This is a genomic window from Listeria aquatica FSL S10-1188, from assembly GCF_000525795.1.
Lineage (GTDB): Bacteria > Bacillota > Bacilli > Lactobacillales > Listeriaceae > Listeria > Listeria aquatica.
The window spans coordinates 115,344-159,563 of the sequence record NZ_AOCG01000003.1 but is presented as its reverse complement, the minus strand read 5'-3'; the positions used below and the strand labels follow the sequence as shown (position 1 = coordinate 159,563).

Annotated in this window: 43 protein-coding genes and 10 pseudogenes (1 of these 53 cut by a window edge); 29 read left to right on the top strand and 24 right to left on the bottom strand. The window is 39.4% G+C overall.

Going from position 1 to position 44,220, the window contains the following annotated elements; genetic code table 11:
* The 8 genes and pseudogenes from MAQA_RS03305 to MAQA_RS15225 all read left to right on the top strand — a co-directional run.
* Window positions 1-253 (top strand): annotated as a pseudogene (locus MAQA_RS03305) (DeoR/GlpR family DNA-binding transcription regulator); the annotation flags it as partial.
* A 386-nt stretch (window positions 254-639) separates the two neighbouring features.
* Window positions 640-1,038 (top strand): glycerol-3-phosphate cytidylyltransferase, encoded by a 399-nt coding sequence (gene tagD, locus MAQA_RS03300; protein ID WP_036071333.1) that lies wholly within the window; start codon window positions 640-642, stop codon window positions 1,036-1,038.
* Window positions 1,039-1,116: 78 nt separating this feature from the next.
* Entirely contained in the window at window positions 1,117-1,827 is a 711-nt protein-coding gene (locus MAQA_RS13480; protein ID WP_052008433.1) for a glycosyltransferase family protein, read from the top strand.
* Window positions 1,796-2,134, top strand: a complete 339-nt coding sequence (locus tag MAQA_RS13475; protein WP_052008432.1) for a hypothetical protein — start codon at window positions 1,796-1,798, stop codon at window positions 2,132-2,134. Before MAQA_RS13480 ends, MAQA_RS13475 begins: the two co-directional genes overlap by 32 nt.
* Window positions 2,135-2,302: 168 nt before the next feature.
* A complete protein-coding gene (locus MAQA_RS13470) occupies window positions 2,303-3,457 on the top strand; it encodes a CDP-glycerol glycerophosphotransferase family protein (protein WP_206537515.1) in 1,155 nt (384 codons plus the stop codon).
* Between the two features lie 3 nt (window positions 3,458-3,460).
* Window positions 3,461-4,468: an XcbB/CpsF family capsular polysaccharide biosynthesis protein gene (locus MAQA_RS03290; RefSeq protein ID WP_036071331.1), complete on the top strand. Its 1,008-nt coding sequence runs from the start codon at window positions 3,461-3,463 to the stop codon at window positions 4,466-4,468.
* 171 nt (window positions 4,469-4,639) lie between these two features.
* On the top strand, window positions 4,640-4,897 hold the full coding sequence (locus tag MAQA_RS15230) for a hypothetical protein (RefSeq protein ID WP_241463057.1): 258 nt from the start codon (window positions 4,640-4,642) through the stop codon (window positions 4,895-4,897).
* Window positions 4,898-4,934: 37 nt separating this feature from the next.
* Window positions 4,935-5,150, top strand: coding sequence for a hypothetical protein (locus MAQA_RS15225; RefSeq protein ID WP_241463056.1), 216 nt, complete (start codon window positions 4,935-4,937; stop codon window positions 5,148-5,150).
* Between the two features lie 546 nt (window positions 5,151-5,696).
* Here the strand turns inward: MAQA_RS15225 and MAQA_RS03280 are convergent.
* Window positions 5,697-6,386, bottom strand: a complete 690-nt coding sequence (locus MAQA_RS03280) for a Crp/Fnr family transcriptional regulator (RefSeq protein ID WP_036071329.1) — start codon at window positions 6,384-6,386, stop codon at window positions 5,697-5,699.
* 102 nt (window positions 6,387-6,488) lie between these two features.
* On the bottom strand, window positions 6,489-7,034 hold the full coding sequence (locus tag MAQA_RS03275) for a biotin transporter BioY (RefSeq protein ID WP_036071327.1): 546 nt from the start codon (window positions 7,032-7,034) through the stop codon (window positions 6,489-6,491).
* Between the two features lie 122 nt (window positions 7,035-7,156).
* Between MAQA_RS03275 and MAQA_RS03270 the strand changes: the two are divergent.
* Window positions 7,157-7,659 (top strand): annotated as a pseudogene (locus MAQA_RS03270) (GNAT family N-acetyltransferase).
* Between the two features lie 738 nt (window positions 7,660-8,397).
* Here MAQA_RS03270 and MAQA_RS03265 read toward each other — a convergent pair.
* The gene (locus tag MAQA_RS03265) at window positions 8,398-9,294 is read right to left on the bottom strand and encodes an AraC family transcriptional regulator (protein ID WP_036071323.1); all 897 of its coding nucleotides are present in this window, start codon (window positions 9,292-9,294) and stop codon (window positions 8,398-8,400) included.
* A gap of 158 nt (window positions 9,295-9,452) precedes the next feature.
* Between MAQA_RS03265 and iolG (MAQA_RS03260) the strand changes: the two are divergent.
* Both iolG (MAQA_RS03260) and MAQA_RS03255 read left to right on the top strand, forming a co-directional pair.
* A pseudogene (gene iolG, locus MAQA_RS03260) lies at window positions 9,453-10,467 on the top strand (bifunctional inositol 2-dehydrogenase/D-chiro-inositol 1-dehydrogenase).
* Window positions 10,468-10,483: 16 nt separating this feature from the next.
* Complete coding sequence (locus MAQA_RS03255) at window positions 10,484-11,326, top strand: sugar phosphate isomerase/epimerase family protein (protein ID WP_036071320.1); 843 nt, start codon at window positions 10,484-10,486, stop codon at window positions 11,324-11,326.
* A 48-nt stretch (window positions 11,327-11,374) separates the two neighbouring features.
* Here the strand turns inward: MAQA_RS03255 and iolE are convergent, their stop codons facing one another.
* Window positions 11,375-12,274, bottom strand: coding sequence for a myo-inosose-2 dehydratase (iolE, locus tag MAQA_RS03250; RefSeq protein ID WP_036071317.1), 900 nt, complete (start codon window positions 12,272-12,274; stop codon window positions 11,375-11,377).
* A gap of 211 nt (window positions 12,275-12,485) precedes the next feature.
* On the opposite strand from iolE, the gene MAQA_RS03245 reads away from it, so the two are divergent.
* The 4 genes from MAQA_RS03245 to iolG (MAQA_RS03235) are packed head-to-tail and all read left to right on the top strand — an operon-like array spanning window position 12,486 to window position 16,005.
* Window positions 12,486-13,304 carry a Gfo/Idh/MocA family protein gene (locus tag MAQA_RS03245; protein WP_338151606.1) on the top strand — a complete coding sequence of 273 codons (819 nt, stop codon included), beginning with the start codon at window positions 12,486-12,488 and terminating at the stop codon, window positions 13,302-13,304.
* The gene (locus MAQA_RS16340; RefSeq protein ID WP_338151605.1) at window positions 13,291-13,515 is read left to right on the top strand and encodes a Gfo/Idh/MocA family oxidoreductase; all 225 of its coding nucleotides are present in this window, start codon (window positions 13,291-13,293) and stop codon (window positions 13,513-13,515) included. The genes MAQA_RS03245 and MAQA_RS16340 overlap by 14 nt, the downstream gene beginning before the upstream one ends.
* 2 nt (window positions 13,516-13,517) lie before the next feature.
* On the top strand, window positions 13,518-14,984 hold the full coding sequence (locus MAQA_RS03240; RefSeq protein WP_077913539.1) for a sugar porter family MFS transporter: 1,467 nt from the start codon (window positions 13,518-13,520) through the stop codon (window positions 14,982-14,984).
* A 13-nt stretch (window positions 14,985-14,997) separates the two neighbouring features.
* Window positions 14,998-16,005 carry an inositol 2-dehydrogenase gene (iolG, locus tag MAQA_RS03235; protein WP_036071358.1) on the top strand — a complete coding sequence of 336 codons (1,008 nt, stop codon included), beginning with the start codon at window positions 14,998-15,000 and terminating at the stop codon, window positions 16,003-16,005.
* 231 nt (window positions 16,006-16,236) lie between these two features.
* On the opposite strand, the gene MAQA_RS03230 is transcribed toward iolG (MAQA_RS03235), so the two are convergent.
* The 12 genes and pseudogenes from MAQA_RS03230 to MAQA_RS03190 all read right to left on the bottom strand — a co-directional run bounded on the left by MAQA_RS03230 (window position 16,237) and on the right by MAQA_RS03190 (window position 24,133).
* The gene (locus MAQA_RS03230) at window positions 16,237-16,956 is read right to left on the bottom strand and encodes a PucR family transcriptional regulator (RefSeq protein ID WP_036071315.1); all 720 of its coding nucleotides are present in this window, start codon (window positions 16,954-16,956) and stop codon (window positions 16,237-16,239) included.
* Window positions 16,943-17,599 (bottom strand): annotated as a pseudogene (locus MAQA_RS03225) (hypothetical protein); the annotation flags it as partial. The gene MAQA_RS03230 and the pseudogene MAQA_RS03225, both read right to left, overlap by 14 nt.
* 23 nt (window positions 17,600-17,622) lie before the next feature.
* On the bottom strand, window positions 17,623-17,835 hold the full coding sequence (locus MAQA_RS03220; RefSeq protein WP_036071309.1) for a PucR family transcriptional regulator ligand-binding domain-containing protein: 213 nt from the start codon (window positions 17,833-17,835) through the stop codon (window positions 17,623-17,625).
* A 191-nt stretch (window positions 17,836-18,026) separates the two neighbouring features.
* Window positions 18,027-18,969 (bottom strand): annotated as a pseudogene (gene arcC / locus MAQA_RS03215) (carbamate kinase).
* A gap of 221 nt (window positions 18,970-19,190) precedes the next feature.
* Complete coding sequence (locus MAQA_RS14825) at window positions 19,191-19,292, bottom strand: arginine deiminase family protein (RefSeq protein ID WP_206537514.1); 102 nt, start codon at window positions 19,290-19,292, stop codon at window positions 19,191-19,193.
* Window positions 19,273-20,049 (bottom strand): dimethylarginine dimethylaminohydrolase family protein, encoded by a 777-nt coding sequence (locus tag MAQA_RS03210; RefSeq protein WP_206537513.1) that lies wholly within the window; start codon window positions 20,047-20,049, stop codon window positions 19,273-19,275. The genes MAQA_RS14825 and MAQA_RS03210 overlap by 20 nt, the downstream gene beginning before the upstream one ends.
* 39 nt (window positions 20,050-20,088) lie before the next feature.
* Window positions 20,089-21,543: an APC family permease gene (locus MAQA_RS03205; protein ID WP_052008430.1), complete on the bottom strand. Its 1,455-nt coding sequence runs from the start codon at window positions 21,541-21,543 to the stop codon at window positions 20,089-20,091.
* 173 nt (window positions 21,544-21,716) lie between these two features.
* The gene (locus MAQA_RS16010; RefSeq protein WP_277619929.1) at window positions 21,717-21,884 is read right to left on the bottom strand and encodes a hypothetical protein; all 168 of its coding nucleotides are present in this window, start codon (window positions 21,882-21,884) and stop codon (window positions 21,717-21,719) included.
* Window positions 21,818-22,558 (bottom strand): ornithine carbamoyltransferase, encoded by a 741-nt coding sequence (locus MAQA_RS03200; protein WP_206537511.1) that lies wholly within the window; start codon window positions 22,556-22,558, stop codon window positions 21,818-21,820. The genes MAQA_RS16010 and MAQA_RS03200 overlap by 67 nt, the downstream gene beginning before the upstream one ends.
* Window positions 22,507-22,659: a hypothetical protein gene (locus tag MAQA_RS14815; RefSeq protein WP_206537510.1), complete on the bottom strand. Its 153-nt coding sequence runs from the start codon at window positions 22,657-22,659 to the stop codon at window positions 22,507-22,509. The genes MAQA_RS03200 and MAQA_RS14815 overlap by 52 nt, the downstream gene beginning before the upstream one ends.
* Before the next feature lie 303 nt (window positions 22,660-22,962).
* Complete coding sequence (locus MAQA_RS03195; protein WP_036071306.1) at window positions 22,963-23,352, bottom strand: tautomerase family protein; 390 nt, start codon at window positions 23,350-23,352, stop codon at window positions 22,963-22,965.
* A 13-nt stretch (window positions 23,353-23,365) separates the two neighbouring features.
* A complete protein-coding gene (locus tag MAQA_RS03190) occupies window positions 23,366-24,133 on the bottom strand; it encodes a DeoR/GlpR family DNA-binding transcription regulator (protein ID WP_036071304.1) in 768 nt (255 codons plus the stop codon).
* A gap of 221 nt (window positions 24,134-24,354) precedes the next feature.
* On the opposite strand from MAQA_RS03190, the gene iolA reads away from it, so the two are divergent.
* From iolA to MAQA_RS03160, 6 genes and pseudogenes are all read left to right on the top strand, one after another.
* Window positions 24,355-25,821: a methylmalonate-semialdehyde dehydrogenase gene (gene iolA, locus MAQA_RS03185; protein WP_036071301.1), complete on the top strand. Its 1,467-nt coding sequence runs from the start codon at window positions 24,355-24,357 to the stop codon at window positions 25,819-25,821.
* A 17-nt stretch (window positions 25,822-25,838) separates the two neighbouring features.
* Window positions 25,839-26,660 (top strand): 5-deoxy-glucuronate isomerase, encoded by an 822-nt coding sequence (gene iolB / locus MAQA_RS03180; RefSeq protein WP_036071299.1) that lies wholly within the window; start codon window positions 25,839-25,841, stop codon window positions 26,658-26,660.
* A gap of 12 nt (window positions 26,661-26,672) precedes the next feature.
* Entirely contained in the window at window positions 26,673-27,644 is a 972-nt protein-coding gene (gene iolC, locus MAQA_RS03175; protein WP_036071353.1) for a 5-dehydro-2-deoxygluconokinase, read from the top strand.
* Between the two features lie 23 nt (window positions 27,645-27,667).
* Window positions 27,668-29,585, top strand: a pseudogene (iolD, locus tag MAQA_RS03170) (3D-(3,5/4)-trihydroxycyclohexane-1,2-dione acylhydrolase (decyclizing)).
* 18 nt (window positions 29,586-29,603) lie between these two features.
* On the top strand, window positions 29,604-30,482 hold the full coding sequence (fba, locus tag MAQA_RS03165; RefSeq protein ID WP_036071296.1) for a class II fructose-1,6-bisphosphate aldolase: 879 nt from the start codon (window positions 29,604-29,606) through the stop codon (window positions 30,480-30,482).
* Between the two features lie 94 nt (window positions 30,483-30,576).
* Window positions 30,577-31,443, top strand: coding sequence for a sugar phosphate isomerase/epimerase family protein (locus MAQA_RS03160; protein ID WP_036071293.1), 867 nt, complete (start codon window positions 30,577-30,579; stop codon window positions 31,441-31,443).
* A 185-nt stretch (window positions 31,444-31,628) separates the two neighbouring features.
* Here MAQA_RS03160 and MAQA_RS03155 read toward each other — a convergent pair whose 3' ends face one another.
* The 3 genes from MAQA_RS03155 to MAQA_RS03145 form a co-directional block, all read right to left on the bottom strand.
* The gene (locus MAQA_RS03155) at window positions 31,629-32,021 is read right to left on the bottom strand and encodes a hypothetical protein (protein WP_036071291.1); all 393 of its coding nucleotides are present in this window, start codon (window positions 32,019-32,021) and stop codon (window positions 31,629-31,631) included.
* A gap of 81 nt (window positions 32,022-32,102) precedes the next feature.
* A complete protein-coding gene (locus MAQA_RS03150) occupies window positions 32,103-32,450 on the bottom strand; it encodes a magnetosome magnetite crystal formation protein family (RefSeq protein ID WP_036071288.1) in 348 nt (115 codons plus the stop codon).
* Window positions 32,451-32,556: 106 nt separating this feature from the next.
* Complete coding sequence (locus MAQA_RS03145; RefSeq protein ID WP_036071285.1) at window positions 32,557-33,894, bottom strand: MATE family efflux transporter; 1,338 nt, start codon at window positions 33,892-33,894, stop codon at window positions 32,557-32,559.
* Between the two features lie 174 nt (window positions 33,895-34,068).
* Between MAQA_RS03145 and MAQA_RS03140 the strand changes: the two genes are divergently transcribed.
* The 7 genes and pseudogenes from MAQA_RS03140 to MAQA_RS03110 all read left to right on the top strand — a co-directional run bounded on the left by MAQA_RS03140 (window position 34,069) and on the right by MAQA_RS03110 (window position 40,689).
* Window positions 34,069-34,551, top strand: a complete 483-nt coding sequence (locus MAQA_RS03140; RefSeq protein ID WP_036071283.1) for a MarR family winged helix-turn-helix transcriptional regulator — start codon at window positions 34,069-34,071, stop codon at window positions 34,549-34,551.
* A pseudogene (locus MAQA_RS03135) lies at window positions 34,548-36,273 on the top strand (ABC transporter ATP-binding protein). Before MAQA_RS03140 ends, MAQA_RS03135 begins: the two are co-directional and overlap by 4 nt.
* The gene (locus tag MAQA_RS03130; RefSeq protein ID WP_036071281.1) at window positions 36,270-38,084 is read left to right on the top strand and encodes an ABC transporter ATP-binding protein; all 1,815 of its coding nucleotides are present in this window, start codon (window positions 36,270-36,272) and stop codon (window positions 38,082-38,084) included. Before MAQA_RS03135 ends, MAQA_RS03130 begins: the two are co-directional and overlap by 4 nt.
* Window positions 38,085-38,191: 107 nt before the next feature.
* Window positions 38,192-38,488: a rhodanese-like domain-containing protein gene (locus tag MAQA_RS03125; RefSeq protein WP_036071279.1), complete on the top strand. Its 297-nt coding sequence runs from the start codon at window positions 38,192-38,194 to the stop codon at window positions 38,486-38,488.
* Window positions 38,485-40,132, top strand: a pseudogene (locus tag MAQA_RS03120) (FAD-dependent oxidoreductase). The gene MAQA_RS03125 and the pseudogene MAQA_RS03120 overlap by 4 nt, the downstream one beginning before the upstream one ends.
* A gap of 1 nt (window position 40,133) precedes the next feature.
* A pseudogene (locus MAQA_RS03115) lies at window positions 40,134-40,428 on the top strand (rhodanese-like domain-containing protein).
* A pseudogene (locus MAQA_RS03110) lies at window positions 40,404-40,689 on the top strand (metal-sensitive transcriptional regulator). Before MAQA_RS03115 ends, MAQA_RS03110 begins: the two co-directional pseudogenes overlap by 25 nt.
* Before the next feature lie 38 nt (window positions 40,690-40,727).
* Here the strand turns inward: MAQA_RS03110 and MAQA_RS03105 are convergent.
* Complete coding sequence (locus tag MAQA_RS03105; protein ID WP_036071277.1) at window positions 40,728-41,354, bottom strand: FMN-dependent NADH-azoreductase; 627 nt, start codon at window positions 41,352-41,354, stop codon at window positions 40,728-40,730.
* Between the two features lie 162 nt (window positions 41,355-41,516).
* Here MAQA_RS03105 and MAQA_RS03100 point away from each other — a divergent pair, with 162 nt between their 5' ends.
* Window positions 41,517-42,683: a GNAT family N-acetyltransferase gene (locus MAQA_RS03100; protein ID WP_036071275.1), complete on the top strand. Its 1,167-nt coding sequence runs from the start codon at window positions 41,517-41,519 to the stop codon at window positions 42,681-42,683.
* Window positions 42,684-42,716: 33 nt separating this feature from the next.
* Here the strand turns inward: MAQA_RS03100 and MAQA_RS03095 are convergent, their stop codons facing one another.
* The 4 genes from MAQA_RS03095 to MAQA_RS03080 form a co-directional block, all read right to left on the bottom strand.
* Window positions 42,717-42,929, bottom strand: a complete 213-nt coding sequence (locus tag MAQA_RS03095; RefSeq protein WP_036071272.1) for a helix-turn-helix domain-containing protein — start codon at window positions 42,927-42,929, stop codon at window positions 42,717-42,719.
* Between the two features lie 64 nt (window positions 42,930-42,993).
* Entirely contained in the window at window positions 42,994-43,413 is a 420-nt protein-coding gene (locus MAQA_RS03090) for a cyclic nucleotide-binding domain-containing protein (protein WP_036071269.1), read from the bottom strand.
* Between the two features lie 249 nt (window positions 43,414-43,662).
* Entirely contained in the window at window positions 43,663-44,007 is a 345-nt protein-coding gene (locus MAQA_RS03085; RefSeq protein WP_077913538.1) for an FBP domain-containing protein, read from the bottom strand.
* Window positions 43,956-44,220, bottom strand: the 3' portion of a protein-coding gene (locus MAQA_RS03080; protein WP_036071263.1) for an elongation factor G-binding protein. The gene runs 95 nt beyond the window's last position; only the last 265 of its 360 coding nucleotides appear in the window; its start codon lies off the right edge, out of view; it ends in the stop codon at window positions 43,956-43,958. The genes MAQA_RS03085 and MAQA_RS03080 overlap by 52 nt, the downstream gene beginning before the upstream one ends.

Here is a 44,220-nt window from a genome sequence, read left to right as displayed (position 1 = left end):
CTTTGTTTCTTGCCGCGGGATTGATTATGATAAAGGTGCGACAGAAACGCATGAAGGCGAGGCGCTCATCAAACAGGCGTATCGCAGACAATCGAACTTGCTCGTCTTACTTGCAACACAAGAAAAAATGAATCATAAATTTATGCACCAAAGTCTCGCATGTCACGATATTGATTATTTAATTACTGATTTTAAATTAGATGAAGAAACAGAAGCGCGATTTAATGCACATCATATTACCTGCCTGTACTAAAAAATATGAAGTGATCATAAGTTGTGAAAGTTAAGATTAAGATAGGCTATCTGTCTTCGGTATTCAGCCGAAAATGGATAGCCTGTTTTTCTGTAGGAAAAAAAGAAGGAAGTGATTTTAAATGGAATCTACATTTTATCTTGTAAATAGAATACTTTATAAAATTTTTGCGAAAGTGTGTCATCTAGTCCTAAAAAAGAATTATTTACCCAAAAAAATCCAATTTGGATAATTTTATGTCAAAATGTTCAAAGTCTTTTTTGCGTTTCTGTAATATACTTTAAGATAGAGTTGTCCATTAGATAAATAATGACTAGGGCAAACATTTTTTTCATAAAAATGGGGAGGATCATTTTTAGAATATTAAAGTATAGGGAGGTATTTCTATGAAAAAAGTGATTACATATGGAACATTTGATTTGTTACATTGGGGACATATTCGTTTGCTCGAACATGCTCGACAATTAGGGGATCATTTAACGGTTGTTTTGTCTACGGATGAATTTAATCAATCAAAGGGGAAACAAGCATTTCATAACTATGAACAGCGCAAGTATTTACTTGAGGCCATCAAACATGTGGATCTAGTGATTCCTGAAACAAATTGGGACCAAAAAATAACAGATATTCAGACAAATCAGATTGATATTTTTGTGATGGGGAATGATTGGGAAGGCCAATTTGATTTTTTGAGCGATTACTGCGAGGTTTGTTATTTGATGCGCACAAAAAATATCTCAACCACATATATCAAACAGCAACTTGCGGGAAGCGTTCAAGCTTAATGCCACGGTATTCCTCTTCCAAAATTGGTGGATGAGACCAAGCTGGAGAGAGATTTTTGAGTTTGGGGAGTTAGCATGATGAAAGTCGCAATTATTGGATTTAATATTTTTTCACCAGGGGGAACGTGTCGCAGCAATATAAATTTGACTAAAGAATTTAATCGAGAAGGAATCGATGTTGTTATTTACAATTCACGCTCCTTTTCACAAACAGATATTCTGAGTCTCCGACATATGGAATCATTAAGTGAACAGGTGGAATTTCGACCAATTTTAGATTTAGGCAAAGATGACTCAATTGATTTATATATCATCACTCGAGAAAGCTTTTTTCCACTAGCCCAAATCATCAAGTTTTATTGTCCTTATTCACTGGTGATTGGGGAAATACATGCACCACTTGGGATGTTGCCAGAAAATTTAGCTGAAGATTTATATGCGCTCGACTATGTGCGTGTTTCGACAGAGTCTATCAAAAGAGAGTTTCAAGCAAGGTATGGATATGATGCCATTCTCGTTCATCATGTTAGTACCTATCATGTTAGCTTGCCTGAGGAAAATGTGCAAAAATCAACGAATAATCTTTATGTGCTTTCTCGATTTGAGGACGATGTGAAGGATATATCTTATGCCATTCGTCTCTTAGATTATCTTGTCCATTATCTTCAGGCGCCTCATGTCAAAATGTACATTGAGGGGTACGGCCCTTCTGAAATGTTATATCGCAACCTGATTAATTATTATGGACTGCATGCGAATGTTTTTTTTAAATCAGGGAACTCCAATTGATTATATCTACTTTTCGACTTCACGCTACGAAACATTTGGTTATTCGATTCTAGAAGCGCTTGCTAAAGGGAAGCGAGTGATCTTATTTCCAGGGGAAGACAATGTGTTACGGGAAGTTTATGGTAACCCTAATAATATCCAATGGATTTCGAAAGATATACAAAAAGACGGGATACGTGTTTTAAATTTTCTTAAATCTATAAAAGAAGTTAATTATAGACAAGCATTTCCGATTATTGCAGCATCTGAGAGTTATGTGCCTCTTTATCTGGAATGTTATCGCACGTCACGAATGAAAAAAAAATAAGAAATTTACATTGAAAAAAAAACATAGAGGAAATCTGGAAAGAAGTGCTGACAAATCCGGTAGAACAATTACCCAAACTTTACCTGATGTATAGTTTTTTTTAAAGATAAGCCAATTATTGGAAGGTTTTTGACGAGCCCTCCAACTAAAATAATGTTGCGAACTTTGGTGGAGCGAATAAATGCGTGGAAAGAAAGGAAACAACAAACAATAAATGTTCATGAAAATATGTATTTTATCGAATCTTTTCATGGAAAGTCATTTTCTGGAGATCCAAAGTATATCGCACTTTGGATTAAGAAAAACATCCCCAATGCAAAAATTTTTGTTAGCTCTGTGAATCAACTAGTAGATATGGAAATTCGATATTTTGGTTTTGAGGCACTTCGACTTGGAAGTGCTAGCTATCAGCGGACTTTTCGCATGTGCAAGTATATTATTGTGAATGGGAATCCGCTTGATAAAGCTGGAAAAGCACCTAATCAAGTTGTTATCCAGACATGGCATGGTTTACCCTTGAAAAAAATGGTTGCAGATTTAGAAAATACGAAGCAACGACAGCAAGAATTGAACGCTTTTTTGCCTAGAATGAAAAAATGGGATTATCTATTGACATCATCCGCTTTTAACACAAAGTTATTTCGTTCGGCATTTGCATTAGAAGAAAATCCAAAGCTGAAAATACTTGAGATGGGAGCACCTAGGAACGCCTACTTGATCGAGAATAGTAACAAACAAGGAGAAAAGTCTCGTATTCACCTGAAATATTTTAATCGGCCGTTCGATGGGACAAAAAAGTATATTTTATTTTGTCCAACATGGCGTAAACAAGAACGGGACGAAGTTACAGGAATTGACTTGAAGAAATTGATTGAGCTTTTGCCATCAGAATATGAAATTATTGTGAAGCTTCACCCTTTAGAAACATCACTGCGCCGATTTTATAAAGCGTTAGATCCACGGATTCATTGTTTTTTTAATGAAGTTGTAGATATTCAAGAGTTATTTTTATTAGTGGACGTCTTAATTTCTGATTATTCTTCTGCTATTTTTGACTATGCACATTTAAATAAGAAAATCATTATTTTACAAGAGGACTCAGAAACCTATCAGAAAAAAATTGGATGGTATTTTGATATGAAGAAAACTTGCTTGTTAGAAGGAAAATCCTATACAACGGAGAGCCTTGTAGAAGCGATTCTTGAAGAGGAGCTCAATGTATTTCAATATTGTAGCGCAATACAGAAAAAATTACTTAATTTAGATAATGTATTTACAAATGAAAAACTAATGAAGTTATTATTTTTGAATGGGAGGGCCTAATGGATGGTGGCAGATAAGGACATGGAGTTTACAGATATTTATAACTTTCAGTGTGAATATGAAAAAAAGAAACTGGTTGTAAAAACTTTTTCGAATAAGAACATTTTAGAGTTGTCTCGAGAAACACAGCCCATTTTAGAAATGTATAAAGCAATTTTGGCACATGATTATATTTTATATATGCATTCTGGACAATCTTCCTATTTTATTCGACGTAAAGATGTGCATACGATTTGGCAACGGAAAGATTTAATCCAGCATGGTGATTTATTTTACTCTTTAGAACGTGTACCTGCTGAAAAAGAGAATAAGCTTGCTCCTAAACGTCTGGTTGTCATTTTTTCACCAATGCCGCCAAAAGAGCATTATTATAGTGCGAATATCGCTCATCGTTGTTTTACGACTTCGTTTGCAAGCATGCAGAAACATTTGCTGAAAAACACGGTTATAATGCGACTGATGGATTTAAATCTATCTTACGGAAGCCATTATATCAATACCTTTAATTATATGGAGATGGAGTCAGATGTTCAAAGTGCCATTCGATTTGTGATGGATTCTCAACATATTGTAAAAGAAGATGTTGTATTATATGGCGGATCAAAGGGTGGAACGGGCGCATTATATCATAGCCTACTTGGTGATTATAATTCTGTTACAGTAGATCCGATTATCAGCACTGAGCAATATAACCGAGAAAATGATCTGCATTATCTACGTGATTTTCGTAAAAGAAGCATTTTAAATGATTTAGTAAAATTAGCGAATAAAGAAACAACTAGAAGAAGACTCATTTTTGGCTATCCTCTAATTTCATTTAATTATAATTTATATTCGCAAATTCCATCTGAATCTGTTGAAATTCATGATGTATTTGACTCATCCGTTCATAAACATGCGGATATTTCAAAGAATACAATTGTAGAACAAATTACAGCTATTAATGAGCTTTTGCTGTCATCAAGTAATTTACATAAAATTGTAGAGCAAATAAGTGCCTTAACAGAGTAGGGAAGGGAATGAGTGGAATTACACCTAAAAAAATCGCTATTGTAGGTTCCTGCTTAGTTAGAGATAATTTCAATACTAATTTTAATCCAGGGTATAAACATTTTTTTTGAATGTATATTACATCAGCATCAATGTAGTTTTTTGAGTCTTATGTCGCCTGAGTTACCTTTTATGGAGAATGAAGAGACAAACAAGATGAATGCTTTTACAAAGTGGCATTATCGCACAGAGCATACAAAAGAGTTCTTCAAGTTACTTCAATCAAATCAGCCCGAGTACTTACTTATCGATACCTATGCTGACCTTTATTTGGGAGTTGTAAGACTGGATAATGGCTTTTTTACGTATAATCCTAAATTTAAAAATGTATCTCCAGTAAAGGGAGAAGCTGTATGGACAATAGAAGCAGATTTCGATTCTTTATTTTGATACATGGGTGCAGCATCTAGATGCATTTTTTCAGTTTATGCAAGACAAAGTTCCTTCTTGCGGAATCATTTTAGTAAAGGCGCAATTTGAAGATTTATTTACAGACGGTAGTTCGCTTAACGAATGGAGGAAGAAACGCAAGTATCCAGTAGTAGACATTGAGCGATTAAATTGTATTTGGAATAAAATGAATGACTATATAGAGACACATTTTAATGTTCAAATTTTAGATATGACACAAAAAAAAGTATAGACTTGAAAAAGAACATCCGTGGGGTAACTTTTATGTACACTTCACGAAGGATTTCTATCATGATTTTTTGCAGCAATTAGGAGAATTAATTGGTGATAATAGCATCGAAAGAGGATTGGAATGATAGCGAGTTTATTAACTTAATGAAAGCTCATAGCAGGAAAAAGCTTTTGAGAATCGTGTTTAAACAAAAGATAAGTAGATATTTTAAAAACAAAAATAGCTTTATCTACACGAAAAAAGTCTATTAATAGAGCTTATGCTTATGTGAATAATGGGATACAGCAAAGTGATGAAGTGTAACGCCTTAAATCATAGGCTTAAAAATTCCTAGAAGCAAAATGTAAGTACTTGCCAAAGATGGGAAAAAAGACTTCAGAAAATGTAAACTAATGGGCAAATGAGTTCAACGGGAGACTTTTATGTGATTCATATTTTTAGGTTTCTCAATAATGCTTTTGCCTTTGAACAATTCTTGTTAAAAAGGAGCTATTGAAGTATACGCCTAAATGAAAAACATCATGAAAAAAAGCTTTTCATGATGTTTTAAAATAAATTGTATTCGCGTTTCAAGCGTTCCTCGTGCTTTTTAAATTGATAGATGCGCCATGGTTTGGGCGACAAAGCAAGGATTCCTTCTTCTTCAAGCTTTCGTAAATTCGTCGCCACATAAGCACGAGCTAAATTCAAGTAATTTCCGAGAATTTTCTGCGTGAAAAAATAAGGAATAAGACAAGAATCATCTTCCTCAAGACGTCCGAATTTCTTCCCAATGATGATGAGCCCCGCTAAAATTTTTTCGTCTGACGGAAGGTGAACCTTGGCTTCGCGCTCAAATGCCGGGAAAGCTGCCTGGTTTGCAAGCTGTAAAAAAAAATCTGGTTTTTCTTGTGCCAGTTTTTCACGAACGTAACTGCTTTCAAAACGGTAGACACTGACTTCGCTAACAGCTTCATAAGAGACGGGTGAAAGGCTGCCATCGACCAGATGAAAAAAACCTAATTGTTCTCCCTTCCCAAGAAAGGATAAAATAATATCTTCTCTGCAAGTGCCTTTGTTCATTGAAACGGCTCCATCTAAAATGATGTAAAAATACTGGTTTTGTTCTCCCTCTGTAATAATGGTTTCTCCCCGCTTGAAATGGACTCTTGAATACGGCAGAACAGATTCTCGTTTTGACTGCAACAGCGTAAACAAGTCAAAGTCTGTTTCTTCCAGTTCTTTTTCAAGTGACATATAAATTCGTACCCCTTTTTCCGATATTTACTTTTTTATTATAAGCAAGAAAAAGCAATTTGGGTACTATTTGAATTGTGTAATAATGCACGTTTAGGGCGATTATTCGCGAATTAAATGACTTTTGATTAAGCGGTTTCGTATCATGATTCCTAAAACACCGGCAAGAATGGCCTTGATAATACCAGGAATGAGGAAAGGAACAAACCCAGTGTAGAAAGATTGTGAAAACGACATACCTGCGCTGATTTTGAGCCACAACATCCCGAAAAGTAAGGTAAACATAGCTCCGACAATATTGGCGATGATGGCCATTTTAGTTGTGTAACGCGTTTTATCCAAAATGAGCCCTGTTAAATAAGTATTTGCTAGGAAACCAATAATATAACCACCCGTGATGCCGACGATAATCCCAAGACCAGCAGTCATACCTTGGAAGACGGGAATACCAATTGCGCCAAGTAATATGTAAACAAAAACAGAAATTGTTGCGTGGCGAGCCCCTAAAATGGTAGCAGCAAGCCCGACGGCAAAAGTTTGTCCTGTGAAGGGGATTGGGCCGATCGGAATGGCAACTTGGGCTAGAATCGCTATGATAACCGCAAATAGCGCATCTAAGATTAAAAACTTTAATTTTTCATTTCGCAAATGGAAGCACTCCTTAATGTAAACTTATAATTAAAAAGGTTAACATTGATTACGTTTTTTTTTCAAGTAAAAAAAGGGTAAAGAGCTGAATAAAATAGAATTTTGAATCAGGGGGGTTCATGATGGACATAAATATTAGAAAAGCCGAAACAAAAGATGCAGAAAAAATTCGCGAAGTAGCAACTTCATCCTTTCATGATACGTACGAAACGATTATTCCAAGAGAAACGCAAGACGGTTTTTTAGAAAAATTTTACAATCTGGCGACGCTTGAAAATCGAATTAGCGCAACCCCATTTGTTGTTCTAGAAAAAGAGGGCGAGCTTATTGGGTTTGCTAATTTTATCGAACTTGATAAGGGGAAAAGTGAATTATCTGCTTTCTATATTCTTCCGAGCGAAAAAAGAAAAAAGGCTACGGGACGCAAGTTTTAGAAGAAGCAATTCATTTGTTTAACTTACCACTCCCGATGTTTGTGAATGTAGAAAAAGGAAACGATTATGCGCATCAGTTTTACTTACAAAGAGGGTTTGTTGAAACAGAGCGCTTTGTTGATGATTTTTATGGATATAAATTAGATACGATTCGGATGCATTTAACGCATAATGTTGAAGAAGAATCGTGATAGACTGAAAGTGCCAAGCGGGGCCGTGCGGGAAAGGCAGTTTTGGTAAAGCATTAACTTGTATTTTGAGTAGTAACATATTATGATGTTAGTGAGACTAAATTGAGTCGGGCAAGAAAAAGGAACCATCAGGATTGAAGTCCTTGCTATGGACGAGTATCGCGATTACGAAATGTTGGAAAAACTTTCCGAGGTTTTAGAGGTATGTTATTCTGACTGGTTCCAAAACTTGTGGATACAAATATCGGCAAAGCAAACTGTTTTAGAGGTATGTTATTCTGACTGGTTCCAAAACTACCGCTTTTAGTTTTCACCGCATACTGAGTTTTAGAGGTATGTTATTCTGACTGGTTCCAAAACTTGACGCAGACAGCGTTAGTGATGACATCTGTTTTAGAGGTATGTTATTCTGACTGGTTCCAAAACACATTACGGGGTGCATTGGATAAGTAACGCGTTTTAGAGGTATGTTATTCTGAATGCTTTAGCAATATAACTAAAAAGCGAGCCCCCTTGCCTCAAAGACAAGGGGGGCTTTTTTATATTGTGTTAAAGAAATGATTTAAGAAAACTGTTATTCTAACATTTTTCAATCAGATGGATACATTTGATGGATATAGTCTTGTAAAACATCTGGATATCCCCCATTAATCACTCAATGCAGGAACATGCTTATAAAGTAAATAAAAAACGTAAACAGAAGCGCCGAGACATTTGCTCGGCGCTTCTTATTTGGCATCAAAAATGGACTTTGCGGAACTTGCCTGGCGTTGTGCCAGCATTTTCACTGGCGAAAGCTTTGATAAAATGCGTGCTTGAAGAAAAGCCGCATTGTGTGCTTATTTGTTCGACCGTTAAGTTGGTTTCAAGGAGCATTCGCTTGGCTTGTTTAAGCCTGTGGGTAAGCAAATATCGATGGGGACTTTCCCCAGTATGCTTTTTGAAAAGTCTAGAAAAATGATACGAGCTGAGGCTTGCTTCGCGACTTAATCTTTGGATGGTTATTTTTTCAGAATAGTGATTGTGAATGAGAGTAAGGGTCGCTTGGATTTCTGATGGATACTTATCTGATGGGGCACTGCGCGCTTCAAGTGGCAAACGGGTACTCTCAAACAAGCGCCCCAAAAGCTCATGAAAGCAAGCTGCGATTTCAAAGTCATGCTCACCCCCAGATTCCATCAAGTCAAGAATGTGCGGAAGAGGATTCTGCTCTAGCGGAAGCGAAAAAAGTGAGCCATGCTGCTCATAAAGAATGTCACAAAAACTTTGTGCTGTAGGGCCGTTAAAATGGATAAACTGGAACCGGGCGTTTTGCGAAGCAAAGTAATGATTTTTTTCTTTGCAGTCAAGTAGTACAAGCGTTCCAGCAGGTGCCGTAAAGGTTTGTTCACGATAGTCGAAGTGCAGCTCGCCGGACTTGACGAAGAAAATCAGGAAGGAGTTCATATAGTCGCGCGTTAAGCTATACTGGACGTCCACGAGATATTCACCGCTCCAGTACGCGTGAAAATAAAGTTTTCGGGTTAGTTCAGTCGTTTTGTAAAAGAAGGGACCTCGTTTTGCTAGAATCCCCGGTTCGATTTTTGGAATATAATGGTTGATTGTGATCACCTCTTTGGGAATCTTGACTATCAAGTTTTGGTTTTCTTGCTTTAAATATAACCAAAATTTGATAAAAAAGCAAAATTTTATGATTTTATAGCACTTTTTTGCCGTGGCAGAAAATCAAAATTTCATTACAATGAAAGCGGATACAAAAATTTGATCCAGACAATTAAAAGGAGATGACGAAGATGACACTGAAAATGGGTGTAGTAGGAACTGGAGCAATTGGAAGAGAACACATTGAACGAATTACAAAGCGGATTTCAGGGGCGGAAATCGTGGCGCTATCGGACATCAATCAAGAAAATGCGGAGAAAATCATTCGTGATTTTAAACTGGATGCACGCTTTTTTTGCAACGGATGCTGAGCTTATTGCAGCCGATGTGGATGCGATTATTGTTTCAAGCTGGGGGCCTGCTCATGAGGAAACGGTTTTGAAAGCAATTGAAGCAGGAAAGTATGTTTTTTGTGAAAAACCACTTGCAACAACGGCAGAAGGTTGTAAACGAATTATTGATGCAGAAATGAAACAAGGAAAGCGGCTGCTTCAAGTGGGCTTTATGCGTCGCTATGATGCGGGCTATGAGATGTTGAAGCAAGCGCTTGATGCGAAAGAAATTGGTGAGCCGCTGATGCTTTCTTGCCAGCACTTTAATCCACAAGTTGATGAAAATTATACAACCGATATGGCAGTTGTTGACACTTTGATTCATGAAATCGATGTCTTGCACTGGCTTGTGGACGATGATTATGAAAGCATCCAAGTTTTCTATCCGAAACAAACTAAAAATAAATTAACGCATTTAAAGGATCCACAAATTGTTCATTTAGTGACAAAAAGCGGGATTTCGATTCATGCAGAAATCTTTGTAAACTGTGGCTATGCTTATGATATTCAGTGTCGCGTGGTCGGTGAAGAGGGCATCTTATCCTTGCCAGAAGTAAGCAGCCTCGGCGTTCGCAAAGACGCAAAACGAAGTGAAAACTTGTTGATGGACTGGAAAAAACGCTTTATGGCCGCATATGACAATGAATTCAACGCTTTTATAAATGCGATTGAGCAAACGGGATCACCTTCTTATCCAACAGCTTGGGATGGTTACGTGGCGGCGGTCACGGCGGATGCTGGTGTGAAGGCGCAGCAAAGTGGCGCAGTGGAAAAAATTGATCTTCCAGAAACCCCAGACTTTTACCGCATCTAAAAAGGAGGAATGGAGCATGAAAATAGGATTTAACGAAGGAACGACGTTTGAAAGTGCCACACTTGAAGAAAACCTCGAATATTGCGAGAAATACGGGTATGACTACATTGAAATTCGTTCAATTGATCAACTGAAGGATTACTTGACGCGCCATAGTTTGGCGGACTTAAAACAGTACTTTGATGACCATCACATTAAGCCCTTGTCGCTAAATGCACTTTGCTTTTTCAATAATCGTACGAAAGAAGACGAAAAGGCTATCGTTGCAGAGTTCAAGGAGTACTTGGAAATTTGTCGCGCAATCGAATGCGAATATATTTGTGCAGTCCCATCTAATTTGGACAACACTGAAAAAGGCAAAACGCTCGTTCCAGAAGTGAATGAAAGTTGTGTGCGAGTATTGACCGAGCTATCGGATCTGGCTAAGCCGTATGGCGTGAAAATTGCCATTGAATTTATTGGTATCCCGGAAAACACAGTGAATACCTTCGAACAAGCCTACGAAATCGTGCGGGCGATCGACCGTGATAATGTGGGACTTGTGTATGATACCTTCCAATTTACTGGAATGAATTCAAGTCTTGCTAGTGTAACGAAAGAAGTGGCAGATAAAATCTTCATTTTCCATATTAATGATGTCGATGACTATCCAGTCGGGCAAATGCGGGATAGCGATCGCTGTTTCCCTGGGGAAGGAATTATTGATCTTAAGGCGCATCTGGCAAAAATGAAAGAACTCAATTATGACTTTGTAGCTTCTGTTGAGTTATTCCGACCAGAATATTATCAAATGGACCCAGAAGTTGTTATCCAAAAAGCTAAAGCAACAACGGATGTGGTCATCGCGAAATATTATTAAACAACAAGTAAAAAGGGCAACCCAGTTTCTGGGCTGCCCTTTTTATGATCACTTAAATTTTCGAAGTGAGTCCATGAAATTTTTTCCTAAACGTGCATATTCAAGAGGGTTTGCTATTTTTGGATCTTGTTCAGCTTCGATGACGATCCAACCTTCATAATGATTTTGAATAAGATAATCATAAATTTCTTGGTAGGAAATGTCGCCGTCCCCTGGCACTGTAAACATCCCGTGAAGAAATGAATCTAAGAAAGACTTATTCGTCTGTTTGCATTCTTCCAGTTTCTTGCCTCTAACGTCTTTAAAATGAACGTGTGCGATCCGGTCAAAGTGGCTATGCAGAATTTCCTGCGTGTCTCCATCTGAAACAAAAATATGCCCTGTATCGTAGAGTAGGTGCACTTTCTTAGGGTCTGTTGCTGCCATTAAGCGATCTACTTCAGCTTTTGTTTGCACGCCCGTTCCCATGTGATGGTGGAAAACGAGTTTCAAGTCGTAACGATTTGCGATTTCTCCAAGTTCATTGAGGCCAGAAGTAAGTGCATCCCATTCAGCGTTGCTGAAAGAAGGCTTTTCGGTATAGACGCATTTATCTGTGCCTTGAATGCTATAAGTTTGTTCCGAATAAACAGCGACATCTGCGTTAACCGCTTTCAAAAAGGCGCAATGTTTTTCAAAATCTTGTTTCGCTTGCGCAATTCCATCACGGATAATGTAGCCGCTGAACCATTGTCCGATGATGCGCGTATCGCGTAAACTCAGCTCTTTATTAAGTTCATCTGGATCGCTCGGGTAACAGCCACCCACTTCAGTTCCTTCAAACCCAACTAAAGCGGCATCGCTTAGGATTTGTTTATATGTATTCTCTTTTCCGATCTCTGGAATGTCATCATTTCTCCAACCAATTGGCGCAATTCCTACGTGAATTTTTGCTACTTCAACTGCCATTTTGCTTCACTCCTGTTCTTTTATTGGGTATATCATGGTAATGTTGACTGATTAAGAATATTTCTTCTTTATTTTAGCTAACTTGACAACTTAAATCAAGCAATTTTTGGACATTTTTATCAAAAATTAACAAAAGTTGTTGAAAAATTAATCAACATTTATTATAATTGGAAATATCAAGAATGCGCTTACATAGAAAAGGAGGAGAAAAATGGAACCAATAAAAGCAGGAATCGTTGGATTAGGTCGTCTTGGAAAAGTTCATGCAGCTAATGTACAAAATTATATTAAAGACTTAGAACTTGTAGCAGCCTGCAGTGTTGTTCCTGAAGAACTTGAATTTGCTAAGGCATCACTTGGAATTAATGAGGGTTATGAGAGTTTTGAAAAAATGATCGATGAGGCAGAAATTGATGCCGTAATCATTGTATCACCCTCAAGCCTACATACCAAACAAATTGAATACGCTTTCCTAGCGGGGAAACATGTTTTTTGTGAAAAGCCACTAGGGGTATCGCTTCCAGAAATTGAACAGGTGAAAAAGGTGATTGAAGCTCGGCATAATCAAGTCTTTATGCTAGGTTTTATGCGCCGCTTTGATGAGTCTTACCGCTATGCCAAGGAAATGGTAGCAAACGGAGAAATTGGTGAAGTGACGCTCGTTCGTTGTTACGGGATTGATCCAAGCTCTGGACTAGAAAGTTTCGTTAAGTTTGCTAAAAACAGTTCAAGCGGTGGGCTTTTCATTGATATGGCGATTCACGATATCGACCTTGTACGCTGGTTCACTGGTGAAGAAGTGAAACAAGTGTGGGCGATTGGGAACAATTTTGCTTATCCGGAATTAGCGGAATATGGTGATACAGAAACAGGCGCTGCACTTATGAAACTGAAAAATGAGGCAATGGCCATTCTCGTCTCAGGCAGAAATGCAAATCACGGTTATCACGTTGAAACAGAAATTATGGGAACAAAAGGGATGCTTCGAGTTGCTCAAGAGCCAGAAAAAAAATCTTGTGACAATTTTTGATGACAAAGGAGTGAGGCGTCCTTGCTCGGAACACTTTCCAGAACGTTTTAAACAAGCTTTTATTAATGAACTTACAGAATTTGCCCGCTGCATTCGCGAAGGGGATAAACCGGATGTAACAGCTAACGATGGATTAGAATCAACAAAAATTGCCCTTGCCTGTACGAGATCCTTTGAAACAGGCGAACTTGTGGCATTGGAGGATGAATAAGCATGAATTTAGATCAGCGATCAAAGAGAAATTTAGCCGTTTTTGCACTTATTTCAACTTTTGGGGGATTATTATTTGGTTATAACACAGGTGTTATGAACGGTGCGCTAGACTTTATGCGACTCCCGAGTGAACTCGGATTAACTCCTGTAACAGAGGGACTCGTAACAGGGGCAGTCACATTTGGTGCCGCATTTGGTGCTTTAATCGGTGGTAAACTTTCCGATAGTTTCGGCAGGAAACGAGTGATTTTTTACTTATCTATTATATTTGTACTTGGTTCCGTATTTTGTGCAGTTGCGCCAAATATCCCACTTATGATTGCGGCTCGGTTATTCTTAGGGCTTGCAGTTGGCGGGGCATCTGTTATCGTTCCCACTTTCCTAGCTGAAATTTCGCCTGCAGAGATGCGTGGCCGAATTGTGACACAAAATGAATTGATGATTGTTTCTGGACAATTTATTGCCTTTTTAATCAATGCTGTACTAGGAACGGTTTTTATTGATAGCACACACATTTGGCGTTATATGTTAGCCGTAGCTCTCATTCCAGCACTTGTTCTTTTCTTTGGCATCATGCGTGTCCCAGAATCACCGCGCTGGTTGTATCTCAACAAAACAAAAGAAAAAGCACTCGACTCTCTTGCAAAAGTACGTTCTAAAGAAGGGGCAAAAGAAGAACTGAATGTCATTGATATTTCGTTAAAACGCGAAAAAGAAGCGCCAAAGGCTACTTTCGCTGACTTAAAGAAACCTTGGATTAGACGCCTGATTTTCATCGGAATCGGTCTTGGGGTGACGCAACAACTTATCGGTATCAACATCATGATGTATTACGGGACAACGATTTTACAGCGTTCCGGTTTCGCATCTAGTGCGGCTCTCATTGCAAACGTTGCGAATGGTCTTGTATCCGTGCTCGCCGTTGTCATCGGTATCAGTTTGATGCACCGCGTCGATCGCCGAAAACTCATCTTGACAGGAATCACCTGTACGACGCTCTGTATGGCACTGATTACTATTGCCTTATTCGCTTTTCCAAATGCAGCTTTCTTGCCATACATGGTTATCACATTAACGGTGTTATTCATCGGATTTTTCCAAGGATGCATCGGGCCGATCACATGGCTTTTGCTTTCTGAAATTTTCCCACAAAAAGTTCGCGGACTAGGAATGGGGATTTCAACCTTTTTCCTTTGGATGGCAAACTTTGCCGTAGCGCTTATCTTCCCGATTTTACTTGCGGGCGTGGGGCTACCTAATACATTCTTAATCTTTACGGTCTTTAATATTCTTTCTTACATTTTCACTTTCAAATATGCACCAGAAACAAGAGGAAAGACGCTTGAAGAAATTGAACTGGACTTTAAATTTGAAGATCAATTTGAATCTACCATGAAAGAAGAAGAAGGCATTCTTGAACAGGAAATGGAAAAACAGATTAAAAAAGAAGCAAGTACTGAAAAATAAAGGAGCGGTCAAATTGAAAATCTTAAACGTGGGTATGATTGGAGCTGGACGTGTTGCGCAAGTTCATCTAGGCAATTTAAAACAAATGAAAGAAATAAAGGTGAAAACGATTTGTGATATTTTTGCCGAAGATTCTTGGAAAGAGCGTTTTGGTGTTGAAAAGATTACGAAAAACGTGACCGATATTTTTAACGATCCAGAAATTGATGCGGTGTTTATTTGTACACCGACGGATACGCATACAGATTTGACGATCCAAGCGGCAAATGCAGGGAAACATATTTTTTGCGAAAAGCCAGTAGGGACAGATGAGGGTTCTATTTTAGATGCTTATCATGCCGTTTTAGCTAACAACGTAAAATTCCAAACGGGTTTCAATCGCAGGTTCGATAAAAGTCACGAAAAAGTGAAACTTGAAGCAGCTAGTCAAGCTATTGGTGAGCGTCACATTTTGAAGATTACATCAAGAGATCCTGAACCGCCAAATATTGATTATGTGAAGCGTTCAGGTGGCATCTTTATGGATATGATGATTCATGATTTCGATATGGCACGCTTTATGATGGACGATGAAGTGGAAGAAGTCTTCACGTATGGAAACAGTTTAGTGGATCCAGAAATTGGTGCCGCTGGAGATGTTGATACGGCAATTGTTTCGCTCAAATTTAAAAGCGGAGCAATGGGGGTAATAGATAATAGTCGTAAAGCAGTTTACGGTTACGATCAGCGAATTGAAGTTTTTGGAGAAAAAGGTATGTTGCAGTCCTTAAACCAACCCGATTACCATGTGAATCGTTATACGGCACAATCCGTTGAAGCTGGGACACCTAAATATTTCTTCTTAGAAAGATATGAAGATGCTTTTTTCAATGAAGAAGTGGCTTTTTTCGATAGTATTAGACAAGATCAGCCGACTAAGTGCAGTTTTAAAGATGGCATTATGGCGATTCGAATTGCAGAAGCAGCTCGAAAATCACTCGAAACTGGTGAAAAAGTAGCGGTCAACTTGGAAATCAATTAATCAAGCTAGAAATACATTTTAAAACACCTTGTAAACAGTCTTAACGCTTTTTAAGAGGGCGTTTCTAACTATTTGCAAGGTGTTTTTGTGCTTTGGATAGAGGTTCTTGTAAGCTGTTTTTGGCGAGCAAAGAGCGGTCGTTTCACTCATATGAAATAGGAATCGTAATTTGGATTGAAAAATAAACAGCATGCTCGTAAGTAGCCATGCTGTTTATTTGCTGATAAAAACTTAACTTGGGTTTCGAGAATAGAACTTATGCAGATAGAGTCCTAACATAACTTGAAATAAATCATGCATTTTTTGTAAATCTCTTGAAGTGATGGATTCAATTCTGCGGATTCTCGATCTTAACGTATTTTCGTGAATATATAGATGTTGCGCGGTATGATAGATATTCAAATCATGATTAATGTACATCTGCAGAGTTTTGACTAATTCTGTTTTTTTTAAATCATCATAGTCGACTAATGGCTGAATCAAATCATCATAATAAGAACGAATGAATGAGTAAGCCAGTTCGTTTTCAGAAGTAAAAAACAATTGTAAGATTCCTGTTTTCTCAAAAAAGATCTGGTTGTTCTGCATTAATTCTTGGCAGGAATAAGCGAATTTGGCCTCTTTATAAGCGCTTGGAATTTCTAGTATCGAATGTTCTTTACTAATGCTCAGAATCCCTTGTTTACTAAGCCTATCATACAATTTAGAATAACTCGCAGTTGCTTCTTCTATTACTGGGAAAAGAAGTAGATAATGGTCATCTTTTTCTAAATACAAACACTCTTTAACAAGGGTTTTTGGTGTAAAAGTAAGGCGCAACGAATCGACTATTTCTTCAAGTTGATGCTTTTTTGAATGCTCTAACAAACAGACAATATATTTTTCATACATAGTTCGTCCTAATTGCTTGCCCCTTTGAAAAATTTCTTCGGTGGTTTTAATTTCTCCCATTACGAGATGAGTAATGAACTCTGTGTAGTACTTTTTTTTCGATCTTTTTTAGTTCATTGATTTTTGATAATTCAACGACAGCGAGTGCAGCCATTTGCTCTGTTTTTGAAAGATCAGCGTAAATGAGTGGTTTAGAAAGAGAAGTTTCTAAAATAATGTAGCCCCATACATCTTTTTCATAATGGATGGGAAGCAGGAAAAAAACTTTCTTTGGTGTCGCGATCGAATAATGTTCATATTTGATTAACTCATCCAGTGGAAGGGTATACCGGTGTAAAGTTTTCTTAGTTCTATGAGCGGTAGAGAAGAGTGTGTGATTAAAGTTTTTTGAAGTCCCGATTTGTTTCATCTTTAAATCATAAATCGCAAGTTCCTTATCTAAACTTTTAGCAGTTAAATCACAAAGTTCATCTAGTGTACCACCAGAAAGAAGGAGCTTCAGCATATCATTTCGTAAGTTCATCGCTTGGTGCAAGAAATAAAATTGCTTTTCATTTAGATAACGATTCACAGGTTCAGAAACGTCTGTCCAGCTTAGTTCAATGGGAACCTCAATAATTGGAAAACCAATTGATTCTGCATAATCAAGCACTTCTTTCGGAAATGCAACAATAAAACGCTTAAACTTGATAAAAAGGGCAGCACTCTTTTTTTTTAACTAGTTCATCAATAAATTGAATCATTTGAGTAGCGGTGTAATCTTTTAAAAAAAAAGCCATTTGTTAAAAGCAACTCGTTTTCTTCCATCCAATAGATGATGTCGGGGTTGTCCATGATGGTCACAGATTTCACTTCGTGTAAGAGCCCTTGATGACCTGCAAGCACTTTCATTTTTGACAACTCGACCAAAGATAAAAGTTCTTTTAATTTGGGAAACATTCGCTCACCCCCGGATAATTGGCTTATTTTAAGTTGAAGTTTTTTTAAAACCAGGGAATTCTATGTTTAATGGAAGTTTTCTGCTAATGTTGATCACCGGGAATCGATTTGTAAGCTTTAGACTCAATAAGCAACTGGCACGAACCTTTAAAAAAGTTTTGGAATTCACATGTACAGGGAACGGAATTAGTCTACTCCTTATAAATAATTGTACCAGAATTTCCTTTTAATAACTGGTTCAAATTTTCAAGTGAAGTAATTACAGCTTTAGCTTGCGGCCTTTGTTCAACAAATGCGATGGCTGCTTCTATTTTAGGCAACATGCTACCGGGAGCAAATTGATTTTCGAGAACGTACTGTTTTAATTCAGCAGTCGAAACTTGATGCAATTCTTTTTGATTAGGCTGATTGAAATTGACATAAACATAATCAACCCCTGTTAGAATAATGAATAAATCGGCATCAACAAGTTCTGCTAATTTCTCAGAAGCAAAGTCTTTGTCAATTACAGCCTCCACGCCCTGTAAGCCTTGATTTGTTTCTATAACTGAGACGCCACCACCGCCTGCACAAATGGTGACAATATTTTCTTCAATCATTTTTTTTTATCGCACCGGCTTCTTCAATACCTTGAGGCTTCGGGGAAGGGACCACTTTTCGCCAACCGCGTCCTGCATCTTCAACAAAGGTAGCAGATGTATTCTCCATCTCAATTTTCGCTTCTTCTTTTGATAAAAATGGTCCTACCGGTTTGGTTGGCTTTTGAAAAGCGGGGTCTTGTTCGCTAACGATTACTTGAGTCACAACGGATATCACTTCTTTTTTCACGCCTTGTTTTTTCAATTGATTCTGTAAAGCATTTTGTAACCAATAGCCAATGCTTCCTTCTGTCATGGCCACACAAGTATCTAGCGGCATTGCCGGATTTTTTTCACTTACAGCTGCAGCCTGTTGAAGCAAAAGGTTACCAACTTGAGGCCCATTACCGTGAGAAACTATCAACTGATAACCTTCTTTAATAAAGTCCGTTAAATACTTCGCTGTTTTATTAATCGCAAATTGTTGCGCTTTTGCACTTGGATCATCTGATAAAATAGCGTTTCCGCCTAGTGCAATAACGAGTCGTTTTTCCATCATAATATTCCACTCCATTTCTGTGTAGTGAAAAAGCTGAAACAGAGATGTTTCAGCTTTTTCACTAAATATCCCTTATGAACTTAAAAAGGGTGCTTTTCATTGTTGATGATTTAGTTTTAGTGAGCCAAAGAGACAAATATTAGTAAAGGGTGACTAGGTAGTAGTAAGTGACTAGTGACAGTTTACGGCACCTAACTAGTTTCTTGTAAAAAAAAGAATTAACCTCTTTCAAGCGGGAATGTCATACAGTGCGGACCGCCACCACCTTTTAGTATTTCTTCGAGATTGATTTCAATCACTTCAAGACCTAGCTCTTTCATTTGGCGATTGACTTCTACGTTGTTTTTTAAAAGAAATGACTTTGTTGTTTCCAATATTTTGCAGGTTACAGTGATGCTTGAAGACTCCTTCTTGAGGGACGTTAATCAATGTGAATCCTCGCTTTTCTAGCATCCGAATAAACCATTTTGGTAAGGCTTCTTTACAAACGACAGCAATTTTTTCGCCGACAATATTGAAACACATATCTAGATGGAGATTTTCTCGTTCACATTCTACGCCTACCATGGTGTAGCCTAGTTCTCGCATTTGTCTAGCGACATTGTTATACCCATCCCAGTCAGTGCGGGCGATGACTCCATGTGCAATGGTATATTCATCGAGGAACCAAAAATCTCCGCCTTCAAAAGCGCCAGAAGTGGTTCTAGCCACGACAGGGACACCGAGTTCTTTTAGCTTCGCTTCATAAACAGCAGATTCACCAGTACGAACGGGTTCTCTAAAGGCCCCCATAATCACACCTTCAGCAATGCTTGCTCCGAAATCTCTGGCATAAACTTGATAAGCTAATTTGGGATCGGGCTCCATCAATATGACTTCTACACCATTATCTTCATAGGCCTTTACTAATTCAGCATGTTCTTCCATTGCTTTTGAGTGGTCTGACTTAAAGCCTTCTTCTAGCCATTTTTCTGTAATAACGTTGATGGGTTGAAATTCATGGTATGTGGGGGGACATAAAATGACTTTTTTTTTAAAGGAGTAGTAGCACTGTTGTTCCAGATTTTTTTTTGACATGATTTTTTTTCTCCCTTCCTATTCGAAAATACACTATTTTTAATCCTCTTTTTTTCCGTGTAAACTTCCTAAAATGAGTTCCGAACGCTCAGTTTCACTCATACTCTTATCTCGGAAAAAGTAAAGTACAATTCCAAGTCCTAAAAGTACGATTAATAAAATATATTCTGATGGCCAGTTTAGTGCTGCTGGACTAATAGGGATAAGCATGGTGAGAAGTAAAGCAATCGACACAATACTTCCGTAAATCATCATGGGTTTTCCACCAGGCATTTTCACTGATCGAGGTAGATCTGGATATTTACTTCTAAGTCGAATCACTGAAAATAGTGTGGAACCCCAAAGGATAATGTAAGAAACTGCGGCCACATTTACTAGTGGAATGAAAAGAGATTGCCCTACGAACAAAACGATAACGGCGATTGCCGAAACAAAGAAAATAGCTGTTGTTGGCGTTTTATATTTACGATGAAGTTTCGTGAATTTTTTAGGGATCAAGCCGTATTCACCCAAAGAATAAAGCAAACGAGTTGCGCCGAAAAAGACGGAGTTATAAACACCGATGACACCAAGACAAGCAGCAAAAAGAAGTAATGTTCCTAGAAAAGGAAAACCGATTCTTGTCATTGCGGTTGCGAAAGGTGCTGTGACGCCGGACATTTCTTGCCAAGGCATTAAACCAGTAGGCACAATCAGTGTTAGAATATACATCGTAATGGCAACCCCGACCGAAATGACGACAGATAATCCTATTTTTTTCACAGAAACCCCAGAGGATGCTTCTTGGGCGCCTTTCGAGATCGTTTCCCATCCCGCAATAGAAAATGGAAGCATAGCCAAAAGACTAAGCGAGCCATCTAAAGTTCCTTTTATTTGCAAGGGTTCCAGATTTGCTGGGTCAAAATTTATGGCTCCAATCACAACGCAAATTAAAGCAAGGATAATGATGATAGAGGTGTTGATCGCTGAGAATTTAGAAGATAGTTTTGTTCCTCTGTATTGCAAAAAACCGATACCAATAATCACAACGAGTCCTAAGAGAATGGCCGGAAGTGTGACAGCTGCGCCTCCGATCGTATATAAAGCGGGAGCCTTATCGATCGCTGGAATCATATAGGAAAGCATCCGTGTAATAGCTAGAACTTCCCATGCACAGAGAATGATATTCACTAAAACGCCAAACCAACCGACGATCATACCAATGAAGTTTCCAAAGCCCAGATAGGCATAGGAAAGCTCACCGCCAGCAAGAGGGATCATTGGAACTGCTTCATAGTAGGCCAAAACTAGTGGAAGTTCTACTAAGAAACAGGCTATAAAAGCGATTAACGAATTAACCGGACCTCCCGCAGCATCTAGCCAAATTCCGGTCATAAGTAACCAAGATGAACCGAAAACGGCACCAATTCCCATTCCTAGATAGCCCCAGATACTAATAGATTTTGACAATGTTCTTCCTGATGTTTCACCACTTTTTAATTGTTTTGTGTCCATATTCGACCTCCAAGTGAAGGGAAGCCATGACAAAATTAGTAGGTCAGGAAAAATAAAAATGACTTTTTTAAAATCCTCAAGTTTCCTGACCCATTTGTTTTTAAAAGACTTTAAGGCATGAACTACTAAATGTTTACCAATTTTTGTCTCAACCTCGCCTTTAATGTGTGTCTTTATTTAATAGTTGTTGCAACCAGTACTGCTTTTACAGTGTGCATACGGTTTTCGCCTTGATCCCAGACGACAGATTGTGATCCTTCAATGACTTCATTCGTCATATCTTCTCCGCGATATCCAGGCAAGCAGTGCATGAAGATAGCATCTTTACGAGCTTTTTCCATAGCTTGTTGATTAATTTGGTAAGGCATAAATTCTTTGATTCGTTTTTTCTTTTTTGTTCTTCATTTTCTCCCATACTATGCCAAGTGTTGCCATAAACTACGTCTGCATCTTTCAAAGCTTCATCAAAGTCCTGCGTAATAACTACCTTCGAACCGGAAACAGCAGCATGCTCATTTGCGATACGAAGAATTTCAGGATCTGGATTATAACCTTTAGGCGCTGCCACGTAAATGTCCATTCCAAACATGGCTGAACCGATCATGAGAGAATGACAAACATTGTAAACGTCCCCTGCATAGCAAACTTTCAATCCTTTAAAGTCCCCTTTTTTCTCTTTGATTGTCACTAAGTCAGTTAATCCCTGACAAGGGTGTTCAAGAGCAGTTAAGGCGTTGATAACTGGATTTTTCATATATTGTGCAAACTCTTCTACAATTTCTTGCCCAAATGTTCGAATGTACAGACCGTCGAAATAGCGATCGATAATTCTAGCAGTATCGCGAATCGGTTCCCCGCGGCTAAGTTGTAGTTCATCGGGACGTAAGTAAAAAGATTGTGCTCCTAAAGCTGTTGCTGCTGCGTGGAAAGAATTTCTGGTCCGAGTACTTTTCTTTTCAAAAATCATCCCAAAAGAACGATCTCGCAAGTAGCATGTGGTTCGCCCATTACCCATTTACGCTTTAAGTCCTGAGTTAAATCAATTAGTTCTGTCATTTCTTCTTTCGTAAAGTCTTTTAAACCTAAATAATCTCTTCCTCGAAATTTGCTTCTCATTTTTTGTTTTCCTCCTATACCTTTTCAAACGGCCGGATAGAAAAGATAGATTAGTTAAATTGTTAAAGCTTTAACATTACATCTTTATTATATAGAAAGCGCTTTCTTTTTACTATAGTCGAATTCTCCAAAATTAAACTGGTTTAGTGTAGAAAAATACACCTTCTTGAAAAGAGCATTTCGCTAGTAGAAGAAAATGGAGGTAGACAGAAGGAAGAGAGGTTTCGCTTAAGAAATCTAAAAAGACCTCACATTTTTTCTTTTTGCTTCAAAAGAAAAATGTGAGGTCGTTATCGTTCTGATTTAAAGTTTTCCAGTCAAAAATTGAGCTTCGCCGTATCCGAATGACCAATCTGCATCGCCATTTTCAACAATGGAAATCATCACATCGCGAGGTTCGATTTGGCATTCATCTAAAAGGCGTTCTGTGACTCGTTTGTAAAAAAGTTGTTTTTGCTTTTCTGAACGTTTTTTGCTTGTCACTCGAATAACCAGTTGGTTGTCTGAACGGTCAAAGCCAAGTCCGGTATCAAGCAGAATCATCTCAGACGGGTCATGTAAATTCAAAATTTGATAGCGATCGCGTTCTGGCACTTCAAAAGCTTCTACAACCGCCGTGTGGATGGCATCTAAAACTTTCTTGTTTTCCGTGGGCGTTTTCCCGCGAAGCATATCGATATTCAATAAAGGCATTTAAATTCCCTCCTTATTCCGTGGGCGTAATGATTTCAACATCGTGTTTCTGGCAGTAATCTTGATAGGTATCCGGTAGTGTGTTAGAAGTTACTAAATAATCGAAATCAGAAAGCGCTCCATAAGTTAGTAAAGCGGATTTCCCGGCTTTGCTATCATCAACCATCAGGATTTTCTTGCTCGCTTTAGTCATCATTCGTTTTTTGATTTCATATTCGAGATTATCAGAGTTCATCACACCGCGCTCATAGGAAAAAGCGGTGGCAGCCATAAAGGCCTTTGTGACGTTATATTTATCAAAAAATGACCAGTTTTCAACGCCAACAAAGGATTTTGTTCGATGTTTCAGCGTTGTACCGATTACGATGATTTTAACATTGTCCATTTTGCTTGCTAAGTTAATAACATCTAAATTATTTGTGATGATGGTTACATTTTTAGCAGCAGGGATGTGTTGAACGAGATAACGAGTCGTCGTTCCAGAATCAATAAAAATTAAATCATCATTTTCGATTAAATGAGAGCCAAGTGAACCGATCGCTTCTTTTTCAAGGTGATTCGTGATATCCCGATTTTCAAATGGAAGAAGTTCGTTTTCATTTGATAAGACAGAAACAACGCCACCATAGACTTTCTTAATTCGGTTCGTCTCTACAATTTTATTGATATCACGACGGATCGTGTTTTTCGAAACGTTAAAATGCTCACACAAATCGTCAAGGCTCACAGTTCCCTGAGCATGGATGTAATCTTCGATTGCTTGAATTCGTTTAACTTTCATGGGTAGGCCACCTTTATTTATATTGGTAATGTTACATGTTCTATTTATATCATATTATCAAAAAATAATCAACACTTACTCTTTTTTGGTTAAAAATGTACATTTTTTTAGATGTTTTCCTTGACGAAAATAATGTTATCAACTATTATATATAATATAATCAAAAAATAACAAACTTGTCCAAAACGTGGTCATGTTTGTGAGTGTAGAGGAGAATGATCATGACGGAAATTCGGAAGCTTAAAAACTACATAGGTGGCGAGTGGCGCGAAAGTAAGACGGAAAATTTTGAAGACGTTTACAATCCAGCGACTGGAGAAATCATCTGTCGTGTTCCGATTTCAACAAGAAGCGAATTGGATGAAGCAGCTAAAATTGCTGAAAAGGCTTTTGAAAGTTGGAGTAAAGTGGCTGTTCCGAGGCGAGCACGGATTTTATTTGCTTTCCAACAGTTGTTGATTGAGCATAAAAAGGAACTAGCAGAACTGATTACGATTGAAAATGGGAAAAACCTTTCTGAAGCGCTTGGCGAAGTAGGGCGTGGTATTGAAAATGTTGAGTTTGCGGCAGGTTCGCCGTCGCTTATGATGGGAGACTCTCTTTCTTCGATTGCAACAGATGTTGAAGCAACGAATTATCGCTATCCAATCGGAGTGGTCGGCGGGATTGCTCCATTTAACTTTCCGATGATGGTTCCTTGTTGGATGTTCCCGATGGCGATTTCTGTTGGAAACACGTTTATTTTGAAACCATCAGAAAAAACGCCTTTATTAATGGAAAAACTGGTTGAGCTTTTTGAAAAAGCAGGCCTTCCGGGCGGCGTTTTAAATCTGGTTTACGGGGCCCACGATGTTGTAAATGGAATTTTAGAAAACCCGATTATCAAAGCGGTTTCATTCGTTGGCTCAAAACCTGTTGGGGAATACGTTTATAAAACAGGTAGTGCAAACTTAAAACGCGTTCAAGCTTTAACGGGCGCGAAAAACCACACTATTGTTTTAAATGATGCCGATTTAAAAGAAACGGTTACGAATGTGATCGCGGCAGCATTTGGATCAGCGGGGGAAAGATGTATGGCTTGTGCGGTTGTTACGGTAGAAGATGGCATTTATGACCGTTTTGTCGCAGCGCTTAAAGAAGCAGCAGAAAATGTGAAAATGGGAAATGGCCTCGATGATGGGGTTTTCCTTGGACCGGTTATTCGCGAGGAAAACAAAGCACGGACGCTTTCGTATATTGAAAAAGGGCTTGAAGAAGGTGCGAAGCTAACTCTTGATGGACGAAAAGAACTACCAAATAATGGTTTCTTCGTTGGCCCAACCATTTTTGAAGAAGTTACAACGGATATGACTATTTGGAAAGATGAGATTTTTGCGCCTGTACTTTCGGTTATGCGCGCGAAAAACTTGCAAGATGCAGTGGGGATAGCTAATCAATCCGAATTTGCAAATGGGGCTTGTCTCTTTACAAACAGTGCAGATGCAATTCGTTACTTCCGAGAAAATATTGATGCGGGAATGCTAGGAATCAACCTAGGAGTTCCTGCTCCGATGGCTTTCTTCCCATTCTCTGGATGGAAATCTTCATTTTATGGTACGCTACACGCCAATGGTAAAGATAGCGTCGATTTCTATACACGCAAAAAAGTGGTAACGGCTCGTTATTCGCAAAAAGCTTTTCGTGACTAGAAAGAGGAGGAGTAAAGATGAGTAAATTACAAAGAAAACCGCAAAATACGAAAATCGCTGCAGGTGTCACGCTCGTTCAAGATATTAACGAAGCAAATTCAGGATTAGAGTATGTTGGGTTTAAAATGATTGATTTAAAACAAGGCGCGATTTACGAAGAAAGTTTGAGCGGTGTGGAATGCTGCGCCGTTGCTCTAGCAGGAAAAATCTCTGTTTCTGCAGGCGGTAAAACCTTTGAAAACATTGGAACGCGTGCGAGTGTTTTTGACAAAATTCCGACTGATAGCGTGTATATCGGAACTGGCGAAAGTTTCACGATTAAAGGGGAAACGGGGGATTCGCGTGTAGCACTTTGTTATGCGAAAGCGGACAAGCCGCTTGATGTCACGCTGATTAAAGCCGAGGATAACACGACTGAAGACAGAGGCAAGTATCAAAATAAGCGACATGTGCACAACATCTTGCCTGATGATAGTAAACTTGCGGATAGCCTTCTTGTAGTTGAAGTATATACGGATGGTGGCAATTTCTCGAGCTATCCGCCACATAAGCACGACGTGGATAATTTGCCAAATGAATCCTTGCTTGAAGAAAGTTATTATCATGAAATTGATCCGGGACAAGGCTTCTTGTTCCAACGTGTGTATACTGATGATCGTACACTTGATGAAACAATGGCGATTGAAAATCGTGATGTGGTCCTTGTACCAAAAGGTTACCATCCAGTTGGCGTTCCAGATGGCTACACGTCATACTATCTAAATGTGATGGCTGGACCGACGAAAATTTGGAAATTCCATAACGATCCAGATCATGAATGGATTTTAGAAAGGGAGTAGTGGATGGAAATGATGAACTTAAATAAAAATAAAGAAGCTAAATTTGATATTATCGCGCTTGGGCGAGCTTGTATTGATTTGAATGCTGTCGAATATAACCGCCCGATGGAAGAAACGATGACCTTTTCAAAATATGTTGGCGGCTCGCCCGCAAATATTGCAATTGGGGTTTCTAAACTTGGCTTGAAAGCGGGTTTTATAGGAAAGATTCCAGAGGACCAACATGGGAATTTTATCAAAAGTTATATGGAAAACTTAGGAATTGATACAAGCGGAATGGTGAGAGATACGGAAGGCCGCAAAGTCGGGCTTGCTTTTACAGAAATTAAAAGCCCAGATGAATGCAGCATCTTGATGTACCGCGAAAATGTGGCAGATCTTTATTTGGAACCGAGTGAAATCTCTGCTTCTTATATCAAACAAGCTAAATTGCTACTGATTTCAGGGACTGCTCTTGCGCAAAGCCCATCCCGAGAAGCGGCAATCAAAGCCGTTCAGCTTGCTCGTGAAAATGGTGTCTTTGTCGCATTTGAACTGGATTACAGGCCGTATACGTGGCATTCGGAAGAAGAAACAGCAGTTTATTATTCGCTTGTTGCAGAGCAAGCAGATATTGTTATTGGGACGCGTGATGAATATGATATGATGGAAGGGAAAAAAGGTGATAATGAGCAAACTGTGGAAAGCCTTTTCAAACATCATGCAAGCCTTGTAGTTATCAAGCATGGCTCGGAAGGGTCAAACGCTTATACAAAAAACGGACAAATTTACCAAGCTGGCATTTACAAAACGAAAGTGCTCAAGACATTCGGGGCGGGTGACTCCTATGCCTCCGCATTCTTGTACGCGCTCTTCCAAGAAAAAGATATTGAAACCGCTCTCAAATATGGAAGTGCATCTGCATCTATTGTCGTCAGTAAGCACAGCTCGTCTGATGCAATGCCGCAAGCTTCGGAAATTGAAGCCTTAATTGGCGCTAAGTAACAAGAGAGATGGAGGGAACGGAAGTGGCATACGAAACAATTCGACTCACAACAGCGCAAGCGTTAGTAAAATTCTTAAATGCGCAATATATTGAATTTGATGGCGAAGAAACACCTTTTGTAGAAGGAATCTTCACTGTTTTTGGGCACGGAAATGTGCTTGGAATCGGTCAAGCGCTATCAGAAGATCGTGGACACCTGAAAGTATTCCAAGGCAAAAATGAACAGGGAATGGCACATGCGGCGATCGGCTTTGCAAAACAAAAAAAACCGTCGCAAGATTTTTGCTTGTACAGCTTCTGCGGGACCAGGTTCAGCAAACTTTACAGCAGCGGCGGGGACGGCACTTGCGAACAATATTCCGGTACTTTTTCTCCCAGCTGATACCTTTGCAACACGCCAACCAGACCCAGTTTTACAACAACTTGAGCAAGAATCGAGCATTTCGATTACAACGAATGATGCACTGCGAGCGGTTTCCCGCTACTGGGACCGAGTTGAACGCCCAGAACAACTAATGAGTGCTTTGCTCCGAGCTTTTGAAGTGATGACAAATCCAGCAACGGCAGGACCTGCGACTGTTTGTATCGCACAGGATACAGAAGGTGAAGCATACGATTATCCCGCTGAATTTTTCGAGAAAAGAGTGCATTACATCAACCGAATGATTCCGACTGAACGTGAAGTGACGGGCGCTGTGAGCATGATTAAAGAAAGCAAACGTCCAGTTATCATTGTAGGCGGAGGGGCGCGCTATTCTGGCGCACGTCGTGAGCTAATCGAGCTTTCGGAAACTTGTAATATTCCACTTGTTGAAACACATGCTGGGAAATCGACTGTTGAGTATACCTTCGTGAATAACCTCGGAGGGACGGGGATTTTAGGAACGCTTGCTGCCAATAAAGCGATTCGTGATGCTGATCTTGTGATTGGCATTGGAACGCGCTATACCGATTTTACGACGAGCTCGAAAACGGCGTTTAATTATGACAAAACGAAATTTTTGAATATCAACGTGAACCGGCCACAAACGTATAAATTTGATGCGTTTCAGGTGGTGGCAGACGCGAAAACAACGCTTCTTAAATGGATACCGCTTCTTCAGGAGTATAAGACGAGTTATGGGGATGAAATCGGTAAACTTAAAGCGGAATGGGAGGCAGAGCGAGAACGGCTTGCGAATATTAAGTTCGATCGAGCAAGTTTTGATCCAGAAATTAAAGATCAATTTACGCAAGAAACGCTTAATGAATATGCAGACGCGCTTCAAACGGAATTTACTCAAACAGAAGCACTCATTACGATTAATGATACGATTGCAGAAGATAGTATTGCTTTAACATCAGCAGGATCACTTCCAGGAGATATGCAGCGACTTTGGAACCCGAGCGTTCCTGAAACTTATCATTTGGAATATGGATTCTCTTGTATGGGTTATGAAATTAATGGGGCGTTAGGAGCCAAAATAGCTTGCCCAGATCAAGAAGTCTATGCGCTAGTTGGGGACGGAAGCTTTGTGATGCTTCATTCTGAACTGCTGACTTCTCTTCAAACGGGTTATAAATTAAATATCATGTTGTTTGATAATTCCGGATTTGGTTGCATCAACAACTTGCAGATGGAAAATGGAAGTGACAGCTTTTACTGTGAGTTCCGTGACAAGGATCAAAACGTGATGAATGTTGATTATGCGAAAATTGCTGAAGGTTATGGGGCTGTCGTTTATCGCGCGAATACGAAAAAAGAACTGGAAGCGGCTCTTTTAGATGCGAAAAAACAAGACCGAACTACACTTATTGAAATGAAAGTTCTACCGAAAACTATGTCAGATGGCTATTTAGGATTTTGGAATGTTGGTGTATCGGAAGTTTCAACGAAGGAGCAAGTCTTAGAAGCTTCAACAGAACGTGCAGAAAAATTGAAAAAAGCGAAGCGCTATTAAGGAAAAGGGGGAACCCGGATGGCATTTGTTTCATTGAATCATTGTTTGAAGGATGCGAAAGAAAACGGCTATGCTGTGGGACAATTTAATATCAATGGCCTGATTTGGATTCAAGCGATTCTGCGGACAGCAGAGCGCTTGAATTCCCCGGTTATTGTTGCTGCCTCGGACCGGTTAGTTGATTATCTTGGTGGATTTAAGACGATTGCGGGGATGGTTCACGAGTTGATGCGGGAAATGAAGATTACTGTTCCGGTTGTGTTGCATTTGGATCACGGGCAAAGTGTCGAACGCTGTTTTGCGGCCATTGATGCGGGTTTCAGTTCCGTCATGTATGACGGTTCGCATCTTCAAATAAAAGAAAACATCCAAAATACGAAAAAGGTAGCAGATTATGCACATTCGAAATGGGTGTCTGTCGAAGCGGAAGTCGGTTCTGTCGGTGGAATGGAAGACGGGCTCGTTGGTGGGATTAAATATGCTGACTTGAATGAGTGTGTGGAACTTGTTTCTTGCACAAAGGTGGATGCGCTAGCTGCAGCACTTGGTTCTGTGCACGGAGAATATCAAGGCGAACCGAAGCTTGGCTTTACTGAAATGGAAGTGATCAGTAAAGCGACAGGCGTTCCTCTTGTATTGCACGGGGCATCAGGTATTCCATCACAGCAAATTCAAAAAGCGATCGCACTTGGGCATGCTAAAATTAATATCAATACGGAGTGTAATCTAGCTTGGCGAAAGAAAATGACAGAAACGCTCACGGAAAATCCAGAAGTTTTTGAGCCGCGTGCGCTTACACTACCAAGTCTTGTTGCCATAGAAGAAGTCGTGGAAGAAAAAATGCGCGAATTTGGTTCAGTGAATCGAGTAAGCGAAATGGTCGCAAGAAGAGGGTAGAGTGAAAAAACACAGAATGGACATTGAGCAATCAAGTTTTGACTAATTATCTGTGACTAAGGTTTTCAACTGATTGTAAATAGGGGGAATACATATGAAACTTGCTTATGATCCGTCCCATTACAGGGATAATACGAATCTGCGAGACACGGTTGACCATGTAGCAAGGCTTGGCTATGAGTACTTGGAACTTTCACCACGAAAAGATTTTATTTGGTTTTATGAATATCCCAAAGTGGATAAGCAGCTGATTACGGATTTAAAGCGCTACACAAAGGATGCAGGTGTTAAAATCTCATCGGTCCTTCCTGTCCAACAATGGTCTTCACCAAATGAGGAAGAACGAAAAGCCGCTGTTCGCAACTGGAAGCGTTCCATCGAAATCACTTCCGAACTAGGTGTTGATTTAATGAATACGGAGTTCAGTGGGAATAAACGAATGCCTGTAGAAAGTGAAGCGGCTTTTCTTCGTTCTATGGAAGAGTTGATACCGCTATTTGAAAGAGAAGGGATCAAGCTTAACTTGCAAGCCCATCCGAATGATTTCATCGAAACGAATACGGAAGCGATTCGAATGATTCGGGCGCTGGATAAAGATTGGATCAAATATGTCTATTCAACGGCTCATGCTTTTTATTATGATGACGGGGTCGGGGATGTTGCGAAACACTTTGAAGAAGCAGGAGATTTACTTGCTCATGTGCTTTTTGCGGATACGCTCAATCATAAAGCAGCTTTTGGACTGCGTTACATTATCAATCCGCCAGATGCTGATGTCACAATTCACCAACATCTCAATATCGGGGAAGGCGAAGTGGACTTTGACACACTGTTTGCGGAACTGCGCAAGATGAATTTTGATGGCATCGCGACAAATGCCGTGTTTGCCTATCCAGACCGGCCAGATTGGTCGAATGAAGTAACTCTTAAGAAAATGAAAGCAGGTCTTGGGATTGAATAAGTGAAAAAGAGGAGGGCAAGCCCGTATTGGCTTGCCCTCCTTTGTTATTAATCAAGAAAAATATTTTTAGATGTTTAGAAGACAGATGATTTGGCATCATTATAGTATCTATAGACTATAAAATACAAACATAGAAAAAACGGAATTTTAAAGCTAAAACTTTTAGTTTTAAATTCCGTTTTTCATTAATCATTTGATTTCACAGCTTTGCCGCTACTTTTTTTGCCGCCTCGGAAGGTAAAGAAAATGAGGGCTAATATGGCTGCGATGATGCCGCTTAAGATGGAGATTAAGGTGACGACAAGCATCGATGCTACTTGCATGACACCAGTAATGATGATGACGGCAAAAAGTCCATAAAGAAAGCCAAAGAAGGCAAAGCGTAGCCAAGTCGCATTTTTACTGAATCCGTAATAGATTTCCGCGATCGTTGCGCCAACGAGGATGAGCGGTGCCGCAATCAGGATGGCTGCGAAGATGAGCTCCGCGTTTAGCTTTCCAAAAAGGATCGCTTCTACACCAATGCAAGAAAAAATGCCTAGGATAAATACGGTTAAATAAGCGAAAATAAAGCGCATGTATGTCACACTCCCTGTTCTTGTTCCAGTTTTAGTATATCAAAAAAGAGCCGAATTTGCTGTTTCGACTCTTTTTAATCTTTATTCGGTTATATAGTAGCCTTCTGTTTCATCGTGTACGAGCATTTTAACGCCGCGAATGATGTTGAAAAAGAAAAGCAAAATCGAAACAATGATGAAGGAAACAACGGCTGTAAAGGCAATGAATCCAGCTGTATTTGCGCTATCTGTACTAATTTGCACGAGTGAAAAAATCGCGAAAGATAAAAATAAACTGATGGCAGGAAGCACGTGTGTGGCAAGCGCCGTTTTGGCGTGATGCTGAACTTCCTTATCGTCTGCGAATACCCAGATGAAAAGTGGGACTACAATCGGCGCAAAAAGTATACTGAAATAACTGAGCGATTTCGCAACTTTATGGCTGTTCATAAAAATCATCCTTTCCTTTATCGTAATTTCATTATAAAGGAAGGATGATTTTGGTTCATTCGAATGAAGTGACAATTTGTCAGATTCGGATGACAGTTTTGTAAGATTAGAGAACAGATTTGAGTGTCCAAACTTTACTACGCCACCTCTTGAACATTAAAGCGGAGCGAATTCCTTCGTCGATGAGGTAAGCAAGCCAAACGCCAACAAGGCCAAGCCCGGCTGTGATGCCGAGTAAGTAAGAAAACGGCAAGCTGACAATCCACATGACGATGAGCCCAACAATAAATGGAAAGCGCACGTCTCCAGTTGCATTTAAACTGCTGATTAAAATAATATTGGTTGCACGGAACAATTCCAGTCCGATGGAAAGCAAGAAGAGTTGTTTGACCATATGAATGACAATCGCGTTGCTTGTGAAAAGACTCATCACTGGTTCTGCGAATACATAAAGTAAGATGCTTACGACAAGTGCAATTCCAAGTCCGATTTTCCAGCTCCGCAAGCCTTGCTCGTAAGCTCGGTCAAGTTCTTTTGCACCAACGGCACGTCCGATGATGATTTGAGAGGCTTGACCAATCGCGATGGCAAACAAAGCTACAAACTGGCTAACGCTCGATGCGTAAACTTTTGTCGTGAGCGCTTCTGTTCCAAGTAAGGCAATGATCGCTGTAACAACAAGTTGTGAACCAGCATAAGACATGTTTTCTCCAGCAGACGGGAGCCCTAGTTTTAAGATGGCGAACAACAATTTCTTGGAACAAAGCTTTATTTTTTTGAACGTAAAGAGGTAACCGATATGTTTTTTTAGCATCCAAATAGCAAGGACCATACCGACAAAGTTGGCAATCATTGTTGCTATTCCAACTCCGGCGACCCCTAAATCAAGGAAGCTCAGTGAACCATAGAGGAAGAGATAGTTCCCAACCACGTTGATAATGCTGATCGTGATGGGAACAAGCATAGCTTGGCGTACGTATCCATGAACTCGCAAAATCGGTAAGATGGAAGAATGGATGGCAATGATGATCGAGCTTCCGCCGATGATTTCAAGAAATGGAGAGCCGACTTGAATGAGTTCTTCGCTTAAACCAAGCCACCGCAAGAAGGTATCGCTTAGAAAGATAAAAACAATGCTCATCGCGATGCCAATGAAAAAGGCAACGATGAGTCCGTTTGTGATGATTTTTTCGATCATATCATGCTTTCTTGCTCCAAGCATTTGGGCTACTAAAATTTGAACGCCAACGCTAATGAAGCCATACATGATGACAGAAATCACAAGGATTTGATTGGCTACACCTGTCGCAGCGACGGCTTCGTCCGAATAATGACCAAGCATGAACACATCGACATAGTTAATCATAATTCGTAAAAATTGTTCTAAAAAAATAGGCCAAGCTAGTGCATAAAGCCCCATGTGTTTATGGATCCCTTCCCCCATAAGTATCCTCCCTTAATAGATATTTTCAGTAATAAAGAATTATTATAAGGGAAATGAGTTTGAAAGTATAGAGCGATTTAGAAAAAGTTATCAAAATGATAATTTTTCTCTTGACTTTTTATTCAAAATCCATATAATTAGTTAAGCAAACTAATTAAAAGGAGGGTCAGTTAGATGCAATCAGAAGAGCGGGAATTGGGATATTCGGTCATTCGGGCGTTTATGAACTTTAAGCGAGCAGAGATGATGAACTTCCACATCGATGGTTTTACGAAGGCAGAAATTCGCTTCATGTTTACTTTGTTTCGGGGAATACGAATTAGCGACTCGGAACTTGGCGTGAGCGTAAGCGAAATTGGTAAGCGGCTGGGTGTTTCTCGACCGAGTGTGACGCAGCAAATTAATGCCCTCGAAGGAAAAGGCCTTATAACGCGCATTCAAAATCCGGAAGACAAGCGCGCGGCTTATCTGAATTTTACGGAAAAAGGGAAAAAATTGACGGATCAGATCATTCATTACTTTCATGAAAGTTTTATCGACATGAAGAGTTATCTGGGCGAAGAGGATATGCGAACTTTAATCCGACTTTTGAGCAAGTTGACGGATTATCTGAACAGCAAAGCAAATCATGAAGAAGGAGGCGGCATGCCTAAGTGATACGTTTATTGAAACGCCTGAAATCCTACTGGCTTGGGATTACGGTCGTACTACTACTTACTTTTATTCAGGTCTTAGGGCAGCTTTATTTGCCTACTTTGATGTCCAATATTATTGATAAAGGCATAGTGCAAGGCGATAAGAGCTATATTTGGAAAACGGGTTCGTTCATGCTGCTTATTTCAGCGGGAGCGGTACTGCTTTCTGTGATCATCGTTTACATCGCTTCGAGAACTTCGATGGGATTTGGGCGTGAGTTACGGGATAAAATTTTTAATAAAGTTGAAAACTTTTCTTTGCAGGAATTTAATAAGGTTGGAACGGCTTCACTTATTACGAGAACAACAAATGATGTAGTTCAAATTCAAAATGTACTCTATATGATGTTACGGATGATGGTGATGGCACCGATCATGCTGATTGGTGGGATCATTATGGCGGTGAGTCATGATGCCAAACTGTCACTGATTTTCGTTGTCGTCTTGCCAGTGCTTCTTTTACTTGTAATTGGACTTGGCGGGAAAGCCATGCCGATGTTTAAAAAATTGCAAAAGAAAATGGATAAACTAAATCGAGTGATTCGGGAAGGTCTTACGGGGATTCGTGTTATTCGTGCGTTTAACCGCAACGAGGATGAGCTTACGAAATTTGAAGAAGCGAACAATGATTATGCGGTCACAGCGATTGGTGTTAACAGGTTACTTGCGCTTATGAGTCCAATCATGATGTTAATCATGAATTTAACGAGTATCGCAGTCATTTGGATTGGCTCGCATTTTATCAGCGAGGGCAGTATGATGGTTGGGGACTTAATGGCGTTCATTCAATATGCGATGCAAATTATGATGAGTTTCATGATGCTTTCAGCCGTGTTTATTTTCATTCCACGTGCAGGGGCTTCAGCTGAAAGGATTAACGAGGTGCTCGAAATGCAAGCTGAGATCGTCGATCCTGCCTCCCCTAAAAACGGTGAAAAACCAACTCGTCTGGAATTTAATCAAGCAACTTTCCGCTATGAGGGAGCTGAAAAACCGGTTATTGAAAACATTTCTTTTAAGGCGAAAGCCGGGGGAAACGGTTGCAATCATCGGAAGTACTGGTTCAGGAAAATCTACGCTAATCAACATGATTCCGCGGTTTTATGATGTCGAAACGGGCAGTGTCAAAGTGGATGGTGTGGATGTGCGTGAAATGAGCCAAGCTGTTTTACGAGAAAAAATTGGTTTAGTGCCACAAAAAGCTGTTTTATTTACTGGGGATATTGAATCCAATATGCGATATGGGAAAGAAAATGCGACAGAAGAAGAAATTTGGGAAGCACTTGAAATTGCCCAAGCTAAAAACTTTGTCGAACGTGGCTCGAAAGGGCTTCAAGCACGCGTTGAGCAAGGCGGGAATAATTTTTCTGGCGGGCAAAAACAACGACTGGCGATTGCGCGGGCGCTTATTCGTAAACCGGATATTTATATTTTTGATGACAGTTTTTCAGCGCTCGATTTTAAAACAGATGCCAAACTGCGCAAACGATTAAAATCTGAAACAGAAGATGCTGTGACATTGATTGTGGCGCAGCGAATTACCTCGGTAGTCGATGCCGATCAAATCATCGTACTAAATGAAGGTAAAATAGCGGGCATCGGTACACACGAAGAACTTAAAGAATCGAACGAGATTTATCAAGAAATTATGCGTTCGCAACTTTCAGAGGAGGAGATAGCATGAGTCCAGGACACGGTCATGGTGGAGGCATAGGAATGACTTCAAAACCGAAAAACTTTGGTAAAACTTTATCGCGTCTACTTGGTTATATGAAGCCAAGAACGATTGCTATTTCAGTAGTTTTCCTTTTTGCGATTCTCTCAACGATTTTTAATATTTTTAGTCCACGAGAACTCGGGAAGGCAACAACAGAGATTTTTAAAGGTGTTATGAGTCCAGCTGGAATTAATGACGACAAGATTTTTGATATTTTGTTTGTGGTTTTCCTGCTTTATCTAGGAAGCTCGATTTTCAACTTTATTCAACAATTTGTCATGTCAAGCGTAGCCCAGCGAACGGTTTACGATATGCGGAAAGATTTAAAAGAAAAAATGGCACGTTTGCCGCTACGTTACTATGATACACGTTCAAATGGCGATATTTTAAGTCGAGCTGTAAACGATATGGATAATATCGCTAATACTTTGCAACAGTCGCTTACACAAGCGATTACGGCAGTTGTCCAACTTGTCGGTGTGCTCATTATGATGCTCACGATTAGCTGGCAAATGACGTTGATTGTTGTCGCAACAGTACCCCTAAGCATTATCATTGTTGCAATTATCGCTGGTAAGTCACAAGCATTCTTTGCCGCTCAACAACGAAATCTTGGAATTTTAAATGACACGGTAGAAGAAACTTACGGCGGGCAAACGATTGTTAAAGCATTTGGGCAAGAAAAAGCCACGCTAGGTACATTTGAAACGGTCAACGATGATTACTACAAGGCTGCTAAAAAAGCGCAATTCATTTCGGGAATCATGATGCCGATGATGCAATTTGTTGGAAATCTTGGTTATGTAGCTGTCTGCGTTGGGGGCGGGATTTTTGTCACAAACGGAACGCTTCAAGTTGGGGATATCCAAGCCTTTACACAATACGTTCAATTGTTCTCACAACCCATTTCGAGCGTTGCGAATATCGCGAATGTCATTCAGTCGACCATCGCTTCAGCAGAACGGGTATTTGAAATTATGGATGAACCAGAAGAAACAGATACTATCCCAGAACAAATTCCAGTTGTCGAATCAGAAAAGAATAGCATTGTGTTTGACCACGTAGAATTTGGCTATACACCAGATAAACCACTGATGAATGATTTGAACATTAAAGTGAATGAAGGTCAGATGGTAGCGATTGTCGGGCCAACAGGTGCTGGGAAGACGACGATTATCAACTTACTGATGCGCTTTTATGATGTGAACGGGGGCGCGATTCGTATCGAAGGTGTGGATACGCGCGATATGACGAAAGAAGATGTTCGCTCGAAATTTGGCATGGTCTTACAAGATACTTGGCTCTTTAATGGTACGATTGCTGAAAACATTGCTTATGGTCGTGACGGGGCAACAAAAGAAGAAGTCGTTCAAGCTGCAAAAGCTGCTTATGCGGATGACTTTATTCGCCGCTTGCCAGATGGCTATGACACGATGCTAAATGAAGAAGGTTCGAATATTTCGCAAGGACAAAAACAACTCTTGACGATTGCGAGAGCAATTTTATCAGATCCATCGATCCTCATTTTGGATGAAGCGACATCAAGTGTAGATACGCGTACGGAACTAAACATTCAACTTGCAATGGGGAACTTGATGGAAGGGCGGACAAGTTTTGTGATTGCCCACCGGCTGTCAACGATTCGCGATGCTGATTTGATACTCGTTATGAATCATGGCGATGTTATTGAACAGGGTACTCACCAAGAACTATTAGCTGAAAATGGCTTTTACGCCGATCTTTATAATAGTCAATTTACAGGCGCTCAAGCCGTCTAAGTAAAAGCAGATAGAAAATCATTCGTGATTTCCTATCTGCTTTTTTAATTAGTCTATTTACTTATTATACCCCATGGGGTATAATAAGTGGCGAAGGGGTGAATCCGATGTTTCAAAAAATACCATCCATTCATGTCACTGAACTTGCAGAACTGAAAGGACCTATTATTGTTGATGTTAGAGAGAATCATGAATTTCAAGCAGGGCACATTCCGAGGGCTAAAAATATTCCTCTTGTTAAAATTGCTAGTTATGAGCCGCAAGGAAAAATTTATCTCATTTGCGCAACCGGAATGAGAAGTAAACGGGCTGCGAAAATTCTTTTGAAAAAAGGTTATGAGGTAATAAATGTTCGTGGTGGTATGAGCCAGTGGCAGGGAGCGATTAAAGGAGGAGCAAAATGAAAATCGTAATTATTGGAGGCGTAGCAGGTGGCATGTCTGCGGCGACACGTTTAAGAAGGTTAAATGAAGAAGCAGAGATTATTGTGCTGGAAAAAGGACCTTATGTTTCTTTTGCAAATTGTGGACTCCCTTATTACATTTCAGGGGAAATTAGCGAACGTGAAGATTTACTTATTCAAACCCCAGAAAGTTTACAATCGCGATTTCGGATTGATGTGAAGCCGTTTCATGAAGTTCTAGAGATACGACCAGAGCAAAAGCATATTCTAGTTAAAAATCAAAATAAGACATTTGAAAAGGAATATGACAAACTAATTTTATCTCCAGGAGCAAAGCCGATAAGACCAAGCATTTCAGGATTGGAGGCTGCGGAAAACTTATTTACAGTGAGGTCGGTTCCAGATGTTGATGCGATCGAGCATTTTATCCAAGAAAAAAAATCCTCAAAAGGCTGTTGTGATTGGTGCTGGGTTCATTGGAATAGAAATGGCAGAAAGTCTTGCGAAGCGAGGCATGCAAGTAACCATCGTTGAAAAATCCTCTCATATCTTGCCCCCTCTAGATGAGGAAATGGCCGTTCGAATTGAACAAGAGTTTGAAAAAAACAAAGTTAAACTTCAGCTTGGAAAAAGCGTAACGGCATTTCATGAGGAAGGTAAGCGGATTGAACTCGAGGACGGGGAAATACTTGTTAGCGATTTAACTATTTTTTCAGTTGGTGTTACTCCTGAGTCAAACCTTGCACAAACGGCAGGTATCAAAACAGGGCTTCGTGGCGGCATTATTGTAGATGAGAACTATGAAACAAGTGCGGCAGATGTTTATGCAATTGGGGATGCGATTGTAGTTAAGCAAGAAGTGAATCAGCAAGATACACTGGTTTCGCTTGCCTCTCCAGCAAATCGACAAGGCCGAATGGTTGCAGATATTATTTTTGGAAAGGCTCGACCAAATAAAGGCTTCCTTGGAACGGCAATTGTTCGGGTATTTGCGCTTGTAGCGGCAGCGACAGGACTAAATGAAAAGGCACTTCAGGAGGCGGGAATCTCCTATACGGCACTGCATATCCAAGGGAAAAGCCATGCTAGCTATTTCCCGGGAAATACACCACTTTTTTTGAAAGTGTTATTTGCAAATGAAGACGGTCGAATTCTTGGGGCGCAAGCAATTGGTGAAAACGGCGTTGATAAACGGATTGATATCCTAGCGACTGCAATCAAAGCAGGTATGTCAGTTGCAGAGCTCCCGGAACTTGAACTTACTTATGCGCCGCCATTTGGTTCAGCAAAAGATCCAGTCAATATGGCTGGCTATGTTGGATTGAACCTGCTTGAGGGTTTATCTGAAAGTATCCAGTGGCATCAATTAAATGAAGAAAAAGCGAACGGAGCAATCTTGCTGGATGTTCGGAATCAAGTTGAACTTGAAAATGGTAAAATCAAAGATTCCATTCATATCCCACTTGATGAGTTGCGCAATCGAATTTCCGAACTTAAAAAAGAAATTCCAATTATTGTTACCTGCCAAGTGGGATTACGAGGCTATTTAGCTGAGCGTATTTTGAAAAATGCTGGTTATCAAGTGAAAAATTTAGATGGTGGATTTAGTTTGTATCAAACTATTTTACCAGGAGAGGTGGAATAAAATGTATTTATCAACAACAGCGGCTGAACTCCGTCAAAATACGGCGAACTATCAAATTATTGATGTACGTGACGCAGAAGACTTCAAGAAAGGACACATTCCGGCAGCACGAAATATTCCAATTCATGAACTAGGAGAACGTTTTATAGAACTTGATCCAAAAATTGATTATGCGATTATTTGTTATGCTGGTGGACGATCAGAACAAGCTTCGATTTTTTTTAAGTGGTAAAGGTTATCGGGTAACGAATGTGATGGGAGGGATGGGTGCATGGCAGGGCAGTCTGGTGAATTAATTTATGATGCCAAAATGAAAAATCGGTTAAAACGGTCAGAAGGGCAGATTCGTGGGATTCTAAAAATGATGGAAGAAAAAAAAAGATTGTCGCGAAATAGTAACGCAACTCTCAGCTGTTCGAACAAGCATAGATCGTGTAATCGGACTTGTTGTTGCACAAAACTTAGCGGCTTGCGTAGAAAAAGCCCAACAAGACAGGACAGAGGATACGGAGTCGTACATTGAAGAAGCAATTCAGTTACTTATGAAAAGCAGATAGAAAAAAGGAACTAGCCTCTCTGGCTAGTTTCCTTTTTTTTAAAATTTTTCAGCGAGTAAAGAAGCTTCTTTACGACCTGATTCAATAATAGCTTCTGCCCGGTCAGGTGCAGCGTTGTGTCCTTCAACAACCACTGTTTCGATATTGGTAACGCCAAAGTGATTTAAGACATTTTTGACATAGTTCAAGGACATTTCATAACTTTCCAAAGGACCACCTGAATAGATGCCGCCTCGTGCGTTTAAAAGCGCAATTTTTTTATCACCAACAAGGCCAACAGGTCCTTCCGGCGTATACTTAAAAGTTTTGCCCGCTTGATTTAAGTAAAAGAGGTAAGTTAAGAACTGGGCAGGTATACTGAAGTTCCAAAGTGGAAAAGCCATAACCACCTTATCTGCTTGAAGAAACTGGTTTAAGTAGCCATTTGCAATATCAGCAAGTCGCTTTTCTTCTGATGAAAGAGGTTCACCAGCCACTTCTTTATGTAGTCCATTCATCATTACACCGTCATAATAAGGCAAATCAACTTCAAATAAATTCACCTCTGTTACTTGATCATTAGGGTGACTAGTTTTATAACTTTCCAAGAAATTTTCATATAATGTGACGCTGACAGAGCTTTCAGCCGGACGACCATTGGCCTTGATAAATAGTACATTTGACATATTTGTTTTTCCTCCTAAAAATAAATTCCATTTACTAGTGTAGCTGAATGCGTTAACATTAGCAAGAAAAAAAAGCTTACAAAAAGTTAGTAGGAAGAAGGTAAGAGAAGCGGCATTCCTCACTTAAAAATGCTAAAATAAAAAAGATAGGAGTTGATTGATTTGAAAATCAGAGAAATACAAAAGGAAGAAATTCATCAAATGAAGAAATTGCGGGATTATGCATTCAGAAACTCATCGGGAGGTGGAGAAGAAGATTTTTTCTACTGGATGGATCATGGGAATCGTTTAGGTGCATTTGAAAACGATGAATTAGCAGCCCAAGTTGTGACGTATCCACTTGCGGTCACTCTATTTGGTGAACGCTATAAAATGGGAGGTATTGCCTATGTCGCAACCTATCCAGAGCACCGTCGCGGGGGTCTAATTAGACAACTTATGACAAAATCTATTGAAATGATGAAGGAAAAAGGACAACTCATTTCTTATCTTCATCCATTTGATGTGAGATTCTATCGTAAATTCGGCTATGAACTTGGCTTTCATTCGACCCAACTTCATTTAGAACTGAATCAGTTTACTAGAAAATCAGCAGGAATTGGTCAAATTAAGCGTATCAATCACTCAAGCCCAGAGTTTGCCTTTATAAAAGAAATCTATCACGAATATACCCTAAACCACCAAGGCATGCTTGTTCGGGACGATGCCTGGTGGGATCGACTAGTTCGTCGTGAATTTACAAAAGAAATGGCCATCTATTTTGACGAAAATGGCGAAGCCAAAGGTTATCTATCATTTGCATTTGAAGGAATGAAAATGATTATCCGAGAATTTATCGCATTGACCAGTGAAGCCGAAAACGAATTGTGGGCATTTATTTCAAGTCATGACTCCATGTTTGATGTAGTCGAACTAGAAAATGCAGGAGACATCCAAGAATTTGCGCTAGGCTTAACGAACCCTACCGCCCTTAAAATAGAAGAAGAGCTTTCTTTCATGGTGCGGATTGTGGATGTAAAAGAATTTTTGGCACGTTACCCATTTAAAAAACATGAAGAAGTCCTATACATTCAAGTTCATGATGAAGTAGCTCCGTTTAATAACGGTGTCTATAAGATTGAAGCTGGAACCTTAAAAGAACTAGAGAATGGTGAGGCACAAGAGAACTTGCTTGAAATCGAGATTGGTACTTTGAGTCAAATGCTCTTAGGTGCTACACGACCTCAAATATTAAATGCTTATCAAAAAATAACGGCAAGTGAGGCAACAATTGATTTATTAGAACAAATCATTCCGAAAAGTTCACCACGATTTTATGATCATTTTTAATAAAAAAGAGGACGCCAATTTAGCCTCCTCTTTTTATGAATGAGCGAGAAAATTAGGCTCCAAAATACGTAAAGGCGTGTGCGTGGAAGCAAGTAATCCCTCTTTGACAAGCTTTTTCAAGTGTATCGAAATTGCGCTCTGCGATAAGCCGCACAAAGAAGCGAGCACGGATTGATTAATTGCAGAAGGTAGCAAGACACTCTCTCCTTCGTGTTCACCAGAAGCACTTGCAATAACTCGAAGCATGCAATCAATTCTTTCCTCTGTGGGAAATTTATGAATATGGAAAATAAGCTGAGCCGAACTAAGTTCACGTAATACGGTCAAAAAAAAGAAAATTTAAATGCTTAGGCTGTGCATAGAGATGGTCCATCATAAAGTCGCAATCAATTTTATAAGCGGATAAATTAGAACCTGCTCGAAGTTGGCGTGGAAATAAACTCAGAGATTCCTTGAAGTTATTATATAAGCTTTCAGGCGAATAAAGTTGATTTGAAGTTAAAAAGTAAAGAACTTCACGTTCGTTGTTTTCAGTTGGAGCCTCGACAAACGCGACTCCTGAACGAATTAAATAAAAACAATTAGGAGAATCATTAGGTTGAACAATGATGTCGTTTTTTCTAAAGGAAATCTCTTGGATATAACGAGTTGCAAGATCAGAAGAAGTGTAGAGATAGGTGAGTAATTCTTGCATTTTCACTACAGCGCTATGGTCATCAACAAAGTTCATATCATCCCTCTTTTTGTGAAATATAATACATTTAAAATGATAATCTATAGCATTTTGAAAGTCAAACCACTTGTATGTATTTAAACATTTAAAATGATAATTATAAATGTGAGGGAAATGATAAAAAAAGTATAGCAATAACTTTAATAGCTATCTCCTGAAAAGGCATGTATTTTTATGCAGATAGCTTATCGAATTAAAAAAGTCACCTCATCCATAGCGATGAGGTGACTTTTACAGTGCCCAATTTTATTTTTTAGCAGATTGACTATATGCTACAAAATAATCCAGTTTTTCAGTATTTGTCAGATGAGCATTACAACTTTCTGCATCTTGACAGATATAATTGCTGAGCGCTTTATAGGTATTTGCTTTTGAATTTATCGTTACATCAACTGTAAATAAACCAACGTCTGTCACTTGATTGCAGAAATGGCAAATATCTTTTTTTTGACTAGGCAAAAAACTCCCTTTTAAAGCAGTAAGTTTACCTTCATACTCATAAACCATAAATTTTTTCATAGAACCCGCATCAAGCCAGCTTAGATAAGTGAGTTGTTTACGTTTTTCGTCTGTAAGCTCTGGGGGATGCAGTTTTTTTTGTTTTTTTTAAACATCTTTTTGAGTTGCGCTTCACTGATTGAAGGAAATGGATAAATATAGGGAGTAAGCGATTCTTGAAATTTTTCGAAATCTTGTTCATTTTTAATTTCGGTAAGTGGTTTTAAAAGAGCCGCTTGTTCTTGATTTAATTGTTCGAAAAGACTTTCCGCTTTACTTAGTGAATAAAAAGCAAATTCCTTTTTG

Bases quoted from the DNA above. Each gene is read 5' to 3' on its own strand.
- tagD (WP_036071333.1), top strand. From the start codon at position 640: ATGAAAAAAGTGATTACATATGGAACATTTGATTTGTTACATTGGGGA.
- MAQA_RS13480 (WP_052008433.1), top strand. From the start codon at position 1,117: ATGAAAGTCGCAATTATTGGATTTAATATTTTTTCACCAGGGGGAACG.
- MAQA_RS13475 (WP_052008432.1), top strand. From the start codon at position 1,796: ATGTTTTTTTTAAATCAGGGAACTCCAATTGATTATATCTACTTTTCG.
- MAQA_RS03290 (WP_036071331.1), top strand. From the start codon at position 3,461: ATGGTGGCAGATAAGGACATGGAGTTTACAGATATTTATAACTTTCAG.
- MAQA_RS15230 (WP_241463057.1), top strand. From the start codon at position 4,640: ATGGAGAATGAAGAGACAAACAAGATGAATGCTTTTACAAAGTGGCAT.
- MAQA_RS15225 (WP_241463056.1), top strand. From the start codon at position 4,935: ATGCAAGACAAAGTTCCTTCTTGCGGAATCATTTTAGTAAAGGCGCAA.
- MAQA_RS03280 (WP_036071329.1), bottom strand. From the start codon at position 6,386: ATGTCACTTGAAAAAGAACTGGAAGAAACAGACTTTGACTTGTTTACG.
- MAQA_RS03255 (WP_036071320.1), top strand. From the start codon at position 10,484: ATGAAAATAGGATTTAACGAAGGAACGACGTTTGAAAGTGCCACACTT.
- iolE (WP_036071317.1), bottom strand. From the start codon at position 12,274: ATGGCAGTTGAAGTAGCAAAAATTCACGTAGGAATTGCGCCAATTGGT.
- MAQA_RS03245 (WP_338151606.1), top strand. From the start codon at position 12,486: ATGGAACCAATAAAAGCAGGAATCGTTGGATTAGGTCGTCTTGGAAAA.
- MAQA_RS03240 (WP_077913539.1), top strand. From the start codon at position 13,518: ATGAATTTAGATCAGCGATCAAAGAGAAATTTAGCCGTTTTTGCACTT.
- MAQA_RS03230 (WP_036071315.1), bottom strand. From the start codon at position 16,956: ATGGGAGAAATTAAAACCACCGAAGAAATTTTTCAAAGGGGCAAGCAA.
- MAQA_RS03220 (WP_036071309.1), bottom strand. From the start codon at position 17,835: ATGTTTCCCAAATTAAAAGAACTTTTATCTTTGGTCGAGTTGTCAAAA.
- MAQA_RS14825 (WP_206537514.1), bottom strand. From the start codon at position 19,292: ATGAAAGAGCTAGGTCTTGAAGTGATTGAAATCAATCTCGAAGAAATA.
- MAQA_RS03210 (WP_206537513.1), bottom strand. From the start codon at position 20,049: ATGTCAAAAAAAAATCTGGAACAACAGTGCTACTACTCCTTTAAAAAA.
- MAQA_RS03205 (WP_052008430.1), bottom strand. From the start codon at position 21,543: ATGGACACAAAACAATTAAAAAGTGGTGAAACATCAGGAAGAACATTG.
- MAQA_RS16010 (WP_277619929.1), bottom strand. From the start codon at position 21,884: ATGGAAAAAGCTCGTAAAGATGCTATCTTCATGCACTGCTTGCCTGGA.
- MAQA_RS03200 (WP_206537511.1), bottom strand. From the start codon at position 22,558: ATGGGTAATGGGCGAACCACATGCTACTTGCGAGATCGTTCTTTTGGG.
- MAQA_RS14815 (WP_206537510.1), bottom strand. From the start codon at position 22,659: ATGAGAAGCAAATTTCGAGGAAGAGATTATTTAGGTTTAAAAGACTTT.
- MAQA_RS03195 (WP_036071306.1), bottom strand. From the start codon at position 23,352: ATGCCTTTATTGAATATCGATATGCTTCGCGGGAAAACGCCCACGGAA.
- MAQA_RS03190 (WP_036071304.1), bottom strand. From the start codon at position 24,133: ATGAAAGTTAAACGAATTCAAGCAATCGAAGATTACATCCATGCTCAG.
- iolA (WP_036071301.1), top strand. From the start codon at position 24,355: ATGACGGAAATTCGGAAGCTTAAAAACTACATAGGTGGCGAGTGGCGC.
- iolB (WP_036071299.1), top strand. From the start codon at position 25,839: ATGAGTAAATTACAAAGAAAACCGCAAAATACGAAAATCGCTGCAGGT.
- iolC (WP_036071353.1), top strand. From the start codon at position 26,673: ATGAACTTAAATAAAAATAAAGAAGCTAAATTTGATATTATCGCGCTT.
- fba (WP_036071296.1), top strand. From the start codon at position 29,604: ATGGCATTTGTTTCATTGAATCATTGTTTGAAGGATGCGAAAGAAAAC.
- MAQA_RS03160 (WP_036071293.1), top strand. From the start codon at position 30,577: ATGAAACTTGCTTATGATCCGTCCCATTACAGGGATAATACGAATCTG.
- MAQA_RS03155 (WP_036071291.1), bottom strand. From the start codon at position 32,021: ATGCGCTTTATTTTCGCTTATTTAACCGTATTTATCCTAGGCATTTTT.
- MAQA_RS03150 (WP_036071288.1), bottom strand. From the start codon at position 32,450: ATGAACAGCCATAAAGTTGCGAAATCGCTCAGTTATTTCAGTATACTT.
- MAQA_RS03145 (WP_036071285.1), bottom strand. From the start codon at position 33,894: ATGGGGGAAGGGATCCATAAACACATGGGGCTTTATGCACTAGCTTGG.
- MAQA_RS03140 (WP_036071283.1), top strand. From the start codon at position 34,069: ATGCAATCAGAAGAGCGGGAATTGGGATATTCGGTCATTCGGGCGTTT.
- MAQA_RS03130 (WP_036071281.1), top strand. From the start codon at position 36,270: ATGAGTCCAGGACACGGTCATGGTGGAGGCATAGGAATGACTTCAAAA.
- MAQA_RS03125 (WP_036071279.1), top strand. From the start codon at position 38,192: ATGTTTCAAAAAATACCATCCATTCATGTCACTGAACTTGCAGAACTG.
- MAQA_RS03105 (WP_036071277.1), bottom strand. From the start codon at position 41,354: ATGTCAAATGTACTATTTATCAAGGCCAATGGTCGTCCGGCTGAAAGC.
- MAQA_RS03095 (WP_036071272.1), bottom strand. From the start codon at position 42,929: ATGCTTCGAGTTATTGCAAGTGCTTCTGGTGAACACGAAGGAGAGAGT.
- MAQA_RS03090 (WP_036071269.1), bottom strand. From the start codon at position 43,413: ATGAACTTTGTTGATGACCATAGCGCTGTAGTGAAAATGCAAGAATTA.